Below are 57,671 nucleotides of genomic sequence, written 5' to 3' on the forward strand. Positions count from 1 at the left end.
TTCCTGTTTTGGTGTTTCGGCTACAGGTGGCTTAGCAGGGTCTTCCTGTTTTGGTGTTTCGGCTACAGGTGGCTCGGTAGGATTTTCCTGTTTTGGTGTTTCGGTTACAGGTGGCTCGGTAGGATTTTCCTGTTTTGGTGTTTCGGTTACAGGTGGCTCGGTAGGATTTTCCTGTTTTGGTGTTTTGGTTACAGGTGGTTTTATTGGGCTTACTGTGTCTCTGCCACCACTTACGGCAGTCGCCACACCAATTGCACTTAAACCACCGAACATCCAAGGCAATGCAGATTGACTACCTGTAGCGATATTCGTCCACCAAGCTACGGGTGCTTCGTGGCTTAGGGTTTGTACGGTCATTTGCGTCGTAGGATGACTGTTCACAGAGGTGTAGGTTTGGTAGCGATCACCCGATAAGCCAACTAACTCGGCATTTTGCTGATAATAATCTTGTACGATTAAGTCTACGTGTTCACCATTTAATGAAATGTGCAAGTCTTGATTAACTTTTTTGGTGTGGATTTGTTTTGGTACTTGCTTAGTTTGCCCGTCAAGCAGTTCAATATGGTTGTTCGCTGTGGCTTTTATGGTATAAGTTTGTGAATTGGTTGGAGTTAGTTGAAATTGTTGTGTCGCGTGTTGTGGCTTGTGGATTTTGATAAGAATGTTATTCATAAAGTTACCCTTTGCTAGCTTATAATCATCAATATTTATTATAAGCTTTCCTTAAAAATATGCAAATAAAAACGGCATAATTGGTTGTTTATGCCGTTTAGTGGTTTTTTAATTGGTTTTATTGCCAAAAAAGTTCAGCTAAAATAAAATAATTTAATCAAAAATCTTGCCTACATTCAGCACATTGTTCGGGTCAAACACCGCTTTTACGCCTTTCATATAGGCGATTTCATCATCAGGCCGAGTGTGGTTCAAGTAGGGTTTTTTGGTCATACCAACGCCATGCTCTGCTGAGATTGAGCCGTTGTATTTTTTAACGGTATCAAAGACGTAGTTATTGACGATTTTACATTTGTCAAAAAACGCATCCTTAGTCAGATTTTCAGGTTTTAAAATGTTCAAATGTAAATTACCATCACCAATATGCCCAAACCAACAGACTTCAAAATCAGGATAATTATCCGACACGATTTTATCAATTTCGCGAATAAAATCAGGGACGTGCGTGATTAGAACCGATAAGTCATTTTTATAAGGCGTAAAATGGCTTATGGTTTCAGAAATATATTCACGCAGTTTCCACAACTCTTCAGCTTGCGACAGCGACTGGCTCATCACGCCGTCCACCACCCAGCCATATTCCATACAATGCTCAAATACCGCCATGGCTTCGTCCATAATCGGTTCATACGGTGCTTCAAATTCCAATAAGGCATAAAACGGACAATCGCTTTCAAAAGGACGCACGACTTTGTCTGCCTGTAATAATTTATCCATCGCCACTTTATCAAAAAATTCAAAAGCGGTTAAATCAATTTTGGCTTGGAAAGCTGACAGCGTGTGCATGATATCAGCAAATTTATCCACACCAAGCACCATGACTGTCAGATTTTTTGGTTGACGTTCTAGCTTGATTTGAGCCTTGGTAACGATGCCAAGCGTACCCTCTGAGCCAATCAATAAATGGCGAAAATCATAACCCGTATTATTTTTCATCATGCCTTTATTGAGTTCCAAAATTTCACCTTTACCCGTAACCACGGTTAAGCCAAGCACCCAGTTACGGGTCATGCCATAACGGATAACCTTGATACCACCTGCGTTTGTGCCAATGTTGCCACCGATTTGGCTAGAGCCACTTGATGCAAAATCCACAGGATAGTATAGTCCTTGTTCTTCGGCAAAATGTTGCAAATTTTTGGTAATGACGCCTGCTTCAACTTCTACCATGCGGTCTGCAGGATAAAAATTTAAAATTTTGTTCATTTTGTCTAGACTGACGACCACTTCGCCGTTACTCGCCACTGCTCCTGCTGATAGACCAGTCCGTCCACCACTTGGGGTGATGACAAGGTTTAATTCGTTGCAAAGTTGGACGATTTGTTGCACTTGTTCGGTGGATTTTGGAAAGACAATGACGCAGGGATTCGGTTCAAAATGTTTGGTTTGGTCTTTGCCAAAAAATTCTAAATCTTCGTCTTGGGTTTTGAATTGATTGGGTTCAAAGCCTTGATTAGTCAGGGTTTGGACAAAGTTGGCTGTTTGTGTCATAACATTTCCTTTGATATAGCTGTAAATGCGTTTCATTATAAAACAAATTTTTTTGCTTGGGGGATTTTTTTATAAAAAATATGCTGGAATGTTTGGATTAATTTTCGCAAAAACTATGCTGATAGTTGCCATACAACAATTTTTACACAACCCACAAGCGGTATAGGTTCAAGCCTATCTTAAACCTGTGATTATTGATGATAAAAAAAGCAAGTGTGGGTGAGTTATGATTTTTCTCTCAAAATGTTGGCAAAATTTGATTAAATTTTAATGAAACCCAAAAAAGGCGGTATCCGCTGTTTAAAAGGTTCGGTAAAAACAGCAATGGTTGCCGATGTTGATGAAATGAATGGTGTGATTTGCAAACAGATATTTTAGTCAATTGATAAGTAAAAGGAATAATGATAGCAACTTTATTCATCATAAAATGAAAAAATTACGCCCAAAAAATATTTTAAATATGCTATGATAAATTCACTTGCTAACTTATCCCTGTTTTAAGGAAAAATTATGGCTGATTTATCACTCGGTAAAGACAAAATCAAATTTTTAATGCTAGAAGGCTTGCACGCAAATGCCTTTAAAGTCTTAGCGGACGCAGGCTATACCAACGTTGAGAACATCTCAACCGCCCTAGAGGAAGACGAACTGATTGAAAAAATCAAAGACGCTCACTTTATCGGTATTCGTTCACGCACGCAATTAACTCGCAATGTGCTTGAAAAAGCGGAAAAACTGGTCGCTATCGGTTGTTTTTGTATTGGCACTAACCAAGTGGATCTAGACGCTGCCAGAGAGCTAGGCATTCCTGTGTTTAACGCCCCATATTCTAACACCCGCTCGGTGGCGGAATTGGTGATTGCTGAAATTATCATGCTCATGCGTGGCATTCCAGAAAAAAATGCGGTCGTGCATCGTGGTGGCTGGGGCAAATCTGCTAAAGACAGCTATGAAGTGCGTGGCAAAACGCTTGGTATTGTTGGCTACGGCTCAATCGGTTCGCAATTATCTGTTTTGGCAGAAAATATGGGCATGAAGGTCATTTATCATGATGCTGTTACTAAATTACCGATGGGTAATGCTCGTCAAGTGGCAAATTTGGACGAATTATTGGCAAATGCGGATGTGGTAACACTTCATGTACCAGACTTACCAGAAACTCGTAATATGATTGGCAAAAACGAACTTGCCAAGATGAAAGCAAAATCACACCTAATCAACGCTGCTCGTGGTAAATGTGTGGTGATTGATGATTTAGCGGAAGCGTTAAAATCAGGGCATATTATTGGGGCTGCATTGGACGTATTTCCTAAAGAACCAAAATCTGCTGATGAAGAATTTGAGTCGCCCCTTCGTGCTTTTGACAATGTAATTTTAACCCCACACATTGGTGGTTCGACCCAAGAAGCCCAAGCCAACATCGGGCTTGAAGTTGCGGAAAAATTCGTGCGTTATTCGGACGTGGGTGACACGCTCTCGGCGGTCAATTTTCCGAACGTTACCGTACCATTCAAAGACGGTACGCACCGCTTACTACACATTCACAAAAATGTGGCGGGCGTGTTGTCACAAATTAACAAATCATTTGCTGAAGCCAACATTAATATTTTGGCACAAAGCCTAATGACAGAAGGCAATGTTGGTTACTTGGTGATGGATGTGGATGATGATGATTCTGATAAAGCGTTAGAGCGTCTAAAAGCCGTACCTGAAACGATTAAAGTGCGAGTGTTGTTCTAACGATTAGCACATTTAAGCCATTGATTTTTAAGAAGACTTATTGTAAAGTTGCAGTAAGTCTTTTTTATGGAAAATAACCATGCCAAATCCTATTCAGCAAAGAATTATTTCATTATCTCGTGGCACGCTTGAACTCACTTACCAAACAAAAGCCGATTATCAGCTTGATGATTTGCTCGGTTTTGCCGAACGTATTAACCCAAAACGGGCGTTTTTATTCGTGTCAAAAGTGCTAGGACGGCACATTCCTGTCGCCCCAAGTCAGATACGACAAGCATTCCGTCAGCTTGCTGAGCAAATTCCTGACGGCTTGCCTGAGCCGATTTTAGTGTTTGGTATGGCGGAAACGGCGGTTGGACTATCAGCAGGTGTGCATCAAATCTTGCAACAACGCTATCCGAATGCAATTTTATTAAATTCCACTCGCCACGCCCAAGACGGTGAGTTGTTGGCGACTTTTAGCGAAGACCACAGCCATGCTAGTCAACATTTGATTTACCAAAGTGATAATCCATTGATAAAAGAGCAAATTTTATCAGCCAAAACCTTGATTATGGTCGATGATGAAGCATCTACAGGTAAAACCTGCCAAAATCTAGTAAACGCCTTAATACAAGCAGGATTAAACCAATTACAACAAGTGCATTTGGCAACATTGGTGGATTGGTCGCTAGGGAAAGTTGGTAAAAATCCATTTAAAAATCAAACATTTAATCGCCATCATCTGCTATCAGGACAATGGACTTGGACGGACAAACCACACGATAAAACCATACAAATGCCAAATGTCGCTACTACCAAAGCAGGTAGTCAGCCATTATTACCAACGGGGAATTGGGGACGAAAACCAACTTTAAATAGTAGCGAATTTTTACCAAATTTATTAGAAAACCTATATAAAAAGTTAGAAAATTTTGATAAATCTCAGCTAAAAAATGTGCTGGTATTGGGTAGTAATGAGTTTGTTTGGTTACCGTTTTTGTTGGCAGAACGATTGGCAAACGATTGGCAAATTAACGTCAAATTTTCCGCTTTAACTCGTTCGCCAATCGTCATTGATAATCAAACAGCTATAAAATCTGTATTAAGTTTTACCGATAATTATGGCTTGGGTATGACGAATTTTGTGTATAACGTTGAGCCTGATGCGTGGGGTTTAATAGTGCTATGTATCGAAACGCCGAGCGACAGCGTGGATAAAATTTGGCAAGATTTGGTAGAGCAGGGGAAAGTGTTGGTGTTGGATTAACCAAACGCAAATCCCACCAAATCCACCTTTTTTCCTACCCAAATTTCAAACGCCAATGCCCCTTGATGAATGAGCATACCCAAACCGTTAGACATTTTGGCATTTTTTTGTGCAAAAAAATCCAAAAAAGCAGACGGCTTGCCATACATCATGTCATAGGCAAAATCAGCGGTTAAATCATCGCTAAATGGCAAAGTTTCACCGCTTAAGCCAATAGAAGTTGCGTTAATTATCACGTCAAAATGCCCTGAAATATCGGTTAAATTTGACACAGTGATTTTAGGATTATTAAATAATTTGACAAGATTTTCCGCTTTTTCAAGCGTGCGATTGGCGATGTGTAAACGTTGAATGTTTGCATTTAACAAGGGTAAAATCGCCCCCCGAGTTGCCCCACCTGCTCCCAAAATTAGAATTTTTTTATCCGTTAAATCAATGCCTTGTGAAATCAAATCTGCAACCAATCCCCGTCCGTCCGTATTGTCACCAAACAGTTTGCCGTCTTTGATAGCCAGCGTGTTGACCGCCCCTGCGACTTTGGCAACATCGGACAATTCACCCACCATTTGGCAAAGTTCAAACGCCATTTCTTTAAACGGTACGGTAACGTTTGCCCCATGTCCGCCACCGTGAAAAAACGCCGATACCACTGCGATAAAGCTTTCCCAGTCATTTGGGCAAAATTGTCGCTGATATTGAATGGTTATGCCGATTTTTTGGGCAAATTTTTGGTGCAACTCGGGGGATTTGCTGTGAGTGATTGGGTTACCGATGACGATAAAATGTTGACTGTTGGGCGTGGCAAATTGCCAAGTATGTTGGTTAAGTGTGTCAAGTTTGGGTGGATTTTGCATAAGATTACCTAAAATATTATATTCATAAAAAATTGCCAAAATATCAGTAAAAATAAACCAAACAAGGTGAATAAATACCAATTTTTCAACTTATGATTAAAGTCATCTTTTGCCAATTTTTTAAATAAAAACATTTGAAATATCAATAAGATAATGGATAAAATAAATAATGTAAAAATACAGCGAATGGTTTTGGAAAAAATAATATTTTGTTGATAAGCATTATTTACATATTGGATAACCGACTGATTTTTATTGATAAAAACGGCTTTTTGTAAATTGGCAAATGTACCTTTTTCATGGCTATCTTTGCTATCGTACAACACAATATTGGTTGCATAAATCGGTTTGTTAAGACAAACTTTATAAATAGTTGGGTCTTTTTGGCAATTAATTAAATAAATCATGTCCAAATCGTTAGCATTAATGGCTAAATAAGGTTGATTTTTAGCGTAAATAACTGCTGTCGCTTGAGCATCATTGAGTGTTATTTGTTGGGTGGAATTGACAGTTTCAAAATACCAACCGCCTGCCAACATAAAGCTAACAGCAAAAATCATCACAAGGCGGTTTTTTAAAGTGGTCATATTTTACCGATTAACAGCACAGATAAAAGTACACAAGTTTGTTATAATACCGCATTTCTTAGCATTTAAAAAGCCAATCTTTGCACAATTTTAACGATTATGACCCAACAACATTCACCGAAAAATGCACCGATTTGGTACGATTTGACCGAGCATTTAACCCACGATCTTACCAATCATCAACCCTTAACCGCCATTGATATCAACGAGCGAGTGATTGCCTATGGCGATGGTTTTTTTAGCACCATGGCGGTGGTGAATGGTGAGGTTAACTGGTTACATTATCATCAAAAACGCTGTGAAATCAGTGCGAAAAACCTACAACTAAAGATAAATTTAACCTTTATTATCAATCAGTTATGTTATTTTGCCAAACAAATTAAGCATGGTATGCTAAAACTCGTCATTTGTCGGCAAAATCAAGCAGTGCGTGGTTACGGTTTTATCAATACTAATGCCCATGTGTGGCTAAAAGTCATGCCAAGCGAACTGCCGACCGTCCAAGCTATGGCTCAACAGGTAATTGTGCAACCGTATGCCGACAGTCGCTGTCTGTCGCAACAAATTCCTGTGCTACCGCCTAATTTAGCAGGTCTAAAACTGCTCAATGCCCAAGCCCAAGCCCTTGCTCATGCGGAATTGTTGGCGTATCAACGCTATCAGCCGAGTTTGATTGACGGTTTGGTAAAAGATATGTGCGGAAATTGGGTAGAAGGTACGTTTTGTAATGTATTTTATCAATTAAAAAGCGATAAAATTCAATGGTTTACACCACCTGTTGCGATTTCGGGGGTTAACGGTGTTATGCGACAGGTGTTCATGGATAAAATTAAGCAAAATCAAAAACTTGTCGTAGAACGCCGATTGCAAGATGCGGATTTTAACGATTTATCAGCGATGTTTTTTTGTAATGCGGTGCGTGGCGTGATACCGATTGAGCGGTTTTATTTGACAGATGAAAGGATTTTGTCGTTAGATTTGCCAAATTTTGAGCGGTTTTTGGGCTAATCTTGTGGAGATTTTTGCCAAAAGTTAACCAAAATCCAATTGCTATTTTTGCGTTGCCGTGTCATTATTTGCGTTAAGTTTTTACGATTGCCGAGTATGTTATGAGCGAAAATCAGCCAAACCAAAACCCTCAGAATGAAAAAAATAATGAACATTTGTCAATCAGTCAGCCCATTGACAATGCGGTTAAAGTTGAAAATGATAATCAACCAAATCCAGTCATTGAAAATAGCCAACCGATTACACCGACACCAACTACCCCAATGCTGGTTGCAACACCAAAAAAATCCGCCAAAATTTGGATTTTATTGGCAATTTTGCTATTGGCTTTGGCGTTTTTCTGGGCGGTTTATCAGACGGTTTTTAGTCCAATTTCACAAAAAAAACAGATGATGACGGTGGAAAAAGGCGAGACTTATCACGGTTTAATTGACAAATGGTCGACAAAAAATCAAGGTTTTTTTCTCAAGCCGTTGGCAAAATTATATGTGAAAATGCACGTGAAAAAACCGCTCCATTCTGGCATTTACCAACTGCCTGATAATCCAAGTTTTGCCCAAATGCTCAGCGTGTTGCAACAGGGCGAAAAAGTGGCATTTGTCAAAGTGCAAATCATTGAGGGCAAAACTGCCAAAGATTTATACCATGTATTACGTGATAATGACGGTATTCAGACCGAAATCTTGTCGGATAATCTGTTAACACCGCAAGATTTGGGCGTGAATTTGCCCGAAAAATACGCCCCCAATGGCAATATGGAAGGTTGGTTTTCGCCTGATACTTATTATTTTACCGAAGGCAGTAGCGACAAAAAAGTGTTGGCGGATTTGTTTAACCGTCAGTACACGGCGTTGATGAAAGCGTGGGAAAAACGCCAAGCGGATTTGCCGTATGCCACGCCGTATGAAGCCTTAATTATGGCATCCATTATTGAAAAAGAAACGAGCGTGGCGAGTGAGCGTGGTGAGGTGGCAGGTGTGTTTGTCAATCGTTTGCGTAAAAAAATGCGACTACAAACCGACCCAACGGTGATTTATGGCATGGGCGAGCGATATGACGGTAATATTCGCAAAGCTGATTTGCAAGAAAAAACCGCTTATAATACGTATCAAATTGATGGGTTGCCACCAACACCGATTGCGTTACCAAGTATTGCATCCATTGAAGCATCGCTAAATCCGAACCAGACCGACTCGCTGTATTTTGTGGCGACAGGTCATGGCGGGCATAAATTTACCAGTAATCTCGCTGACCATAACAAAGCGGTGCAAGCGTATTTAAAAGTCATGCGTGAGAAAAAAGCAAATCAATGATAAGTAAAAATTTTACCCAAACTTTACCCAATGTTTGCTTGATTTTTTAGCAAAAAATATCTTTTGTAAAAGCCATGAATTTGCCAAATAAATTTTGTAAAATACGCTTACATTTTCGTCGGTTTATTTTTGGGCAAGGGTATTATGCGTTCATTTCTTCACTTTTTTAAAAAAAATAATTTACATATGGGGCAGACCAAGCTTAATGCTTGGTTGTCGCTTTATTTTGCCACAGTGTTAAATTATGCCTTGTATGCTAAGGTGTGGCAAGCACATTCGTTTACAGGGGCGAGCCAAGATTGGTTCGTGCTGAGCGTGCCTGTGTTTATTTTTTGTGGCTGTTATTTGATTTTTAGTTTGCTCACTTTACCCGTTGTGCATAAAGTGATTGTGCCATTTTTGTTAATCGTGAGTTCAGCAATTGCGTATAATGCGATTTTTTTTGATGTGCATTTTAACCGAGATATGCTAACTAACGTACTCCAAACTAGTCCTGCAGAAAGTCGGCGATTGATGACTTTGCCTTTTGTGGCGTGGATTATTGGTTTAGGCGTTGTACCTGCAATTTTATATACAAAGGTTAAGGTTTTGTACCGAAAATGGTATCAAGAAGTATTATATCGTTTAGGGTGTGCGGTATTGGCGATATTGGGGATTGGTGCGATTGCGAGTGTTTTTTACCAAGATTATGCTTCATTTGGACGTAATAATTTGGCAGTTAAGCATTTGATTGTACCTAGCAATTTTATCGCTGCGGGTGTGAGCAAATATCGCCAGTATCAAAAAGCTCAAATGCCCTATCAAGTGTTGGATGTCAATGCAAGTCTTGATAAATCTGATAATCAGCGTCAGGTGACGGTAATGATTATTGGTGAAACCACCCGTGCAAATAACTGGGGGCTAAATGGCTATTCACGTCAGACCACCCCTTTGCTTGCCAAACGTGGTGAACAAGTGATTAATTTTAGCCAAGTAAAAAGTTGTAATACATTTACGGCAGGTTCGGTACCATGTATGTTTTCTAGTATGACACGTACTAACTTTAATGTGGATCGTGCTGAAAAACAAGATAATTTATTAGATATCTTACAACGGGTCGGAATTCATGTGGTTTGGTTTAACAATAATAGCGACTGTAAAGGGGTGTGCAAAAATACGCCTTACACCAATGTTACTCAGACAGCAAATCCAAAATTTTGTAAAGATGGAGAGTGTTTGGACAATATTTTGTTACCAGAACTTGATAAGACGTTAGCAGAGGTTGATAAACTGAAAAAAGATACATTTATTGTTTTACACACGATTGGTAGCCATGGTCCAACTTATTACGAGCGTTACACAGATGATTACCGTCAGTTCACGCCAACCTGTGATACAAATCAGATTAATCAGTGTCATAATCAACAATTAGTGAACACTTACGATAATACGATTTTATATGTTGACCAATTTATCAACAACGTGATTGAGCGTTTAGATGCCCATAAAGACTGGAAAAGCTCTGTGGTTTATGTTGCCGACCACGGCGAAAGTTTGGGCGAAAATGGCATTTATCTACATAGTACACCGTATGACATTGCCCCTGAATATCAAACCCACGTTCCCATGATAATGTGGTTTAACCAAGCATGGCAAAACGATAAAACGTTGGATTACAAATGTTTGCAACACAATGCCAAACACCAAAACTATTCCCACGATAATTTATACAGCACCTTATATGCCATGATGGGTTTGAAAAAACAAGGCACCTATCAGGCAGATTTGGATATTTTACACGCTTGTAAAACAAAAGCTTAACTTACTAAAAATTTGGAAAAAATAAAGCATGACCGCAAAATTTATCACCTTTGAAGGCACAGAAGGCGTTGGCAAAACCACGTTAATCAACAATTTAGAGAAAGTCTTAACTGAACGCAGCCTCGATTTTATCCGCACACGTGAACCGGGGGGTAGCCCGTTTGCCGAAGAATTACGCAAAATTTTGATTAATCCAGATATCAAAATGGTGGACGATAGCGAACTTCTGTTGATGTTTTCGTCACGAGCCGACCATGTGGAAAAAACCATTTTACCTGCATTAAATAGTGGGAAATGGGTACTGTGCGACCGTTTTACCGACTCAAGTTTTGCTTATCAAGGGTTTGGGCGTGGACATGGCAATCCGCAAGCCTTGGCAAAAGTGCAGTTTTTGATTGACAACTTTGTGCCAAGATTGCCGGATAGGACAATTTGGCTAGATTTTCCTGTGGTCGAAGGCATGAAACGTGCTAAAAAACGTGGTGATTTAGACCGTTTTGAACAAGAAAATGTCGCATTTTTTGAGCGGACTTATCAAGGTTTTGACTATTTGGCAACGCACCAAGCCGAACGTTTTAAACGAGTAGATGCGGTCGGTGATGAAGTAACCGTATTAAATCGTGTGTTAAAGGTTTTGGATTTACCAATGTTGTAAAAATTTTTTAATTTTTATAAAGAAAAAGGAAACGTTATGTTAAATTTTCACAAAAATTCACTATCAGCCAGCGTGTTAAGTTTGTCATTACTGGTCGGATTGCCAAGCGTTGAAACGCTGTCAACCGCCCATGCTGCGGTCATGGCAACTGATTTTTCAGGCTTGGTAGAACAAGTCGCCCCATCAGTGGCACGGGTGAATGTTACCACCAAAATGTCGCCTGAAGAAATGGCAAAAATCCAAACCGCACTGATGTTACGCCGTTATCTTGGAGCGAGTGTGCCTGATAGCTTACCACCTGCGACCGAGCGTAGTTTTGGTACCGCATTTTTTGTCAGTGCGGACGGCTATATGCTCACCAATTATCATGTGGTGGCAGGTGCAGATACGGTAACGGTGACGCTCAACGACCGCCGAGAGTTAGATGCCAAAGTGATTGGCAGTGATGAACGCACCGATATGGCGGTATTAAAAGTGGAAGGCGTGAATTTTCCTGCGTTGCCAATCGGGGATTCGGAAACATTAAAAGTCGGTGAGCCTGTGTTGGCAATCGGTTCGCCGTTTGGCTTTGATTATTCAGCATCGGCAGGGATTGTCAGTGCCAAATCTCGCAATTTTGCCAAAGACACAAGTGTGCCATTTATCCAAACCGATGTCGCCTTAAATCCCGGTAATTCTGGTGGACCACTCTTTAACCAAAAAGGTGAAGTCGTGGGGGTCAACTCTCGGATTTTTACAGGGACAGGCGGTTATATGGGTCTGTCGTTTTCCATTCCGATGGACGTGGCGATGGATGTCTATCAACAAATTCGTGGCACAGGCAAAGTCTCTCGTGCGTATTTGGGTGTGTTTCCGCAAGACATTGACCGTAATTTAGCCGATGCGTATGGCTTAAACCGCTTGGCAGGGGCGTTGATTACCCGTGTGTCGCCCAATTCACCTGCCGAGCAAGCAGGGCTAAAACCAGGCGATGTGGTGTTGGCATTTAATGGGCGAGATGTGCTAAGTGCAGGCGATTTTAGCAATTTGGTAAGCCGTGCTAAACCCAATGATAATTTTACATTAAAAGTACGACGTCATGGTAATATTGTCAATTTACAAGGCACGTTAACCCAAGCTCCAAGCGACACCAATGCCGATACCTTGCACAAAGACAGTGATGACAACCCTGTACGTTTGGGCTTGCGTTTGCGTGAATTAAGCGTGGAAGAACAACGCTTTTTGCGGGGTAATGGCGTGCTAGTCACCGCAGTTGACCCATTTGGGTTGGCATCCAGTGCAGGCGTGCAAGCAGGCGATGTCGTGGTGCAGTTTCACAACAAAACCATTGAAAGCGTCGAAGACTTTACCAGTGTGACCCACACCTTACCCAAAAAAGGCGTAGTGACCTTGCAAATCATTCGTCAAGGTGTGCCGATGATTATTGGCTTAAGAATTGAATAAGTGTAGGGTTTTTGCTTAAAACTTCGCAACAATTTAACAAAAATTGTTTGATTTAACTTAAAAGATTGCCAGATAGGGGGTGAAAGTTTTATAATAACCCCTTTTATCTGGCTTTTTAGTTTTAGGTTTGTTAACCGATTTTTAATCATTTTTTAACATTATGTAGGCGTTATGTTGGTACATGGGTTTGGCGTGCTTGGGTATGTGATTGCCGTGGTTATGGCGGTTGTCGCATTTCTAAGAACCATGCAAGCCGACCCCATTACCAGCCGATTTGTGGTGTGGTTACAACTGTTGGCGTATTATTTGCGGTATTGGGTGTTGTGGCTGTTTGTTTGGGCAAATTTGCAGTTATTGATTGACAATCACACTTTATATTGGTTGGTGTTGGCGTTGTGTTTGTTGTATATTTATATGACGTGGATTGAGCCAAATCGTTTGCGGATTGTGTATCAAACTATTGATTTAAATAACCATGTAAAGACAAACTTAAACAAAAATTTAAATAACGAATTAATCAATGCTAATCAAAATCCTTTGTTAAAAATTGCCGTGATTGGCGATGTGCATATTGGCATTTTTCACCATAAAAAACAACAAAAACGCTGGATAAAAACCCTAAATCACCTAGATGTGGATGCGGTGCTATTTACAGGCGATTGGTTGTATCACGCAGGGGCGGATTTGGTTGGGACGATGATGCTATTTCGTGCTATTAATAAGCCGTGTTACACCACGTTGAGCCAAACTGATAGCGAGCAACAAGGCAAATTTGCCGATATTATTCCAAATGTTAACTTAACAGATGTATTAGATATACTAAACGTCCAAACGTTAAATAACCAACTTACCGTGATAAATGGTGTTACCGTTATCGGTTTAAGCCCTGAACATCCAACTCAAAAAAATAATAAGACTGCGATTTATCAATGGCTTGACAAAAATCCCAACAAGCCAAACGTGATACTCACCCACGATATCAAAACTTGCCAAGCCAATCCGCAATTTGTCAATAAATTAACCGAAAAAAGTTTGGTTATCGCAGGACAAACCCACGGCGGGCAAGTCAGTTTACCGATGATTACCAAAAAAATGGTGCGTGCCATGACAGGTAGTCGGTATTTGTCGGGTTATTATCCAGTTTATTCAAATCATCAAACAATCAAAACCATAAAATCTAATCTATCAAAACCTAATTTGCAAAAACGTTGCTATCATGTTTGGATTAACACAGGGGTGGGAATGACAGGCTTGCCATTTCGTTTGAATTGTCCGCCACAGATTGATGTGTTAACACTGCGATAATTTTTTTGAGACAATTTGCAAAAATTATCAAAGCGGTGGTGTCTGACAGCTAAATTTTGTGTTACACTAGCCATTATTTTTTAAAAACGAAAGGTAGGACAATGACAACAATACAAGATAGATTACAAGGCTCTATGACGGCGATTGTCACACCTATGCACAGCTATGGTGAGGTGGATTGGCAGTCATTGGCAAATCTGATTGATTGGCAAATTGAACAAGGCACAGACGTGTTGGTAACGGTCGGCACGACAGGCGAGTCTGCTACACTCTCCATGCAGGAACACGCTGATGTGATGGCATTTTCGGTAAAGCAAGTTAACGGACGTGTGCCAGTCATCGCAGGGACAGGGGCGAATAACACCGCTGAAGCCATTGAGTTAACCCAAGATGCCAAGCGTGCAGGGGCGGATGCGGTGTTACTCGTTGCACCGTATTATAATAAACCGACCCAAGAAGGATTGTATCAACATTATAAAAAAATCGCCGAAAGTGTGGATATTCCCCAAGTATTGTATAACGTCCCAGGGCGTACCGTGATAGATATTCAGCAAAGCACGGTGGAACGCCTTGCCGATATTGACAACATCGTGGCGATTAAAGATGCCACAGGTGACCTAGAGCGTGGGGCAAAATTAATTGAAGCGGTACAAGGTCGGTTAACCGTCCTATCAGGTGATGATGCCACAGCGATTGAGCTGGTGCGGTTGGGGGCAAAAGGCAATATTTCAGTAACGGCAAATATAGCCCCAAAAATTATGAGCCAAATTTTTGCCCATGCGTTAAAAGGTGAGTTTGACCAAGCCAATGCCTTAAACCAACAAATCGCCCATTTACATCAAGATTTATTTATTGAAAGTAGCCCAATGCCTGTCAAATATGCCTTGTATAAAATGGGACGGATTGAGCAAGGTATTCGCTTGCCATTGACATGGTTGTCAAGTCAATATCATTCAGTAATAGATGACGCATTGGCAAAAGCAAACTTAATTTAATATTAACTTTTATTAAAAAGAGTAGTTATGAAATTGACAAAAAAAATCGCAGTATGGGCAGTTGTAAGCGTGCTAAGCGTGGTTGTATCAGGGTGTTCTACCTTTAGAAACAACGTGGGTGATAATTCATTGGATTATCAAAATACCAAATTATTAGACCCAATCCAACTACCTGCAAATGCCCAAACTCAAGCTTTTACGCCATTGTATCAACTGCCATCATCGGGGCAAAATACCTTGATGCTCGAGAATGAAAAAGGCAAACGTTTTGAAATGCCTGCACCGATTAGCACGGTGAAATAATTAATCTTTATTAAATATTTTTATAAGGAAAAATCATGCAACGACAACAACTTCTTTATACAGGTAAAGCCAAATCTGTGTATGAGACCGAAAATCCTGATTACCTCATCATGCACTTTCGTGATGATACGTCTGCATTTAATGGCGAACGTATTGAACAGCTTGACCGCAAAGGCAAAGTGAATAACCGTTTTAATGCCTTTATTATGCAAAAATTGGCAGAAGCAGGGATTGAAACCCACTTTGAGCAACAATTAAGCGAAGATGAGGTATTGGTAAAACGCCTAAAAATGGTACCTGTAGAATGCGTCGTGCGTAACTATGCCGCAGGTAGTATCGTTCGTCGTTTGGGCTTAACCGAAGGGCAAGCGTTAAACCCGCCAACTTTTGAATTGTTTTACAAAGATGATGGTTTGGGCGACCCACTCGTCAACGAAAGTTTGTCAATTTCACTTGGTTGGGCGACTCAAACACAGCTTGACGAAATGAAAAAATTAACCTATCAAGTGAACGATGTGTTGTCAAACATGTTTGATAAAGCAGGGTTGATGTTGGTAGATTTTAAATTAGAATTTGGCGTGTTCAAAGACCGCATTGTACTTGGCGATGAGTTTTCGCCAGACGGCTGTCGTGTTTGGGACAAAGAAACTAAGAAAAAACTAGACAAAGACCGCTTTCGTCAAGGGTTGGGTGATGTGGTGGAAGGTTATGAAGAAGTGGCAAAACGCTTGGGCGTGCCATTGGATTAATGTTGCGATTAATTTACCAAGATATTGATAAAAACTAAAAAGCTGACAGTTGTCGGCTTTTTTAATTGTAGTAAATTTAATTCAAAATATAACAACTTTCTTCGTTCGTGGTGAGCTTGTCGAACCATGACGGTTCTTGCGAAACTGTGTTTCTCACTTTTCACAGGCTCAGCGTCATTGGTTTCCGTATCAGAAGTTAAGCAGATGTTCGGTGGTTATTTGCGTAGGTTGTGGTTGTTTGCGTAGGTTTTTGGGTGGTTTTGTGATGCACAATGTCGCTGTATGTCCATGTTTGCAAGCTTTGCATAAATGGTTGCTCGCCACGTTTAACATTGCCAATCGAATTGATAAAAAATCGTAATGGGGTAAAAAATTTATTTTTGTGAAAAAATCCACTACATTTTTTGGGTAAAATTGTGCTAAACTAAGGAAGTTTTTTAACCAAACTTTTAGCCAATAACTATTTTAATCAATAGGATGACATTATGTACAAAAATCTTTCAATCCATACCTACGATCTAGAGCTTGCCAAAGCCATGGACGCTGAGACTACTCGCCAAGAATCACACATTGAGCTGATTGCTTCAGAGAATTACTGCTCGCCTGCGGTCATGGAAGCCCAAGGTTCTGACCTAACGAACAAATATGCCGAAGGCTATCCAAATAAACGCTACTATGGTGGTTGTGAACACGTGGACGTGGTAGAACAGCTTGCCATTGACCGTGCCAAAGAGCTTTTTGGGGCAGATTATGCCAATGTACAGCCACATTCAGGCTCTAATGCGAACAGTGCGGTGTATTTGGCGTTATTAGAAGCAGGCGATACCGTGCTTGGTATGAGTCTTGCTCATGGTGGTCACTTAACCCATGGTGCGAGTGTGTCATTCTCGGGCAAAACCTACAATGCCGTGCATTATGGCATTGATGACAATGGCTTGATTGACTATGATGAAGTTGAACGGCTTGCCAAAGAACATAAGCCAAAAATGATTATTGCAGGTTTTTCGGCTTATTCGCAAGTCATTGATTGGCAAAAATTCCGTGACATTGCTGACAGCGTGGGTGCGTATTTGATGGTAGATATGGCACATGTGGCAGGTCTTGTGGCAGCAGGTGTGTATCCAAACCCTGTGCAAATTGCAGACGTAACCACCACCACCACGCACAAAACCTTGCGTGGCCCACGTTCAGGCTTGATTTTAGCCAAGAAAAATGAAGAAATTGAGAAAAAATTAAATTCAGCCGTATTCCCCGGCACCCAAGGCGGTCCACTCATGCATGCCATCGCCGCCAAAGCTGTATGCTTTAAAGAAGCGATGAGCGATGACTACAAAGCTTACCAACACCAAGTTGTTAAAAACGCCAAAGCCATGGCGGAGGTTATCATCGCTCGTGGCTATGAGGTGGTATCAGGCGGTACGGAAAATCACCTAATGCTCATCAGCCTAATCAAGCAAGAAATCACAGGTAAAGAAGCTGACAAATGGCTTGGCGATGCACACATCACCGTCAATAAAAACTCAGTACCAAACGACCCAAAATCTCCGTTTGTTACGTCGGGCATCCGCATTGGTACGCCTGCAGTGACCACGCGTGGCTTTAAAGAAGAGCAAGTGCGTGAATTAGCGGGCTGGATTTGTGATGTATTAGATAGCCGTGGCGATGAAAAAGTGATTGGCGAAGTGCGTGAAAAAGCCAGTGCCCTGTGCAAAGAATATCCTGTGTACGAACGTAATATCGGCATTGATACGAAAGCCCATGAATTGTTTGACAAATTAAATCAGTTCATTGACGAAAAAGCAGGTGAACATGAAATCGTTGCCGTAGCCAAACAAAAAGCCACCGAATTGTACGAAAAAGTAAATAAAATTATCACCAAATAAGTAGCTCAAATGAGATAACTCATTTGGACGTTTATTACCGTATGAAAAAATGCCTAAATTATTGATATCAAAAATAATTTAGGTTTTTTTCGTAACATTGATTTAGCAAGGATTAGGATTATGCTAGCAGGATTAGGATTAATCATCGTCATCGGTTTTATGACCCTTATTATGACACGAAAAGCTTCACCATTTACTGCTTTGGTACTTATACCACTGGTTGTAGGTCTGTTTGCGGCGGTTATGGGTTATGGAGATTTTAGTGCAAATGATATTAGTAAGTTTGCTATTGCAGGCATCACCAGTAACCCTGATTTGGACATTAAAGGGGTTGCAGGTACAGCAATCATGCTATTGTTTGCTATTTTATATTTTGGACTAATGTTAAGTGCAGGACTGTTTAACCCATTAACCACAGCGATTATCAAGTTAGTAAAAGGCGACCCACTGAAGGTGCTTGTCGGTACAGCCATTTTAGCACTGGGTGTTTCTGTAGATGGTGATGGTTCAACCACCACATTGGTTGTTTGCTCAGCGATGATTCCTATCTATAAACGCCTTAATATGAAAATGATGGATTTGGCGGTGCTCATTATTTTGTCTAATCAAATCATGAACTTATTACCATGGGGTGGTCCAACGGCACGTATCATTGCTGCCTTGCGGGTTGATGAAGGGGCATTGATGCGAGCGATTATACCGGGTATGATAATGGCAAGTATTTGGGTGATTGGTGTGGCAATTTGGCGAGGGTTAGCTGAGCGTAAACGTCTAGGTATTCATACAATCGGACAACACGAATTAAACGCTATCATCGCTGACTCCCAAGGCGATATCAGTTTGGTACGCCCAAAGATGGTTTGGTTTAATTTTTTGTTAACTGCTGTTTTAATGACATTACTTATTTTTGGAGGGACATGGTTCATTCCAAAGGTCAGTTCAGCCCTGATTTTTGCTATTGGTATTGCAATCGCTTTTATCGTAAATTACCCCAACCAAAAAGATCAGCGTCAAATCATTGAGTTATATGGCTCATCTGCGGTACAGGTGATTTTTATGGTATTAGCGGCAGGAGTGTTTATGGGTATACTGGCAGGCACAGGAATGAGTAATGCGATGGGGGAAGCCTTGTCTACATGGATTCCTGAGCGTTTTGGTAACCATTGGCCACTCATTGTCGCCCTTGTCTCTGTACCTGGAACGTTTTTCTTAAGTAACGATGCGTTTTATTTAGGGGTATTACCTGTTTTAAACGAGGTTGGTATCAAATATGGATTTACTGCGATGGATATGGCAATTGCCAGTACAGCAGGTCAAGCATTCCATTTGTTAAGTCCATTGGTTGGCTTTATTTATCTGTTACTGAATTTAACAGGGGTAGATATGGGTAAATGGCAAATTCAGTCAGCAAAATGGGCGATTGGCATTTTTGCCTTTTTCTTGGTAGGTATGTTTGTGTTCGGTGGTGTACCGCTTTAAGTGCTTCCCTAAAATTTGTTTAGAATTGATAAAAGCCAAACATATTTGTTTGGCTTTTTGATATTTGGTGCTTTTAAATATGGACTGGTTTTATCTGTCAAAAGTAGAAGAAAAATTAACCGTGGTGGGCTTTATCTAACTCAACCAACGCATTAATCGCCTTATTCATACCGTGCATGGCGATGATGGAAAAACCTTGATTGCCCACCGTTGTCATGGTAAAGCCAATCAGTTATTCGTTGGCAAAGATGACCAAACCATTCGGCAAAATGAAAAATGCCTTGATGTGGCAGGGGAGAGCCAAACGAACGGCACGCCTGTGATTTTGCACCAATGTCATGGCAAACTTAACCAAAAATGGTACAGCGACGGCAAACAATTACGCAACCAATTAACAGGAAAATGCTTAACTGTTAATCAACATAACCGTGTCGTTATCGCAACTTGCCAAAATCAAGTTAATCAGCGGTTTGATTTTTAAGGTTTAATTATCTAACCAACACAGCAACATTGCCACTAGCAAAATAGCAAGTGTGAGCAGTCCAAACCAAACGACCACCGCATGACCGACAGCGATTGCGGTAAAATTTAGCCCAAAACTCAACATTAACAAACTAATTCCTAACGTGTTAAAAGGTTTATTAGCCAAGTTTAACATTGGAAAATGGCGTAAAAGTAACGGTTTTAAGGTTTTTTGATGCCGTGGTTTGGTAAGCATGATTGCCGTTACACCAAGCAATATGAGCAAAAAAATCAAACTTTGCATTATCCCTAAATTCATGAGGTTATCCTTTTGTTTTACTACAATTTTTTGTAAGTGATTTTTGATAAATTTGTAATGCCAAAAAATAGCTAATTGCTAATCCGATAAAAAATAGGTCAAATCCAATAAATAACCAATCGTTATGCTTGATGCTTTGCAACAAGCCTTTGTTGGTGGTAAATGCGTTTAACATAGGCGTGCAGAACGCAACGATAGCGGTGCTTGCCAATAGCCCACGCCATGCCACAGTTGGGCGAACGCAAAACGCAAACAGCGTGGCGATGAGCCATACGATAAAAAATCCGTGAATTTCCCAGTTAGCACGGTTTGCCAAATCGGTGGCTAATAAGCGATTAAACCAAAAAAAACTTAACATCGCCAACGGTAATCCTGCAATCAAGCTAATATTGCTCCGCTGTAGCACAAAAAAACCAAAATGCTGACGGTTTGCCAAATTTTGCCGTTTCACCGTCCACAGTATCAACCCTGTTGCTACCATTGCCGTGCCTAACATCCCTGATAAAAAATATAACCAACGTAATAATGGATTGGCAAATTTGCCTTTGTGTAAACCGACTAACAAGCGATTGGCAGTCGCCCCAGACACATTTGGCGTATGTTTTTCCAACAACTTGCCTGTAGTGCCGTCATAAATGTGAAATTCGGATAACAAGGCGATTTGGTGCATGGGTTTGGCATCAATGATAATTTGACTTTTGTCGGTATTTGGTAAATTTACACTGACTGATGTGATACGATAGTGCGGATTTTGCCAAGTTTTTTCACTTTGGCTTATCAATTTGCCAATATCTACCATGGGGGCGGGTTTGGCAGTTGTTGCGACTTCAGGTTTGACAGGACGAAAGGAATAAATTTGCTGATAAACGGTATGACTGTCAATATTGGCAAAGCGTTCACCATACGGCATATACATCGCAATCAGCGTGACCACGCCTGTAAAGGTAATCATCAAATGAAATGGCAACGGCAGCACCGAAACTAAATTATGGGCATCTAGCCACGAGCGTTGTCCTTTTTTTAGGCGTAAGGTAAAAAGGTCGCTAAAGATTTTTTTATGCACAATGATGCCTGTTATCAGACCGATTAACATCATCATGGAAAAAAAACCCACCAGCCAACGTGCCGTGCGTGGCGACAGATAATGCAAGTCAAAGTGCATCCTATAAAAAAACTCACCGCCTTTACTGTCTTTTATTTCGGTAATTTCTTGTTGCTGTTGATCAAAAAATTTCGGTTTGCCAAAACGGTCATCGGCATTTTTAACGTATTGTTGCGTGAGTGGATAACGCTCGGTCGCAGGATAAATGTACCAACTTTGAGCATTTGGGTAATGGCGTTGCAAACTGCCGATAGCGTGGCTGATAGCTTGATTATCATTGCTGAGTGATTGATAGGAGAGTTCGGGTTTTGTCCAAACGCTGATTTCATCTTTAAAAAAACTCACCGTTCCCATTAAAAACACCACAAACAACAACCAACCTGCCAACACGCCAAACCACGTATGCACGCTTGCCATATGTTGGCGATAGCCTTTTTTGTTGGATTTTTCGTTTGATTTGTGGCTAGATTTGTGATGAGTTTTGGAATTTTTTTGCAAAATTTGATAAGAAAAAACCGCCAAAATCACGGCAGTAAAGGCGACGATACTAGCAATTTGTCCCCAAAAAATCGCAGATAATGGCTGAATTGGTAAATAAATAAAACCAATATCCACCAATACCGCCATGCCATAACCCCCAAAAACTGCCAATAAAATTTGACACAATAAACGAAGATAAAATGATGTTGGGCGTGATTTTTTCATAATAATAAGCAGTTTTATCAAAAATTTAAATCATGGTTAAAAAACAAACTTCCGATAACACAATGATATCGGAAGTCGGTTTATAGTGGCTTTATGACACGCTTTAGAAACGGTAAGTCAAACTTCCCGAAACAGTGCGTGGCTCACCGAAGTTTAGCTGATTTGAACCCCAGTTATTGGTGATGTATTGTTTATCAAAAAGATTGTGTAAATTTAGCTGAGCTTCAAGGTTGTTGTTAACTTGATAACGAGCCATTAAATCCACCACGGCAAAACCATCTTGGCTATATTTTTCCTGTTTTTTGGTCACGCTATGGGTTAAAACCGCATAACGCTCGCTGGTATAATTCACCCCTGCACCTACGGTTAAGCCATTGACATAATCACCCATATCATAGGTGGCAAAGGCTTTTACCATGTGGCTTGGGATAGTCGTATCTAGCGGTTTGCCTGTTGCGGTTTTGGCATCGGTATAGCTATAGCCCAATGTTCCCATTAGGTTTTTGCTAAATTTACCCGATAATTCCATTTCAAAACCTTGGCTGGTTGCACCGTCAGTCGTGGTGTAGGCGATTTCTTTGGTTGAATTTTCAGTGCCTTTGACAAACGTACCGTTGAGACGTTGTGATGCGTTTTCTTTTTGGGTGTAAAATAAGCCAAATTGGGTTTGTAATTTATCATCTAACACGCTACTTTTAAAGCCTAATTCATAAGTGTCGCCCATTTCGGCATCGAGATGATTGCCGTTGACATCACGTACGGATTGCGGTCTAAAAATACTGGTGTAGCTGGCATAAGCCGATGTTTGTGGGCTAAACGCATAAGTCACTCCTGCATACGGTGTCCAAGCGTCTTCGGCTTTTTGATTCACTGTACCCCACTGCGTGCCTGTGCGTTCGTATTCAGAAAGGCGTGAACCCAGTACGACTGATAGTTTGTCGGTTGGTTTTAGCTGAGTGGCAAGATATGCACTGTTTTCTTTCATGGTGGTGTTCACGCTTTGGGTGGCACTATCCCAGTTGTATTCAGGATATGAGCCGTCCCACGCAAAAAAATTGTCATGTGGTGGAAATTGTGCTTTTGTCCAATCCAAAAATGTATCCGCTTCTTGGGTAAATTTGGTATGACTTGCTCCAAACATGGCTTGATGCGTTTTGCCAAACAAATTAAAATAACCTTTTACATCACCTTGAATGTTAAATTGTTTGTAATCATTTTCCGAGCGATAAGGATTAATGCCTAAGCCCAAACCTGTGTTTTTATCTAACGTATCACCGTATAACCAAAATAATTTGGCTTCACCGTTCACTACACGATAATTGGTTTTTAGCTCAGCTTGCCAATTTGGGGTGAATTGATGACTGACATTACTAAACACTTCATAAGTTTTATTATTCCAAACGCTCCAGTCAGTAGAAGTGGTTTTATTCACGTCCCAATCCGTGCGTGAGCCGTCTGAATAATACGCAGGCAAACCACCCCACATCGTGCCATGTTGACGCAGTTCACTTACGGTCATACCGATGCCTGCTTTGGTTTTTTCTCCGATATCCGCATCAATCACGCCATACAGACGGCTTTCGCCTTTTTCTTCGCCGTTCACATAGGTGTCACCGTCCGAATGTGCGACAATCACCCGCCCACGTACCGAACCATCTTCATTCAAGCCACGAGCATGGTCAAATACCACGCCATAATGCCCAAATTCATCCACACTTAACGTAATTTCGCTCGCGGGTGTGACGTTTTCTGCACGTTTACGCACTACATTCACACGAGCAGACGGCTCACCAGAACCCGATACCAAGCCTGTCGCACCGTGCGTGACTTCCACCGTATCATAGATAACGGAACTCACGTGATTTTCACCAATTACCAACTGACCATTGAAATCTAACGGCATACCGTCCACATGAATTTTGCTAATGCCAAACCCACGCGAATAAAAACTCGTCCGTCCACCGTCAATATTTCGCACATGAACGCCATTGGTATCTTTCATCACATCCACCAAACTTTGATTGTCTTGGTCTTTGATACGCTGAGCGGTAACCGTTGTCACGAGCTGGGGCGTTTCTTCTAAACTTAAATCCAATCCCGTTGATGCCGATGACTCACGGATGGTGTAGGGGGTAGGATTGCTAGATGATGCGTTAATGACAATCTCGTCCAAAGTCGCCGTTGGTACGACTTCTTCAGCAAGTGCAGGCAATGACAAAGCAACCGAACCGAATAACACCGTTTTTAATGCAAGATGAATACGCGTTTGAGAAAATTTCATAAAAACCCTTAAAAAATATAAATAATACAAAGACGAATAATAATAATTATCATTTCTAATAAAGTCAAGCAATGTTTTTACAAATATTTAACAAACCCGTAAAAAACAAAAAAACCACTAACAAATCGTTAGTGGCTCTATTTGAGATAAAAAGCGAAAAATTAACCGTGATGAGCTTTATCCAACTCAACCAACGCATTAATCGCCTTATTCATACCGTGCATGATTTGACCGAGCAACACTTGTTGCTTGGTAACCACAATCACAATCATCGGCTGATGCTCATTTGGCACAGCACTAATCATAATTTTACCATTTTCGGCATCCAAAATCACCGAGCGACAGCCCGTTAACTGGGCTTCAGCCGTTAAGGCTTGTACCAAAGCCAAAATTGAACTTCCGACCGCAGACAACTTGCCACCATCATAGTTTTTTTGGAAAATGGAGCTAACTTCAAAGCCGTCTGTTGATGCCAATAACACGCCGTCCACACCGCTAGTGGTATGAACTAATTCGTGCAAAATTTCGTTAGACAAAGTAACGAATTTTTCGCTTGGTTTGACACGGCTTTCCATTTGAAATAATTTATCGTTCATGTTGCTATCCACAAAGTTTGGGTTAATTGATAACTGTTAATATAAAGTAAAACTCACTGATGGATTAAAAAATACCAGTTAAAATTGGTTTTAATTGCTCAGCTCTAACGATGAAATAATCGTATCAACGAGCAACAATACATCTTCACGTTTACGCATATCAACAGGAAAAACAGGCAGGTTTTTACCTTGTTTGTCCAACCATTCACGGTAAATGCCAAAGTCTAATTCAGGTTTTTTGTCCACTTGGCTGATACCAATCACAATACGACCATCGTAGATTTTGGCAAAAGTTTCCAGGTAGTTGGCTAGGTCGCCAATCGGGTCTTGAGCCGAATGGTCAATTAGGATAATCACACCCAATGCACCTTGCGATAGGATGGGCCAAATAAAGTTAAAACGTTCCTGCCCCGGCGTACCGTATAGCCCAATACTCATGCCACCTTCTTAAGGTCAGCTCACCGTAGTCCATGCCCACAGTGGTTAATAGTTTGGCGTTCGTGCCAAGGTCGGTGTTTTTGACTTCGGTAGACACCACAGGGATATCAGACAGGCTTGAGATAGCTTGGGTTTTACCTGCGCCCATTGGGCCACTAAAGACGATTTTTAAGCGTTGCATAATAAAGCCTTACTAAATAATTTTTTGTTGATATTTAAAAAATATTAACAATACAATATTCTTTTGCTTATCATACACTAAAATGCTATTTTATACTAGCAATTTTGTGTGTGATTACCGATCTTAGCAGAAAATAACTGATTAAATGCCCAGTTTACGGCGTAAGCGAGATAAGAAACCTTTCATGCCATCTTGCTGGTCGGTTTGGGCAGGTTGTTCTGTCTTGATTTCTTGTTGTAAGCTACTGGTTGCATGACTGGTTGGCATTGTCGGCGTAGGGGTTGCCGTCACAGTTTGATTTGACGTTGTGTGTGTGCCTTTAAATTGGCTGACAGTTTGAGTCAAGTTCTCATAAACTTCTGTTTGTAAAACGCCTGACATCACTAAGGCGATTAGCATGGCTTTGGTAACATTGGCATCCACACCGCTTAAGCTAATCAATTCACCAAGGCTAACTTCACGTGCTTCTAACACGCATTGTACTTTTAGGGCGTTATGGCGTTGGTTGTTGTTATCAGGTTTTACCCAACTAGTGATGTGGTAAGGGTTGGTAGTATTGACCAAAGCTTGCAATGCTTTGGCATTTTTTAAACCAAATTGCCAAAAATATTGTACCAAATCTAGTGAATTTTTTGGGTCTAAGGTTTGCGGATTGGCAACGTTTAACGTCCAAGCTGACGGCTCTAAAGTCGCTTGTTGTAACCAAATGCGTTGTTGTTTTGGCTGGATATATGCTAAAACTGCCCCTTGAGCGTTGTTTAAACTAAACAGTTGGTCTTCTTTTTTATGTAAACGGCTTAACACTTGGGCGATTGCTAAAGCGACACTGTTATCGCTGTTAACATGGGCTTCGGATGCGGTAAGTGATACCGTAGGCTGTGGGTTTGCCATAGGTTTTTGTTGGCGACTGGCGATTAAGTCGTCTAGCGAGGTGCGACCTTGTGGTTTTGCAGAATTGTCTGGCGTATCGTTTGAGCTAATACGAGTCGGTGTATGTCCTGATAAAAATTGTAAATTGGCATATAACCATTTATTGAGCGGGTCTAAATCTTTAATTGGCAAGGTCAAAATATTACCTGTCAAATAGCCGTTATCACCCTCAGTACGGGCGATATATAGGGCGGCGGCGTGCGGTTTTGCAGACATTAGACGTTGAACGCTGTCGGCGTGCTGAAATTCAGCATTCACCATAAACAAATCAACCGCTTCATGGTTAGCAGATACCCATTCAAGGTCGGCTTCTAACCGCATTAACAGACGTAAATAACCCTTAATAATCACTTGGTCAGCAGGTCGGACTCCGACTAGGGCAATGCGTAAAACTTTTTTGGTATTGTCATTGGAAGTTAGACTCATGGACATACATTCCTTTTATTTTATTTTATGTCGGATAAATGTTGCAAAAACGCTACCGAAATTTAATTATAAATTTTAACAAGATTTTAACAAATAAGGTAGGTTGCAAAGCCCATAAAAATAACCTTTCATACCAAAAAACGCAAAAAGTGTTACAAAAGCGTATCAATCTTTAGCCAAAAAATAACTGATTATTAATTTTGATTAATAATCAGTGTTTTTGACAATTTTTATTACAAGTAAAGATTATATTTTTTTAAAAATTAACGACAATTTTTTGGCTCAGTTACATTCACTGTCACGTTGACATTGGCCAGGGAAAACAGTGCTGATACTTGCTTTTGGGCATTGTCAGTGGCAAGTTTGAGCATATCGGATTTACAGGCGGTTTTTAGCACCTGTGCCTTGCCAGATTGTTGTGCTTGTTTGAAAATTTCGGGGTCAACGTCCATGATGCCAAACACGCCTGTCTGAATGTCATATACTTCAATGTTGTCCAAATAGGTTTCAAACACTTGGGCGGGAGGTAGGGTAATGCTTACCGACTGCGTGGGGTTATCAGATTTTTCATCAAGCGGTGTCACCGTGATATGTTCAGGTTTTAATTGATTTAAATCAATACCTGCCTGTACCCGCCCATGAGCGACAAACAGTCCTTTTTGTTCGTCCTGCCAAAGGGTGTACCAGTTGCCCTGTTTTTGGGCAGTGATAACGGTATCCACGTTATACACGACCGTCTGTAAGCGATTTAAGCTTTGGATTTTGCTAATCACGCCGTCTGTGGTTAAGACGTCAATTTTGGGTTTGGCGTTTTTTTGATAGGTATAAAACCCAACTGCCATCGCACAAATTACGCCAAATAGCACAAGCGACAGCCAAAAATACATGGATTTTACAGATTTTATCATGATAAGTTTACCTTTAATGAAATTATCGTTGCTAATCTTTAGTGTAAAGACAATGAATGAATTAATCAATATGCCCTGTGTAAGGGTGTTTTATATTTTGTAAACGATGATTTGAATTTTTAAAATGATTGGTGTGGTTGCTACTATCATTAGGTATGATTGCAGTTTATAATACGAGGATAAGGATTGTCAAATTCTTAACAAACCGTTACAATAGCTTATTTATTAACGATTTTAAGGTGCGATATGAAAGCCAGCCAATTTACCTTTGCCACATTAAAAGAAACGCCAAGCGATGCCGATGTGGCTTCTGCCAAGCTTATGCTGCGTGCAGGACTTATCCGCAAGTCGGCATCAGGGCTGTATAGTTGGTTGCCAATGGGTTTAAAAACTTTGCAAAAGGTCGAAAAAATCATCCGTGAAGAGATGAACGCCATTAATAGCCAAGAGCTTTTGATGCCTGTGGTACAGTCCGCGGAACTTTGGCAAGAGTCGGGTCGTTGGGTGGATTATGGTCCAGAATTATTGCGTTTTAAAGACCGCCATGACCGTGATTTTGTGCTTGGACCTACGCATGAAGAAGTGATTACCGATATTGCTCGCAATTTGTTAAAAAGCTATAAACAATTACCACAATGTTATTATCAGATTCAGACCAAATTCCGTGATGAAATCCGCCCACGTTTTGGCGTGATGCGTTCTCGTGAATTTATCATGAAAGATGCCTATTCGTTCCACATTGACCAAGCCTCTTTGCAAAAAACTTATGATGATATGTATGGTGCGTATAGCAGGATTTTTACTCGTCTTGGCTTGGATTTTCGTGCGGTACAAGCGGACACAGGATCAATCGGTGGTTTTGCATCACATGAATTTCAAGTTTTGGCAAATTCTGGCGAAGATGATATTGTCTTTAGCGATACCTCTGATTATGCGGCGAACATTGAGCTTGCCGAAGCGATTTGTAATGACACTCGACCAGTCCCAAGCCAAGCCAAAACAGACGTTGCAACGCCAAATATGCCAACCTGTGAACAGGTTGCCGAGCATTTGGGATTGCCACTTTCCCAAACGGTAAAAACCTTGATTGTAGAAGGTATTGATGATGAAAATGGCAAGCCGACCTTGGTGGCGTTGGTGCTTCGTGGCGACCATAGCTTAAACGAAATCAAAGCGGAAAAATTAGCCCAAGTGAAAGCCCCATTAACCTTTGCCACAGAAGATGCCATGAAAACTGCAGGGCTTCATAAGGGTTATATTGGCGTGTTTGATTTAAATATGCCTGTCATTGTGGACAAAAGTGCGTCTGTTTTAGCAGATTTTGTCAGCGGTGCGAACAAGCCTGATTTTCACACCATAGGGGTAAACTGGGAACGTGATGCCCAAATTACCCAAGTTGCCGATATTCGCAACGTAGTGGAAGGCGACCCAAGCCCAGACGGACAAGGTAAACTGCAAATCCGCCGTGGTATTGAAGTCGGTCATATTTTCCAACTAGGCGACAAATACGCCAAAGCATTAAACTGTGCGGTCATGGGTGAGCAGGGCAAGCCTGTGATCACCACGATGGGCTGTTATGGTATTGGGGTAACTCGTATCGTGGCGGCGGCGATTGAGCAAAATCATGATGAACAAGGTATTATCTGGAAAATCAGCGAAACAGGCGAAAGCCTTGCACCGTTTGACGTGGCGATTGTGCCGATGATTAAAGGCAAAATGAAAGATGCCAACAATGACAAAGCCATGCAAATGGCTACTGAACTTTACAACGATTTAAAGATAAAAGGCGTTGATGTATTGCTTGACGACCGTGATGAGCGTGCAGGCGTGAAGTTTGCCGATTTAGAGCTCGTTGGTATTCCGCATCGTATCGTGATTTCGGAGAAAAATATTGCTGACAATGGCGACGTTACCTTTGAGTACGTTTATCGTGCTGATGGTGAAAAACAAATGTTAACACTCGATGAAGTTTTAGCAAAAATCGCTGTTTAATGCTGTTTTAATAAAATCGTTGCAAAGATTTAAACCAAAAAAAGTGTGTAACATTTTACGCACTTTTTTATTGAAAAAAATCTTTATTCTTTAAACCCAATCACATGACCGTATTCGTCCAGTTCAAAATCTTGAATTGAAAAACCCTTTTCGTCTTCGGCTTTTTTAATGTCGCATAAACTCAAAATCTGTGCTTCTTGACTGCTCGGGCTTGGATAATAAAACTCACCGATTTTACGTCGTGAGTCTTCAACAAACTCAGGATAATCGCTCACACGCCACAAATCATTGTATTGACGGTCTTGAAAAATAAAATCTGCCAATTTTAACTCGCCTGTATCGCACCGTATTTGTACCAAAAGCGAAAAAGCACTGGTAATGCTTTTTTTGCCAAGGTTAGGGTTATACACACTTTCGGCTTTGTCCATGCGGTCTCGAAACCAAATGGATGTGACTTCATAACCTTCGCTATCGGTAAAGGTGCGATAGCTGTCCAAATCCATGCCACCGCCGTTAAAATCACTGTCATCAGGTTGCCACCAACGAGCCGAATGTGCCAAATTTGGCAAACTGCTAAATAATATTAAACTTGCTAAACATAATGCTTTGATTTTCATCAGATTTTTCCTTTTTAACCATGGGTAAATTTATTTTAAAATGACAAAAACGTTGGTGGTGTGAGAAACACTATTTCGCAAGACGAGTCGTAGCAAAGTGGTCGAACCATGACGTTTTTGTGAGCATTCGACAAGTTCATGGAGAACGAAAAAACATCGTTAATCGCTCAAACCAAGCACCGCCAACACACCGTCCAAGCCTGTTACATTGATTGCAAAGTCCGCTTGTTGTTGCACAATCGGCTTAGCACGATACGCAATGCCGATATCGGCAAGTTGCAACATTGGCACATCATTTGCTCCGTCGCCAACTGCTACCGTCTGTGACAAATCAATCCCTAAGCGTGTTGCTGTTTGTTGCAAAATCTCGGCTTTTTTTGCCCCATTGACAATCGGCGTGGTGATATTGCCTGTTATTTTGCCGTTTTGAATGTCCAATTCATTGGCAAACACTTCATCAATTCCTAAATAATTTTTAACATAGTTTGCAAAATAAGTAAAACCACCTGACACTAACACCACATGATAACCTGCTCGTCTTAAACGACTGATTAAGCGTTTCGCTCCAAGGCTAAAACTCAAATTTTGTGCGATAATTTCGTCCAATACCGCCACGTCCAACCCTTTTAGCAACGCCACACGTCTGACAAAACTTTCATCAAAATCAATCTCGCCACGCATTGCCGATTCGGTGATGATGTCCACTTGTTCGCCAATCCCTGCTTTTTTGGCAAGTTCCACAATCACTTCCTGCTCAATCAACGTGGAATCCATGTCAAACAAAGCCAGTTTGTGTGGTCGTTGCTGTTGGCTCAATGGCATGGCGTGAATGTCCAGATTGGTAAAATGCACACTACTAAACAATTGTTTGATATTTTTTTGAAAATTTGCTAAATCAGGTTTGGCAACGCTCACGTACCATTGTAAGGTCGTAACAGGGCTAATTTGTTCGGCTTGTGGTGTTGGCTTGTGGGTGTCGTTTAGATTTTGTTGCCAATCTAGGGAACTTGTCAATGTTTGTTGATTAATTAGGCGTAAAGTTGGGTAATTTTCCGCAAGTAGCTGTTGAATTTGATATAATAGACCAAACTCAAATTTGGGTGCAGATAATGTCAAAATCCAACAATTTGGCTCAATTTTACCCATTTTTGCATAAAAATTTGTATTCATGTTGATTTTCCCCTTGTCTGATAAAGCAATTAGCATGATAATGTAGCATTTATTTTTCACAAAAGAAAGTTTTAAATTTATGAGTCATCTTGCACCCCGTCAGGGCATTTTTGCCATTGTGTTATTAGTGAGTTTTTGCCTACATTTGTTGGTTCTTATGCTGAGTGTGGAAAAACAGCAGTATGATTATCAGACCGATAAAGGCGAAAAAATCGTGGAGCAGTTGGGCAAAGAAGCCCTTGTTGCCATTGGTAATCAAGACCGTATCAGTTTAAGTGTGCTGGCGAACCGTTACCAAGTGGATAGCGATATTGCCAAGCTCGTGATTATGGATAAAAATAAACAGACGTTGGTACAAATAGGGCAATCGCAACACGATGTCGGACAAGTGATTGACAAATTAATTATTCAAAACAATCAAGAAATAGGGCAAGTGAGCGTAACCATGCGTGCGTTGTCTAATGGTGAGATTTTGGGGCAACAATGGCTGTTTATCTTGGGTACGGCGGTGTTGCATCTGTTTTTATGGCTGATTTATGGCTATGTGGCACGCCCAACCCAAGCTCAAATTGATGAGCTTGGTGAAAAAGTGCAACAACGTTTGGCACTTGCTCGTCAAGGCGGTAATTTGGAACAAACCGTTGCAACTGAGCCTAATCAGGTGGCACAAACTAAAAATAATCAACAACAGTCGGAAAATAAACCCGCTGAAAATCCCAATGCCACCATCCAACAATATTTGCAAAAGAACCGCCAAACAAACTTGCCAAGTCAACATGATGAGCAAATAACCAAGATTGAACTGGATAACCCACAAGACGATAAAAGATCTGATAATCTGACAAAAGACGTGGCAAAAGGCGTTGACCCAAATCAAGAACAAACCGTGGCAATCCAAATCCGCTTTTTTGATGAGTTTAAATTGTTAGAACGCCTAACCCCTGACACCGCAACGCCGTATCTGCATTTGTGTGAACAGTTGTTATTGCGTGCGTGCGATAGCTTGTTAAGCCCAAATTCATCGATGCTAAACCGCTTTACCAAAGGTGTGATACTCGAAGCGTTGCCGTATTTTGACAAAAACGGAGCGGTCGTGCATTTAACAGGCAAACCCGACCAAGTGGCATTCGCATCGGTGTTATTGTCCAAGCTTGTGCTGATTTTAAACCAAGTCGTGTATGAAAAACACCGTGAATTATCACGTTTTGCTTTGCCGATGATGGCAGGTGTTGGTATGGTGCAAGACTTTGATAATTTGCACGGTTTGATGAACAATCATGGCAAAGAAGATAGCTTGGTGATTTTGTATCCGTCAGCGATGTTAAAACATTTAGAAAAACAAATCCAAATCAAACAACAACGACACCCACGCACCGTCAAAGAACGTGAAATGCGTTGGTATGACGGGCTGTCACAAAGTGTAATGAAAGAATTAATCCAAAAACGTGATGATATTTTGACCAGTGCCGAACGCTATCAAATCGCCGAACAGGAATAATTTTTCGGCTTTGGTAATATAAAGATTGACATTTTTTAAAAAATAATTTATAAACCGCATTATTTTTTGAATTTTTTAATAGAATTCTTTTTAAACCAGTAAAACAAGAAAACCGTTCCTAGTAAGCCTATCGAACTATCACGGTTTTCGTAGCATTCGACACGTTTATGGCGAAGCAAAACCGAGTTTGAAAAGACTTCTAATTGTTATTAAAAAGGAGTCCACATGGCTGAACCAGATATTGATGATAGCTTTGAAGATGACAATTTTGACGATGACGAAGACGCCCGTCTGGCGGATGATGACGCATCACGCCGTGGCAGTAGCTTGGAAAAACGTCGCATGATTGACAATTTCTTGGCGGAAAAACGTCTAGAACGTTCGTTGCGAGATAGTTTTGACGATGATTTGGATGACTTGGACGATGACGATTTTGACGACGGGGATTTTTAAGAAACATTTTTAGAAAATTTAGGATAAATGATGAATTTTGATGATTTAATTGATTTTTTGGATAGTGATGATAACCAATTTGGCTTGTCAAGCCTTGCCACACATGGTTTTTTGACCGCATCGGTGGTGGCAAAATCGTTAAAAAATTGGCAATCGTTGCTATTTGAAGGTAACGAAAAACAAGTTAAACCTGCGGTGTTGCAAGCGATTAGCGAATGGCGAGCCGAATTACAAGCCACGCTCCAAGACGAAAAAGCCATTGAATTGCCGTTTGACATTGTTGAAACCGATTATAGCGATATCGCCGAGTCGGACGTGGGCGAGTGGTCGGTGGGCTTTGTGGATGCGATGTACGCCAGCGATGACGAAGCTGATGACTGGTTCGCTGATAGCCGTACCGAAGAAGATGTGGCGATGCTGACCCTGCCAATGGTGCTTTTTAGTGGCATTGACGAAGAAGAAGCCGACATGAAAGAGCTAATAGACGACCCAACCACCATGGCACAAATGGCATCGGCGATTGAAAAAAATGTGGTGGAATTGTTTTTGTTGTTTCACACCGATGATTAATTCATTGTTTAAAAAAATTAATCATAAAAAGGTAATCCAATGAAAATCCAAAATATCGCACTAGTGGGTAGTTTGTCAGTGATGTTGTTAGCGACGGGTTGCCAAACCACCAAAACTAGCCTAGAGCCACAACCAATCGGCGGTGATACCGATGCTGACGGCTGTTTGATATCGGCAGGGCAAACCTATTCCACGCTAAAAGGGGAATGTGTGCAAGTGTTTGACGTGGCGGACATTCAACTTACCGATCCGAACAATGACAGGTTAGCGGTGTATGTGATTTTATCAGAAGATAAATCCCAAGCGGAAGTTTTTTTGGGGGGCGATCCACAGCCGATTTTGATGGATGTGGTTAAAGGCGGTTATTTGTCTAAGGACAGTAAAATTAGATTGGTAAAAATAGCGGATGGTTGGCGTATTCGCCGTTAATTTTTGGCTATTTAAAATTAAAAAAGGTATCACGATTTGGCGATACCTTTTTTGTTCGGTGTTTTTATTAGATGAATTTTTAAAGTTAATTGATTAATTCTTTTAATAACTGATTCACCTGTGCAGGGTTTGCTTTACCCTTAGATGCTTTCATCACTTGCCCAACCAGTCCATTAAAGGCTTTTTCTTTGCCAGATTTGTATTCATCAACCATAGCTTGATTATTTTTTAAGACTTCTTCGACAATCGCTTTAATTGCTCCTGTGTCAGTTTCTTGTTTTAACCCTTTTTCATTGATGATGTCATCGGCGGTTTTATCCGATTCCCACAAATAGCCAAACACTTCTTTGGCGATTTTACCGCTAATGGTATTATCCAAAATACGAGCAATTAACCCTGCCAAACGCTCGGCAGAAATAGGCGAATTGTTAATCGTCAAATCATTTTTGTTGAGCGAACCAAGTAGGTCGCCCATCACCCAGTTGGCAGAGATTTTGGCATGGGCTTTACCGACTTTTTCCACAACATTTTCATAAAAGTCAGCAAGTTCTCGGTTTGCGGTCAAAATTCGACTGTCGTATTCAGGCAAGCCAAGCTCACCCATAAAGCGTTCACGGCGTGCGGTCGGTAGCTCTGGCATATTGGCACGGATTTGGGCAATCGTCTCATCGTCGATATGTACAGGCAACAGGTCTGGGTCAGGAAAATAGCGATAATCGTTGGCTTCTTCTTTTTCACGCATACTGCGAGTTTCGTCTTTTTCAGGGTCGTACAGGCGAGTAGCTTGCACCACTTCTCCACCGTCTTCAATCAAATCAATTTGGCGTTCAATCTCAACAGTAATAGCACGCTCAATAAAGCGAAATGAGTTTAAGTTCTTTAATTCACAACGTGTACCAAGTGGTGCGTTCGGCTTACGCACGGACACGTTACAGTCACAGCGAAACGAGCCTTCTGCCATGATAGCATCCGATATACCAAGCCACGTTACCAGCTGATGAATCGCTTTAACATAAGCGACTGCCTCAGCCGCTGACCGCATATCAGGTTCAGAGACGATTTCTATAAGTGGCGTTCCAGCACGGTTTAAGTCCACGCCCGTCATGTGGGGAACTGCGTCATGCACCGATTTGCCAGCATCTTCTTCTAGGTGGGCACGAGTGATGCCGATGCGTTTGGTGTATTCGTTTTTTTCGCCTTCATTCACTACGATGTCAATGTAGCCTTCACCCACGATAGGGTGTGCCATTTGGCTGATTTGGTAGCCTTTTGGCAAGTCAGGATAGAAGTAGTTTTTACGGTCAAAAGCGTTCATTTGTCCGAGTTTGGCATTCACGCCCATACCAAATTTTAACGCCTTTTCCACAACTTCTTTGTTTAACACAGGTAGTACGCCCGGCAATGCCAAATCCACGATGTTGGCTTGGGTGTTCGGCGCTTGTCCAAATTCGGTACTGGCAGGCGAAAAAATCTTGGTGTTGGTGTTTAATTGGCAATGAATTTCAAGTCCAATAACGACTTCATAGCCGTCAATTAAAAGGTTTTGGGTCATAATGGGTTCTCTTTTTTAACTGTTAAATCATAAAGTAGGGTAAATTGAGTACACCAACTTTATCTACAAATTTGTGATAAGAAATATCATCAACTTTAAAACTCATGATAACTTTTGGCATTTTTTTCCTAAATGTATAATTGAGAAAATTTCGCCAATTTATCATCAAGTGTTAATAACGTTAATTGATGTGTTTTTGCAGTTGCTAAAATCAGGGCATCTGGCAATTTAATTTTGTGTTTTTGGCGAATGGCGATTGCCTTATCACGAATATTGTCATCAAGTGGGTATTGCGTGAATTGGTTAGCAATGTATTTTAATTGCTCACAAGTTTTATTGTCCACGCCATAAAACCCAATAAATTCAATATAAGTAATAATGCTAATGGCACATTCAGACAAATAAACGCCTTTTTGTGATAATAAATTAAAACTTTCGGGCGTTTGTTTTTGTAAGCCAAGCAGCGTACAAGTATCCAGCAAATATTTACCACTCATCACGCATTGCTCTTTGATATGCCACAGGGTCAATGCTATTGAATGCGTCTATGGGCGGTTGTTTTTTAAAAAAGTCGGTTAATAAAACATCGTCTTTTTTATCTTGAATTGCCCATTTTTCAATCAATTGGGCAACGCTTAACTGCTCGCTTTGGGCTTGGGCAATGACCATTTGTTCAATGTGGTGCGGTAATTCTATTAACATCATATTTCCTTAAATACCATTATGAACCAGTATTAAATTTTTATCATTTTCTACCAATTCACAATAGCCAATTAATTTATCCAATTCGGTTAATAATTCATCACGGCATACGGTGATTTTTTCATAATCGCCTTTAAAATCATCATCGTCCACAATCGTAAAATAATTGCCTGTTAAAATAAATTCATTAGGAGCATTGGCAAATACCGCTCGCCAAGCAATGATTAAATTTTTAAAAGGCGTAATCAGCGATTGATTAAATCCTGTAATGCCATGATAACATAAGCCTTGAATAGGGCATTTTTTATCACAATGGGCTAGGGTGATTATCCAATTTAAACTGTCCATTAGATATTGAATAATATCATCGTGAATAACCGCTTTATTGGGATTGTCATTATTTATAAAAGTATCGTCATTATGGGCAATAATCGCAAAATAATGCCTTAATACGCTCATTAATTAGCATTTAGCAATCGGCGATAGTTCCTTATGAAACTCCGTCACTTGCTGATAAGCGTCCGCCGTATTTAGTAGCGTATCTTCCGCCCAATGTTTGCCAATCAGTTGCAAGCCTACAGGCAAGCCCTCCACAAAACCCACAGGGTGAGACAATGCGGGCAGACCTGCCAAATTTACGCCAATCGTGTACACATCGCCCATATAAATCTCGCTTGGCGTTAAGCTCGCTCCGATTTTGTAAGCTGGCGTTGGGGCAGTTGGGGTTGCGATGACATCACAACTTTCAAAGGCTTTATTAAAATCATTTAAAATCAAACGGCGTACCTTTTGGGCTTTGACATAATACGCATCAAAATAGCCTGCTGATAGAGCATATGTGCCCATTAAAATTCGGCGTTGTACTTCTGCCCCAAAACCTTCGGAGCGAGAGCGTGTGTACAGGTCGCTCAAATCGCTTGGATTTTCACAGCGATAGCCAAACCGCACGCCATCATAGCGAGACAGATTAGATGATGCTTCGGCAGGGGCAAGCAGATAATAAGTCGCCAAAGTAATCTCTGGACTGGTCAAGTTGACATCAACCAAAGTTGCCCCAAGCTCTTCATATTGTTTTAAAGATTGGTTAATGATAGTTTTAACATCATCTTGCAAACCTGCTCCAAAATATTCGCTTGGCACGCCGATTTTTAGACCTTGTAACGGCTTATCCCCATTTGCTTGAGAGCGTTTAGCAATTAAATCTTTCGTCCATGTTGGCACGTCTTTATTGACACTGGTTGAGTCTTTAGGGTCAAATCCGCTCATCACTTCTAAAAGATAGGCACAATCTTCTGCGGATTTGCCAAAACTGCCTGCTTGGTCAAAACTTGACGCATAAGCAATCATACCAAAGCGAGAAATGCGACCATAAGTCGGCTTGATGCCTGTCAGTCCACAAAACGAAGCAGGTTGGCGAATTGAACCGCCTGTATCTGAGCCTGTGGCAAGTGGAGCAAAACCACTGGCAACCGCCGCCGCCGAACCGCCTGACGAACCGCCCGGTACATAGTCCAAATTATACGGATTATGCACCGCCCCAAAGTACGAGCTTTCGTTGTCCGACCCCATGGCAAACTCGTCCATCGACGTCTTGCCAAGTGTAACCAGACCGACATCTAGGCATTTTTGCACAATGTGGGCGTTATATGGGGAGACAAAATTGGCAAGCATTTTTGAGCCACAAGTGGTTAGCACCCCTTGGGTATTAAAAATGTCTTTGTGGGCAAGCGGTATGCCTGTCAAGGGGTGGGCATTGCCTGACTTTAGGCGTTCGTCTGCTAATTTTGCCTGTTCTAAGGCAAGTTCTGGCGTAACGGTAATAAAGCTATTCACCGCTTTATCGTGTGTGTCAATACGATTTAAAAAATGCTCTGTCAATTCAACCGAGCTAAATTGTTTGGCTTGTAAACCGTCAGCGATTTCACGGACGGATAGGGTGTGTAAAGTTGTCATAGGTTTTCTGCTTATAAAAAATATTAAATTACAATGAGTTATTGCTAATATAAGTTTCAAAATGAAATCTTTCAATATAAAAACTATCAACAATAAATAAGTGTTTGGATTGCCAGCAAACCAAATCAGGCCCAAACCATACCCAAAACACACAGTTTGCCTTATTAAAGTCAATTTTATCTTGCAATTTATCTAAACTGATGTCAAAGGGAAAATAAGATTGTAGGGCTTGGTAGTCGCGAAACGCACCTAACTCATCGGTTTTGCCATATACTTCAAAAGTGCCTACATCAAGATAATCTTGTGCTAACACTGCCATAAATTCGCCATCAAGGTCAAATTGATCAATGATTTTATGGGTGTTATTGTTTGGCGAGCAATCCAAATAAATGCGTTTTTTCACGGTTATCAGTCAATCACTTGCGGCACTAGATACAATCCATCTTGTACCGCAGGGGCAATTGCTTGATTTTGTTCACGATTGACCGACAAGCCATTTAAATCCACCACATCAGGGCGTAAGACTTGCACGCCGTCGTGGACATTGGTTAGGGGCTTGATATCATCGGTATTGACCTCGGATAAAATGTCCATCATCGACAAAATTTTGCTAAGACTTTCGGCATGACCTTGGCATTGACTTTCATCAATTCCCAAACGAGAAAGTTTTGCAATACTCATAATGTCTTCAGTAGAAATCGGTTGAGCCATAACTTTTCCTTTAAATTTAATTAAATTGTGACTATTAAAATATCAATAATTAACCCAATAAACTGTAAACTTGATTAATCAAATATTGATTAAAAATACTAAAAAAAATAAACTTACCCACTATTTTAACAAATTTTACAAAATTTAGGCGTGAAATTTTACAAATTTTTTTTATCAACTTAATTTTATTAATTCGTAAAAAATACAAAAAATTAATTTTTGATTAAAATTTTTGTAAAAAATGTTTGATTTTTAATATTTTGTTATAAAAAATATCACCTAAATCATCGTTTTTGATAAAATTACTATATTTTATCGCCATTTAGCGGTATAATTTGCCACTATTTATTTTAACTTTTTGCTCTGCGTTATTTGCAGTGTTTTTCACTGGGAAATGTTTCATGTTCGGATTTTTTTCAAACAATATCGCCATTGACCTAGGCACGGCGAACACCTTGATTTACGCCCCAAATAAAGGCGTGGTGCTAAACGAACCGACCGTGGTCGCGTTGCGTTCTAACCGTACTCAAAACCCAACGGTCGCGGCTGTGGGGATTGATGCCAAACAAATGTTGGGGCGTACCCCTGATAATATTACCGCCATTCGTCCGTTAAAAGACGGTGTGATTGCCGATTTTGAAGTGACGCAAAAAATGCTGAAACACTTTATTAATAAAGTACGTGCCAAGCGTTTTATGACCAATACCGATGTGATTGTGTGCGTACCGTGTAAATCTACCTTGGTTGAGCGTAAGGCCATTCGTGAAGCGGTGCTGTTTGCAGGGGCAAATAAGGCGTTGTTAATTGAAGAGCCAATGGCGGCGGCGATTGGGGCGGGATTGCCTGTACATGATGCGAGCGGTTCTATGGTCGTGGATATCGGTGGCGGTACGACTGAGATTGCGGTGATTGCCCTGTCAGGTTGCGTGTATGCCGACTCAATTCGTATCGGTGGTGATGTGTTTGACGAAGCGATTATTACCCACGTTCGCCGTACCCATGGTTGTGTGATTGGTGAAACCACCGCTGAACGTATCAAAATGGAAGTTGGTATCGCGATGGAAGATAAAACCGATAAACCGCTAGAAGTCGAAGTGCGTGGGCGTAGCATGGCAGAAGGCGTGCCAAAAACCTTTACTGTCACGTCAACTGAAATTCAAAAAGCCTTAAGTGACCCATTAGCAGGGATTGTCGCAGGGGTAAAAGCCGCTCTAGAACAAACCCCACCCGAATTATCGTCCGATATTGCTGAACGGGGTATTGTGCTAACAGGCGGTGGGGCGTTATTGCGTAATCTTGACGTGTTGATTTCTCGTGAAACAGGCTTACCAGTAACCGTTGCCGAAGACCCATTAACTTGCGTAACGCGTGGCGGTGGTAAGGCCCTTGATTTTATTAACAATAAATCGCTAAATATGATTTTTGTTTAAAAAATGCCTATGTTAAAAAGATACCGCTATATTTGGCGGTTTCCTTTGTTAGGGTGTTAAAATTTCATGCTATTAAAATTATTAAATTTTTTAAATATTATTTAAAAGCTACCTTTAAAAACCATGTGATTTGTTATGTCGTTAACCCTTTTTAGTCATCAGCCATTAACTCTGCGAAAAACAGCGATTGTGGTGTTTTTTGCCATTGTATTAATGTTGTTAGATAGCAAAAATTCCCAGCTATTTCAACCTGTTCGTAATGTGGCACATGCGTCTATGCAACCGATTTATCAGATGTCGGTGTATCCTGATTTTTTTGTAGCATGGCTTGACAGTAAAACGACTGATAAAGAAACCTTACGCCGTGAAAATATCCAGTTGAAGGCAGAGTTACTACACATTAAAGGGCAGTTACAAAAACAAGATTATCTGATAGCTGAAAATGCCCGTTTGCAAGGCATTTTATCCACCACTAATCCGAACCAATTTCATCTGATGTTGGCATCAAAAACGATTGGTACCGATAGCAGTCCGTTACGCCAAATGATTGTGATTAACAAAGGCACAAAAGACGGTGTGGTAATCGGTCAAACCGTGATTGATGAAAATGGGATTTTGGGGCAAGTACTCAACGTGTACGAACATACGAGCCGTGTGCTACTGTTAAGCGATGAGCAACAATCGGTCGCGGTGAGCATCAAACGCACAGGGCAAAACGCCATTGTAACAGGTAAGGGTAGTCCGCAATATTTGTCATTAGACTATATTTTTAAAGCAACCGATGTGCGCGTTGGTGATGAGTTGATTTCTTCAGGTCTTGGCGGGCGTTTTCCTGCAGGTTTTCCTGTCGGACGTGTGGCAAAAATCGAAGATGAACAGGCAGGGGGCTACGCCAAAATTACCGTGACACCGACGGCAAATTTTGTTAATACTGCCTATGTGTTGTTGCTTCAGCCCAAAAAATAAGCCAAAAATACGAGTTCGCTATGCCAAATTCTCACGCCCACAAAAAATCTCCCGTGCATTTATATAGTGTCATGGCGTTGAGTTTTGTGGTAGCATCTATTTTGAGTGTCTATCCGCTCAATGCCACTATCGCCGTGTTTCGTCCGATGTGGTTGATTATGGTGTTGACCTTTTGGTTGATTTTTCAGCCGAGTTTGGTTGGGGTCAGCTTGGCGTTTTTTATTGGATTAATGGCGGATTTATTGACCGATAGCCGACTGGGGCAACAAGCGTTATGTGCGGTATTGGTGGCATTTTTTGTCAAATTTATTAGCGGTTATCTCAAACAACTGTCGTCAGGTTTGGTGTGGCTATTGGCAGGGGCGTGTTTACTGTTATATCAATCGGCGTTGATTTTTTTACATTTGTTCACCCAAGGGATTTTTGCCCCACAACTTTTATTTGCCATGCTGTTAAGTGTGGTGCTATGGCCCCTATTAGTTGCTGTTTTGGTTAAGTATACCGTTTAAAAAAATAAATAATATGATTACATTACCGATTATTTTGGCGTCCACATCGCCAAGACGCCATGAACTGTTAAACCAAATTCAGCTACCGCATAGCCGTTTGGCGGTGGGAATTGATGAGACAATTTTACCAAACGAAACGGCGGTTGGCTACATTGAACGCATGGTGCAACAAAAAGCTGAACGTGCGGTGATAGACCTGCTTGCTCATTCGCCCAACTTGGTCAGTTTGCTGATTACCGCCGATACGATTGGTGTGTTAAACAATGGTAAAATCTTGCTAAAACCTGACAATTTTGACGATGCCAAACAAATGTGGCAACAAATGTCCGATAATGTGCATCAGGTTTGGACGGCGGTGCAAGTTAGCCTAATACAAAACCAACAAATTTATCATTACCAACGCCAAACCGTGATGACGGATGTGCGTTTTATTCCGCTAAATAACCAACAAATGTTAGACTATTGGCAAACAGGCGAACCACAAGACAAAGCAGGCGGTTATGCTATTCAAGGCATTGGAGCGACATGGGTGAAAACTATTCATGGTAGTTACAGCAATGTGGTGGGATTACCGTTGGTGGAAACCTTAGCGTTGTTGCAATCGGTAGAACAATTTTTTCAGACCCATTCGTAATTTTTTTAAACAACCTTCCGTCAAATTTTAATACCCCAAAAAATATGCTACAATGGCGTATTTTTGACCTAGTTTTAAAAAGGGTATTATTCTTATGACAAATAACTCACAAAATCAATCGCTTGGCGATATCATTAATCCCAACGAACAAACTCGCATCGCTCACGGTAGCCAAGTGGCGTTACATTTTGAAGTGAGCCTAGAAGACGGCACGCTGATTGACAGCACCTTTGAGCGTCCTGAGCCTGTTACGCTCGTGGTGGGGGATGGCAGTTTGTTAGAAGGTTTTGAAAATGTGTTGTTAAATCTGACCGCAGGCGACACTCGCACCGCTCATTTATCGCCTGCAGAAGCCTTTGGTGAAGGCAGTCCTGATAATGTGCAGAGTTTTGCCAAAACTGATTTTGCCTTAAGCGGTGAGCCTGAAGTGGGCATGATGATTGAGTTTGAAGACAAAAGCAAAAGCACGCTAGTTGGTGTGGTGAGTGAAGTTACTGATGAGATTGTGAAGGTAGATTTTAATCACCCTTTAGCAGGGAAAAATGTATTATTTAAAGTGCAAATCATCAAAGTTACCCCAAAAGATAGCCAAGCGGTACAGGTGGGTTGATTTTTTTGCTTAATTAAAAGAAGGAAAACCGTTCACCCTGAGCTTGTCGAAGGGGTGGTTTCCGTCATTTGATAAGCTCACCACGAACGCAAACGTACCTTCTTGTCCTACAGCCAATCAATGAGCGGTATCCCAGTTATCGCCAACACCGACTTCTACCAACAATGGTACGGCAAAATCCACCGTCCAACCTAATTTTTTGGCGGTGTCATAAAAGACGTTTTGCATGGCATTTTTGATTAACTCACTGATTTCATTGACTTTATTTTCATCTACTTCAAATACCAATTCATCATGCACTTGCAGTAACATTTTGGCATCGTCCTTTGGCAATACATCATTGACTGCTATCATGGCAAGTTTGATAATGTCTGATGCCGAGCCTTGTAACGGTGCGTTAATCGCCCCACGTTCTGCCGATTGGCGTATCATGGCGTTGCTGTGGTTCACGTCAGGTGTGTGAATTTTTCTGCCTAAAATCGTTTCAACATAGCCTTGGTCATGGGCAAGTTGTCGGGTAGTTTTCATGTAGTTTTTGACGTTAGGATATCGCTCAAAGTAGCGTTTGATGTAGTCTTGGGCTTGTTGACGGCTAAAGCCGAGTTGCTTTGCTAAACCAAACTCGCTCATGCCGTATAATAGCCCAAAATTGACCGCTTTGGCTTGGCGACGTTCTTCGCTAGTAACGTCATCAAACGCTTTGCCCAAAATTTCGCTCGCAGTGGCACGGTGAATATCATGTCCTTCGTTAAAGGCTTTGATTAACACAGGGTCTTTGGCAAAATGTGCCATGAGCCGAAGTTCAATCTGTGAATAATCCGCCGACAAAATTTTTCGCCCCGTCGGTGCGATGAAGGCTTGTCGAATCAGTCGCCCTGTATCGCTACGAATGGGAATATTTTGCAAATTTGGCTCGGTAGATGACAGTCGTCCCGTGCTAGTCAAGGCTTGATGATAGCTCGTGTGTACACGGTTTTGGCTATCTGCCACATTCGCCAACGCATCGGTATAAGTACTTTTTAACTTTGCCAAACTGCGATAGGCTAGTACGGTATCCACCAACTCATGTTCAATTTTTGCCAATACTTGCTCGCTGGTAGAATACTGTCCTGTTTTGGTTTTTTTACCGCCTTTGATTTGCAGTTTTTCAAACAAAATTTCGCCGAGCTGTTTTGGGCTTGCTACGTTAAATGTTTCGCCTGCTTGGGCGTGAGCTGTATGTTCTAGTTGCTGAATTTGACGGTCAAATTCATCAGACAGTTTGTTCAAAAAGGGTTTGTTAATCAACACCCCTGCCTCTTCCATATCGCACAAAATTTGGGCAATTGGAATTTCAATATGGGTTAACAATTGTTTATCATTGTCGGTTAAACGTTCACTAAACAGTTCAAACAATTGCCAAGTAATATCCGCATCTTCGCACGCATATTGACTGGCAACCGCCAAATCCACTTTATCAAAACTAATTTGTTTTGCCCCTTTGCCTGCCACATCTTCAAACGTGGTGGTGCTTGTGTGCAAATAATGACGTGCCAAATCGTCCATGTTGTGGCGAGTAGCGACCGTGTTAATGACATAACTGGCGAGCATGGTGTCCATTTGCCAATTTTTAGGGTCATTGGCAAGTGCAATACCATAATTTGCCAGAATATGACTGTCATATTTTAAGTGCTGTCCGACTTTGGCAATGTTTGGGTTTTCTAATAAATTTTTTAAATTTGATAATACAAAATCTTCGTTTAATTGGAGTTCAATCTGTTCTCCAAGAGCGTTGACGTGATTGACGGGTACATAATAGGCATGGTGTGCTTGAAAGGCAAATGACAATCCGACTAATTGAGCGGTTTGCCAATTCAAATCGGTGGTCTCCGTATCTACCGCAAAACAGGGGCTTTGCTCTAAATCTTTGATAAGATTTAAAAAATCAGTTTCATTCGTAATGGTTTGATAAACTTTTGCAACCTTTTTTTGCACCGCATTTGGTGTTGATTGAGCATTTACCGTATGCGATGATTGATTAGCAGGATGAAATGGATGCTCCAATGATTTAAGCTCACCTTTAAATTCTAACTCCGTAAAAATCGCCCGTTTTTCTGCTAAATTAAAACTTGGGTCGGTAGGCAATTTTAACGCATCCCAATCGCTAATCAAATCCAAATCGGTGATAATGGTTGCCAATTTTTTGTCAAGGGCAATGCTGTCAATGCTCTGGGCAAATGTTTGTTTTTGTTTGCCTTTTAACGTGTCAATGTTGGCTAAAATGTTATCAATTGTGTCATATTCTGCCAATAATTTTTGGGCAGTTACTTTGCCAATGCCTGCCACGCCTTGAATACCGTCTGACGTATCACCCATTAATGTCAGATAATCAATGATTTGGCGGGGAGCGACACCGAATTTTTCCTGCACGCCTGCTACATCATAGCGTTTGTCATCAAAACTATTTTCTACCACAATCGCATCGTTCACGAGCTGGCACATATCTTTGTCGCCTGTAGAAATAATGACATGATGCCCTTGTTCACAGGCTTTGTGGGAAAGTGAGCCAATGATATCATCAGCTTCCACCCCTTCTTGGCGTAGTAGCGGAATACCCAATGCCTGTATCATGCGATGAATGTGCGGAATTTGTTCGGCAAGCTCTTCAGGCATTTTTGGGCGATCGCCTTTATAGATGGCGGAAAGCTTATGACGAAATGTCGGTGACTTGGTATCAAATGCAATCGCCATATGGGTCGGCTGATAGCGGTTAATCAGTTTATTAATCGCATTTAGTGTACCACGAATGGCATTGGTGTGTAGACCTTGGCTATTTTTCATGTCAATTGGCAAGGCATGAAATGTGCGAAAAAGATAGTAAGAACCATCAATTAAAACAAATGGCGGTTGCTCAAAATTAACGTGTGACGTATCTAATAATGCGGTGGGTGTTTGGGTTGTTTGATGGTTCATAGTAAAGCACTTTTTGTAAAAATATTAAATAGTTGTTAAAAAATATTAAAGACTAATACTGGCGTTGCCAAAGCCAATCTGCCAAATTAACTAAATAACTAGTGTCGCCAAATTCGTCAATCACGGCATTTTTGGCGGTGTTAAACAGACTTTGGGCGTAATCTTTGGCATTGTCCACGCCTAGCAGTTTGACATAAGTTGATTTGTCTAGTTTTTCATCGCTATGAACCTGTTTGCCAAGCTGTTCGGTGTTGCCAACCACGTCCAAAATATCGTCTTGCACTTGAAATGCTAGACCGATATTTTTGGCAAAAATTTGTAAAGCTGATAATTGTTTATCATTGGCATTGGCACAGATACCACCCATGAGTACCGATGCTTCTATTAACGCCCCTGTTTTGTCTTGATGAATGGCTTCAAGCTCGTTTTGGCTTAGGTTTTGATTTTCGCCATTTAAATCAAGCATTTGCCCCATAATCATGCGTCTAGCTCGTGGGGTAAATATCTTTGACAAATGATTACCAAGCTCACAATTTTGGCTAAAAATTGGATCGCAAAAGGCTTCAAATGCCAAATTTTGTAAAACATCGCCTGCCAACAGAGCCGTGGCTTCGCCAAATTTGATGTGGGTGGTGGGTTTGCCACGGCGTAAGTCGTCATCGTCCATACACGGCAAATCATCATGTATAAGCGAATAACCGTGCAACAGCTCAACGGCAAGCATGGATAGACGCACTTCGGCTTGATTTTGAATGGGTAAAATCTGATTGGCGGTTTGTTGTATCACTGTGTGGTAGCTACTGGCAACGAGTAGCGGACGCACACGCTTGCCCCCATTGGTCATAGCGTACAAAGTAGCACTGTGAAGTGGTTCGGGCAGGCGTTTTTCGCTGATAAAGTTGACAATATCTGCTTCATGTTGGGCAATAACGGCTTGGGAAAATTCGGTAAAAGTGGGTTTCATGGCTTTTTATCTAAATAAAAAATAAATAAAAACCGTTCCCAAAATTGAGAACGGTTTTTCAGATTTGGGTTAAGGTTATTGTAACCGATTAATCCAAAAAGTTAAAGCTATCAAAGTCAAGCGACATGGTTTCGCTTGAGGTTAGCATACTTTCTGAAATACCAGACGCACGTGGCAACAGTTTTTCAAAATAAAACTCAGCGGTTTTGATTTTGGCTTTATAAAACGCTTCGGTTTCTTTGCCATCACCATTTTTAAGTTTATTATAAGCGACTGCCGCCATTCTTGCCCAGTGATAGGCCATCATGACATAGCCTGAATACATTAAGTAATCATCGGATGCAGCTGAAATAATATCACGGTCTTTACGAGCGGTGAGCATGATACGAGCAGTTAGGGTATTCCATTCCGCACAGTATTTGGTCAAGGCCCAGACGTATTTACGCATTTCTTTGTCAAGGGCATACTCACTACACCAACGCATGATATTGGCAGTGTAATCTAATACCACTTTGCCTTTGGATTGTAGTAGCACTTTACGACCCAACAAATCCAAGGCTTGTACGCCTGTTGTGCCTTCATACAGCGTCCCAATACGGGCATCACGGGCGATCTGTTCCATGCCCCACTCTTTAATATAGCCATGTCCACCAAAAATTTGAATGGCGTGCTTGGTACTTTCAAGGCTTAATTCGGTCAAGAACCCTTTTAGCACAGGGGTATAAAACCCGAGTTTTTCATCCCATTTTTCTGCCTCTTCGTGGTTACCTGCATGTATCGCTTCAGTCATTTTGTCTGCATAACGCCCTGCATGATAAATCATGGAGCGACCACCTTCGCTAAAGGCTTTTTGGGTTAACAGCATACGAGCAACATCTGCATGATGAATAATCGCATCAGCGACTTGATTTGGCTCTTTTTTGCCTGATAACGCACGCATAGAACGGCGTTCTTTGGCATAAGGCAAACTATTTTGGAATGCCAATTCCATATGTGCCAAACCTTGAATACCTGTACCGATACGGGCGGTGTTCATAAAGGTAAACATGGCTTTTAAGCCTTTGTGTGGTTCACCAATCAGGAAGCCTTTGGCATTGTCAAAATTTAACACAGCAGTAGCCGATGCTTTGATACCCATTTTATGTTCAATAGAACCACAAGTTACCGTGTTTCGCTCACCCACTGAACCGTCATCGTTTACCAAAAATTTTGGCACGATAAACAGCGAAATGCCTTTTGTACCTTCAGGGGCATTGGGTAATTTTGCTAGCACAATATGAATAATATTTTCGGTCAAATCATGCTCACCTGCCGAAATAAAGATTTTTGTGCCTGTCAAGGCATAACTGCCGTCATCGTTTGGTACAGCACGAGTCTTGACCTGACCCAAATCCGTACCACATTGCGGTTCAGTCAAGCACATCGTACCTGACCAACTACCTTCCACCAACTTTGGCATATACTTATCTTTTTGGGCTTGTGAGCCGTATTGTAAAATCGTGTTCATACAACCAAGCGACAAACCAGGATACATCTGAAACGACCAGTTAGCCGTAGAAATCATCTCGGTTTTAATTAAATTTAGCGACGCAGGCATATTCAATCCGCCAAATTCTTCAGGATAACCCATACCCTGATAGCCTGTTTCCACAAACATATCATAGGCTTCTTTAAAGCCCTTTGGTGTGGTAACAACCCCATTGTCAAAATGACAGCCTTCCGCATCGCCAGATTGATACAATGGCATGAGTACATTTGATGAAAAATCTGCCACACTCTCTAGCATCATATCCACGGTTTCAGGATCAGCGTTTTCACCTGATTTTAACGTTTTGTAATGCTCTGGGTAGTTAAAAACTTCATTGATTAAAAAACGAATATCACGAAGCGGGGCTTTATAAGTTAATGCCATAAGAATATCCTTGTATCGTATAGTTTGGCGAAAATTTAAATTTAATTTAAAAGGTTAATTCTTCCTAGCTAGTATAAACAAATCTTCTTAAAAGCACAGCAAAAAAACACAAGTTATAACTTTTTTTCATATAAAAATAAATATTTTATTAATAAAAGTTATTGATTAACCATGATAAAATTTTGGCAAAAATATGTTAAAATGCCAACTTTTACAATCAATCACTACCCAAATTTCTCAACCAAAACCCTAGATTAAACAAAGACAGTTAGCTTATGTTACTTGAACAAATTCCGATTTTTAAAATATTTTTGGCACTTGTGGTGTTGGTTAATCCATCATCGTCATTGGCGTTATTTTTGGATATCACCAAAGGCGGTACACGTGAACAAGTGCGTAAAGTGGCACTAATTGCTTCGTTAACGGTATTTATTTCTATTGCAATTTTTACCATTGCAGGGCAAGCAATTTTGCAAATGTTAGGGATTTCGCTTGGCTCGTTTCGTGTGGCAGGCGGTTTGTTGGTGTTGTTAATTGCCATTGGTATGATGAACGGTGCGGGCAATATCGCTAAACCCAACGTAGATAATGCTGACGACGTGCAAGGTTTGGCATTTCAAGGCACGAAAATGGCGGTCGTACCGTTGTCTATTCCGATGATTATTGGGCCAGGTGGGATTTCTACTGTGATTATTTATGCAGCAAGTGGTAATGGTTGGGGGAACAAGATTGCATTGCTCGTAGCGGGTTTTATCATCAGTGTGATTTTGTACGGCACCTTTATGGCGGCAGGTCGTGTCAGTAAATTTTTGGGTGAAACGGGTTTAAACGTGCTAAACCGTGTCATGGGTATGCTTTTGGCTGCTGTTGCGGTAGAAATTATCGTGGCAGGCTTGCGTTCGTTATTTCCACAGTTAGCATAGTGTTGGTATAGGCAAGGGTTTTGCTTGATTTTTGCAAAAAAAGCCTTATTATAAAAGATACTTTTTGACAAAAAATTTTATTTTACCAGTTATTTTTAGCATTTAATTTTAAAAAATAGTAAGAGAGTAAGTATGCAACATTCTAGCCATAAAGCCAATGATGAAACCAACGATACAGCAAGCGATGCGCCGTACGCACCGCAAGAAACTTTATTGGAATTTGTCCAAGAGACAAATGGCAAAATGGTGTTACGTCCAGTACACGCTGATGTTAAAGATAAACCATTGTTGAGTATTGAGTTTTCCCAAGAAATCCAAGATATGCTCGGTGGCGATATTCATTTTATCGGGCAAAGCATGGTACAAGCGGCAATGCAAAGTTTTATGCAAAAACAAATGGCACAATATCATGCCCATGTCTATGACGAAGAGCCAGAGCGTTTGAGTTAAATACGTTCAAATTTAAATTTCTAAATAACTTTACAATACCATCAACAAAGAGCCTACCATGCCTATTTCAACCGCCAATTTTTACACTGTCAATCATTCTAATCATGCTGTCAAAACCGTTGGGATTTTAGGCGGTGGGCAATTAGGTATGATGCTAGCCGAATCCGCCTTAGCCCTTGGTATTCGCTGTGTGTTTTTGGAAGATGCCCCAAATTGTCCTGCACGCCTTTTGGGTAAAGTTTACAGTACCGAACAACTGGGCGATTTTGCTGACAGTTCGGATATTTTTAGTTTGGAGTTTGAAAATACACCGTTAAGTTCTGCTAAATTTTTAGAAGAAAAAACAGGGCTGTTTCCGCCGTCAAAGGCATTATTTATCGCTCAAGACCGTTTAAATGAGAAAAATTTATTTAATGAATTAAATATCAAAACTACTCCATTTTTGGCGGTCAATTCATTGGATGAGCTACAAACCGCTTGCGATAAATTAGGCTTACCTTTGGTACTAAAAACCAGTCGTGGTGGTTATGACGGTAAAGGACAATTTGTCATTAAAACTGACAATGATGTTGGTGTCGCTTGGCAAGAATTGGGCGACGCTACTAAAATTGCACCTTTAATTGCTGAAGGTTTTATTCACTTTAGCCGAGAAGTGTCTATCATTGCCGTGCGTTCGCAAGCTGGTGAAATTCGCTATTATCCTTTGGTAGAAAACGAGCATTTTAACGGCATTTTGGCAAAAACCACCGCCCCTGCCCCAAATGTAGAAAATCTCACCGCCCAAGCCCAAGAAAATATCAAAAAATTGTTAGAACATCTTAACTATGTTGGCGTTTTGACCTTAGAATTATTTGTAACCGATGACGGCTTAATTGCCAACGAAATCGCCCCACGGGTGCATAATTCTGGGCATTGGAGCATTGAAGGGGCAGTGTGCAGTCAGTTTGAAAATCATATGCGCGCGGTAGCAGGCTTACCGCTTGGCGATACGAGCGTTGTCAAACCGTCTGTGATGTTAAACGTGATTGGGCAATATCCGAGTATTAGCGAAATTTTGGCAATTGACGGCGTGCATTATCACGGCTATGACAAACAAGAACGAATGGGTCGCAAAATTGGGCATATTACTATCATGCCAGCTGACAGCCAAACGCTAGATGAGACAGTCGATAAGGTAGTAGCGTTATTGCCAAATACATTGGGATTGGATAGATAAAATGGTTATAAACTGTATCAAAATTATCAATGGTGGGTTTTGTTATCGCTTAACCCATTCTATAGTTTTAATACAAAAATCTATTTAAACGACTTTAAAATCAATCACTACTTTTCTATCAAATCCAATTTCCAACAAACTTGCAGTAATCCGAGCGGTTAGCCCCCACACCATTTCATTATCAATCAAAAAAGCCGAAGTTGTTAAGTTAAATTTATCATATTGTTTGTTAAAACTTACCAAATCTTGGCTTAATAACGTCTGCAAATCCGCCCAAAATAACCGCTCAATCTCGCTTGGTTGTGGTTTCAAAACCACATTAGGCGGTATCACACCAACCACAGGCAACACAGGCATGCCTTTTTGGGTGTGATGTAGCGGTAATTCACCCAAAATCATCACATCACTCGGTAAAATGCCTGTTTCTTCCCACGTTTCTCGCAAGGCGGTGGCGTGATTGTCCACATCGTTCGGCTCACGTTTGCCCCCTGCAAACGATACTTCACCTGCATGATTGTTAAGCTCAGATGAACGCAATGTATAGATAATTTTTGGATTAATTTCATTGGTAATCGCCAGCAATACCGCATATTGGTGTGAAATTGGTGAGATAGGACAGCTTGCCAAACGCTCGGCGAGTTGCTCGAGTAGAGGGCTTTGTAATATGGATTGGGTCATTTTTTTTCCAAAATTTCTAAGATTTTTGCTTAATCTTGCCAAAAATATGATACCATGATAGATTATCGATACATCATTTTAACCAAATTTAGTAGGAATTGTCATGCCTTTTTGTTTGCAATGTGGTACAAAAGCCGAGTATGCGATACCGCAAGGCGACAGCCGTGAGCGGATTGTTTGCCCAAGTTGTGGTTATATTCATTACCAAAATCCCAAAGTTATCAACGGTTGTTTGCTCATTCATGACGAAAAAGTGCTACTATGTCGCCGTGCGATTGAACCACGCTATGGGTTTTGGACGTTACCAGCGGGATTTATGGAACTTGGCGAAACCATGCAAGACGGTGCAAATCGTGAATGTTGGGAAGAAGCCCATGCCGTTGGCGAAAATTTACAGCTTTATTGTCTATACGATTTGCCTGCGTTGGGTGATATTCATGCGTTTTTTCTTGGTGATTTGCAACAGGGAAAATTTGGGGTGGGTGAAGAGAGTTTGGAATGTCAATTATTTGCTGAACATGAAATTCCCTATGATGAACTTGCATTTGACACGGTGATACAGACCTTACGCCATTATTTTGCGGACAAAAGAAATGGTGCAACATGGGGTAAATTTCCATTACACCTTGGCACGATTGACAAAAAACCTGTTATTCCAAGAACGTGAAATGTTTAAAAATAGTTTTTTGAACAAGACAATCTAAATAAACACCCAACAAAACCAAATCTATTGGGTGTTTAATATTGAATAATTGGGAATTTATTGGTTGTTTAGCCCATATTTACCCAAACGAGTTTATGCATACAGCACTTCAATAATTTCGTATTCCACTTCACCGCTTGGGGTCTGGATTTTGGCTTCATCGCCTTCAGATTTACCAATCAAACCACGAGCAATCGGCGAATTGATTGAAATTTTGTTGGCTTTAAAATCGGCTTCATCTTCACCGACAATCGTGTAGCGTTTTTGCTCTTCGGTATCCAAATTTTCAATCACAACTGTAACGCCAAATACCACACGTCCGTCTTGAGGCAGTTTGCTGATGTCAATGATTTCCGCACCGCCAAGTTTGGCTTCAATATCACGAATACGGGCTTCGGATAAGCCTTGCTGTTCACGAGCGGCGTGATATTCGGCATTTTCTTTTAAATCGCCGTGTTCACGGGCTTCGGCAATCGCTTGGGTAATGCGTGGGCGTTCTACAGTTTTTAGGTGCTTTAGCTCTTCTTCTAGGGCCTGATGTCCTTGTGGGGTCATAGGGTAACGTTGCATATTTACTCCATTTTTATTGCAAATATTTCTTTTACATAAAAAAAACCAAGCTAGATAACATATGTTACCTAGCGTGGTGTATCTGATAAATTTTGCCAATATTTTAAGTATTTTTTACCAAATTGCAAGTGTTTTTGTGTTACGCAAGGTAAAAAATCATAGAAATCACCCAAAAGGTTAGATATTGCGTGTCTAAACTTTTGGGGTGCGTTTCATTTTTGAGCGGTTTTTTTGATTAACAGCCAGTCATCATTAAATCTTGCAAGAGATACACTTCAAATGGCAGGTCGGTTTCGTACGCATCACAAACCGCTTTTGCACCATTTAAGGTGGAAGCATTAAAGATTTTTTGTTGCAAAGCCTCACGGCGAATCGAGAAAGAATCAATATGAGCCTGTCTGCCCTCAGTCGTGTTAATGATTAAATGGATTTGATGGTTTTTAATCATATCCACAATGTGGGGACGACCTTCGGTCACCTTGTTGACACGCTCACACGCCACACCAGCGTCCGTAAGCACGTCATGCGTACCGCCTGTGGCAACGATGTTAAAGCCAAAGCCTGCCAGACGTTTTGCCACGTCCACCACCCCTGCTTTATCGCTATCACGCACCGAGATAAAGACGGTTTTGGTCTCGCCGTCCTGTGGCAAGCCTGTCAATCTGTCGCCTGCCCCAAGCGTTGCCTTATAATATGCCTCACCAAAGGTCTGACCCACGCCCATGACCTCGCCTGTGGATTTCATCTCAGGGCCTAAAATGGGGTCTACGCCTTGGAATTTGGCAAAGGGGAACACCGCTTCTTTGACTGAGAAGTGTTTTGGTACAATCTCGCTGACAAAGTTTTGCTCCGCCAACGTCTGTCCTGCCATACAGCGAGCGGCGACTTTTGCCAAAGACGTGCCGATACATTTTGAGACAAATGGTACGGTTCGGGAAGCTCTTGGGTTTACTTCTAGAATATAAATCTCATCGCCTTTGACGGCAAATTGTACGTTCATAAGACCGACCACGCCAAGCTCTTTTGCCATGGCGATGGTTTGTCTTCTCATCTCGTCTTGAATGTCTTGCCCTAGCGAATAAGGCGGAATGGAACATGCCGAGTCGCCTGAGTGAACACCTGCTTGCTCAATATGTTGCATGATACCGCCAATCACCACGTCTTTGCCGTCCGATACGCAGTCCACGTCCACTTCAATGGCATCGTCCAAGAAACGGTCAAGCAGGACAGGAGCTTCGTTAGACGCTTGCACCGCCTCACGCAGGTAGCGTTTTAGTTCGTCTTCATTATAGACAATCTCCATGGCACGACCGCCAAGCACATAGGACGGACGCACAACCAACGGATAGCCGACTTTTACCGCCTCACGAATGCCTTCTTCTGATGATTTGACAATGCTGTTATTGGGTTGTCTTAGGTTTAGCTTGTTAATCATCTGCTGGAAACGCTCACGGTCTTCGGCACGGTCAATCGCATCAGGGCTTGTCCCGATGATAGGCACGCCTGCTTCTTCTAGGCTACGGGCTAGTTTAAGTGGCGTTTGACCGCCATATTGCACAATCACGCCCTTAGGATTTTCGGTGCGGACGATTTCTAGCACGTCTTCTAGGGTAATCGGCTCAAAATACAAACGGTCTGACGTGTCGTAGTCGGTTGAGACGGTCTCTGGGTTGCAGTTTACCATAATGGTCTCGTAGCCATCTTCACGCATGGCAAGGGCGGCATGAACACAGCAGTAGTCAAACTCAATGCCTTGTCCGATACGGTTTGGGCCTCCGCCGATGACCATAATTTTGTCTTTGTTGGTTGGGCGTGCCTCGCACTCATCATCATAGCTTGAATACATATAGGCAGTATTGGACGCAAATTCTCCAGCACAAGTGTCCACTCGTTTATAAATCGGATATACGCCCAAATTCCAACGCTGTTTACGGAATTGTTTTTGGCTAATACCCATAAGATTGGCAATGCGTAAATCACTCATGCCTTTACGTTTAAAGGTGCGGATATTCTCGGCGGTCAAATCGCCAAAGCCTAGCGTTTTAATCTTGCTTTCGGTCTTAACAATATCTTCAATTTGCACCAAGAACCAACGGTCAATCTTGGTTAATTCAAACACTTCATCAAGGCTAAATCCATGACGAAACGCTTCGGCAAGATAAAAAATGCGTTCAGGCGTGGGAATGCTTAGGCGGTTTTTAATTTCAGAAACAATGGCATTTGCCGATTTGTTTTCTAGATTCATCACTTCATCAAAGCCTGTCGCCCCTGTTTCAAGCCCACGCAATGCCTTTTGCATGGATTCTTGGAAATTGCGACCGATTGCCATGACCTCCCCCACCGATTTCATTTGCGTGGTTAGCACAGGCTCGGCTTGTGGGAATTTTTCAAAGTTAAAGCGTGGGATTTTGGTAACGACATAGTCAATGGACGGCTCAAAAGATGCAGGGGTAACACCGCCTGTGATGTCATTTTTTAGCTCATCAAGCGTGTAGCCGACCGCCAATTTGGCAGCGATTTTGGCAATCGGAAAGCCTGTTGCCTTAGACGCCAACGCTGACGAACGACTCACACGGGGGTTCATCTCAATGACGACCATGCGACCGTCTTTGGGATTGATACCAAACTGCACGTTTGAGCCACCTGTCTCCACGCCAATCTCACGCAAAACCGCGATAGACGCGTTACGCATGAGCTGATATTCTTTGTCGGTCAAGGTTTGAGCAGGGGCAACGGTGATTGAGTCGCCTGTATGCACGCCCATGGGGTCAAAGTTCTCAATAGAGCAGACGATGATACAGTTGTCGTTTTTGTCTCGCACGACTTCCATTTCATACTCTTTCCAGCCGATAAGACTTTCGTCAATCAGTAGCTGATGAGTGGGCGACAAGTCAAAACCACGCTGACAAATTTCCAAAAACTCTTCTTTATTATAGGCAATGCCACCGCCCGAACCACCCATGGTAAAAGACGGACGGATAATCACAGGAAAACCAAAACGGGACTGGATTTCTAGGGCCTCATCCATGGTCTCGGCAATGTCGGCTTTGGGGCATTCAAGACCGATTTTTTTCATCGCCTTGTCAAATAGGTTGCGGTCTTCGGCTTTTTCAATGGCTTCTTTGGTTGCCCCAATCAGCTCACAGCCGTACTGTTTTAGCACGCCGTTTGCGTCCAGTGCCAACGCACAGTTGAGTGCCGTCTGTCCGCCCATGGTCGGTAGTACCGCATCAGGGCGTTCTTTTTCAATGATTTTGGCAACGGTTTGCCAAGTAATTGGCTCAATGTAGGTCGCATCCGCCATTGACGGGTCGGTCATAATTGTCGCTGGGTTGGAATTGACCAAAATCACACGGTAGCCTTCTTCACGCAAGGCTTTGCACGCTTGGGCACCAGAATAGTCAAATTCACAGGCTTGTCCAATCACAATCGGACCTGCCCCAATGATTAAAATGGATTTTATGTCGGTACGCTTTGGCATAGGGGTCTCTCTCTTTTTACTGTTTACTTCTTAATTTAGGTTAAGGGCGATAGTTGGCGTAACTTGGTTAGCCAAGAGTGAAAATGCTTGCA

The 57,671-nt window shown here is 41.3% G+C and carries 53 protein-coding genes and 2 pseudogenes (1 of these 55 running past the window's edge); 28 read left to right on the plus strand and 27 right to left on the minus strand.

Going from position 1 to position 57,671, the window contains the following annotated elements:
* Positions 1-672, minus strand: a pseudogene (locus A3G3_RS13135) (hypothetical protein); the annotation flags it as partial.
* Between the two features lie 153 nt (positions 673-825).
* Complete coding sequence (locus A3G3_RS0103850) at positions 826-2,223, minus strand: FAD-binding oxidoreductase (protein ID WP_019519224.1); 1,398 nt, start codon at positions 2,221-2,223, stop codon at positions 826-828.
* Positions 2,224-2,730: 507 nt separating this feature from the next.
* Between A3G3_RS0103850 and serA the strand changes: the two genes are divergently transcribed.
* Together serA and A3G3_RS0103870 are read left to right on the plus strand one after the other, a co-directional pair.
* Positions 2,731-3,963: a phosphoglycerate dehydrogenase gene (gene serA / locus A3G3_RS0103865; RefSeq protein ID WP_228702711.1), complete on the plus strand. Its 1,233-nt coding sequence runs from the start codon at positions 2,731-2,733 to the stop codon at positions 3,961-3,963.
* 79 nt (positions 3,964-4,042) lie between these two features.
* Positions 4,043-5,212: a phosphoribosyltransferase domain-containing protein gene (locus tag A3G3_RS0103870; protein WP_019519228.1), complete on the plus strand. Its 1,170-nt coding sequence runs from the start codon at positions 4,043-4,045 to the stop codon at positions 5,210-5,212.
* Here A3G3_RS0103870 and aroE read toward each other — a convergent pair.
* Both aroE and A3G3_RS0103880 read right to left on the minus strand, forming a co-directional pair.
* A complete protein-coding gene (gene aroE, locus A3G3_RS0103875) occupies positions 5,209-6,066 on the minus strand; it encodes a shikimate dehydrogenase (RefSeq protein WP_019519229.1) in 858 nt (285 codons plus the stop codon). The two genes, A3G3_RS0103870 and aroE, sit on opposite strands and share 4 nt — an antisense overlap.
* Positions 6,067-6,074: 8 nt before the next feature.
* Entirely contained in the window at positions 6,075-6,653 is a 579-nt protein-coding gene (locus A3G3_RS0103880; protein ID WP_019519230.1) for a hypothetical protein, read from the minus strand.
* 99 nt (positions 6,654-6,752) lie between these two features.
* Between A3G3_RS0103880 and A3G3_RS0103885 the strand changes: the two genes are divergently transcribed.
* The 12 genes from A3G3_RS0103885 (at position 6,753) to A3G3_RS13140 (ending at position 20,067) form a co-directional block, all read left to right on the plus strand.
* Positions 6,753-7,661 carry an aminotransferase class IV gene (locus A3G3_RS0103885; protein ID WP_019519231.1) on the plus strand — a complete coding sequence of 303 codons (909 nt, stop codon included), beginning with the start codon at positions 6,753-6,755 and terminating at the stop codon, positions 7,659-7,661.
* A gap of 101 nt (positions 7,662-7,762) precedes the next feature.
* The gene (mltG, locus tag A3G3_RS0103890; RefSeq protein WP_019519232.1) at positions 7,763-8,974 is read left to right on the plus strand and encodes an endolytic transglycosylase MltG; all 1,212 of its coding nucleotides are present in this window, start codon (positions 7,763-7,765) and stop codon (positions 8,972-8,974) included.
* A gap of 144 nt (positions 8,975-9,118) precedes the next feature.
* Complete coding sequence (locus tag A3G3_RS0103895) at positions 9,119-10,774, plus strand: phosphoethanolamine transferase (RefSeq protein WP_019519233.1); 1,656 nt, start codon at positions 9,119-9,121, stop codon at positions 10,772-10,774.
* Positions 10,775-10,802: 28 nt separating this feature from the next.
* Positions 10,803-11,429 carry a dTMP kinase gene (gene tmk, locus A3G3_RS0103900; protein WP_019519234.1) on the plus strand — a complete coding sequence of 209 codons (627 nt, stop codon included), beginning with the start codon at positions 10,803-10,805 and terminating at the stop codon, positions 11,427-11,429.
* Between the two features lie 72 nt (positions 11,430-11,501).
* Positions 11,502-12,872 carry a Do family serine endopeptidase gene (locus tag A3G3_RS0103905; RefSeq protein WP_026212836.1) on the plus strand — a complete coding sequence of 457 codons (1,371 nt, stop codon included), beginning with the start codon at positions 11,502-11,504 and terminating at the stop codon, positions 12,870-12,872.
* 171 nt (positions 12,873-13,043) lie between these two features.
* Positions 13,044-14,177, plus strand: coding sequence for a metallophosphoesterase (locus A3G3_RS0103910; protein WP_019519236.1), 1,134 nt, complete (start codon positions 13,044-13,046; stop codon positions 14,175-14,177).
* 101 nt (positions 14,178-14,278) lie between these two features.
* Positions 14,279-15,172 carry a 4-hydroxy-tetrahydrodipicolinate synthase gene (dapA, locus tag A3G3_RS0103915; protein WP_019519237.1) on the plus strand — a complete coding sequence of 298 codons (894 nt, stop codon included), beginning with the start codon at positions 14,279-14,281 and terminating at the stop codon, positions 15,170-15,172.
* Between the two features lie 27 nt (positions 15,173-15,199).
* Positions 15,200-15,475: a hypothetical protein gene (locus tag A3G3_RS0103920; RefSeq protein ID WP_019519238.1), complete on the plus strand. Its 276-nt coding sequence runs from the start codon at positions 15,200-15,202 to the stop codon at positions 15,473-15,475.
* Positions 15,476-15,510: 35 nt separating this feature from the next.
* Entirely contained in the window at positions 15,511-16,224 is a 714-nt protein-coding gene (purC, locus tag A3G3_RS0103925; RefSeq protein WP_019519239.1) for a phosphoribosylaminoimidazolesuccinocarboxamide synthase, read from the plus strand.
* Between the two features lie 485 nt (positions 16,225-16,709).
* On the plus strand, positions 16,710-18,107 hold the full coding sequence (glyA, locus tag A3G3_RS0103935) for a serine hydroxymethyltransferase (RefSeq protein WP_019519241.1): 1,398 nt from the start codon (positions 16,710-16,712) through the stop codon (positions 18,105-18,107).
* Positions 18,108-18,227: 120 nt separating this feature from the next.
* Entirely contained in the window at positions 18,228-19,586 is a 1,359-nt protein-coding gene (locus A3G3_RS0103940) for a CitMHS family transporter (protein WP_019519242.1), read from the plus strand.
* A 196-nt stretch (positions 19,587-19,782) separates the two neighbouring features.
* Positions 19,783-20,067: a ricin-type beta-trefoil lectin domain protein gene (locus A3G3_RS13140; protein WP_019519243.1), complete on the plus strand. Its 285-nt coding sequence runs from the start codon at positions 19,783-19,785 to the stop codon at positions 20,065-20,067.
* A gap of 3 nt (positions 20,068-20,070) precedes the next feature.
* On the opposite strand, the gene A3G3_RS0103950 is transcribed toward A3G3_RS13140, so the two are convergent.
* The 7 genes and pseudogenes from A3G3_RS0103950 to A3G3_RS0103985 all read right to left on the minus strand — a co-directional run bounded on the left by A3G3_RS0103950 (position 20,071) and on the right by A3G3_RS0103985 (position 27,934).
* Entirely contained in the window at positions 20,071-20,367 is a 297-nt protein-coding gene (locus tag A3G3_RS0103950) for a DUF3325 family protein (RefSeq protein ID WP_019519244.1), read from the minus strand.
* Between the two features lie 4 nt (positions 20,368-20,371).
* Complete coding sequence (locus A3G3_RS13145) at positions 20,372-22,174, minus strand: PepSY-associated TM helix domain-containing protein (RefSeq protein ID WP_019519245.1); 1,803 nt, start codon at positions 22,172-22,174, stop codon at positions 20,372-20,374.
* Between the two features lie 103 nt (positions 22,175-22,277).
* Complete coding sequence (locus A3G3_RS13150) at positions 22,278-24,455, minus strand: TonB-dependent siderophore receptor (protein WP_019519246.1); 2,178 nt, start codon at positions 24,453-24,455, stop codon at positions 22,278-22,280.
* Positions 24,456-24,616: 161 nt separating this feature from the next.
* Positions 24,617-25,051 carry a roadblock/LC7 domain-containing protein gene (locus A3G3_RS0103965; RefSeq protein WP_019519247.1) on the minus strand — a complete coding sequence of 145 codons (435 nt, stop codon included), beginning with the start codon at positions 25,049-25,051 and terminating at the stop codon, positions 24,617-24,619.
* 90 nt (positions 25,052-25,141) lie between these two features.
* A pseudogene (locus A3G3_RS13155) lies at positions 25,142-25,670 on the minus strand (GTP-binding protein).
* Positions 25,671-25,811: 141 nt separating this feature from the next.
* Positions 25,812-27,026, minus strand: coding sequence for a hypothetical protein (locus tag A3G3_RS0103975; protein WP_019519249.1), 1,215 nt, complete (start codon positions 27,024-27,026; stop codon positions 25,812-25,814).
* A gap of 263 nt (positions 27,027-27,289) precedes the next feature.
* Positions 27,290-27,934, minus strand: a complete 645-nt coding sequence (locus tag A3G3_RS0103985; protein WP_019519251.1) for a DUF4230 domain-containing protein — start codon at positions 27,932-27,934, stop codon at positions 27,290-27,292.
* 246 nt (positions 27,935-28,180) lie between these two features.
* On the opposite strand from A3G3_RS0103985, the gene A3G3_RS0103990 reads away from it, so the two are divergent.
* On the plus strand, positions 28,181-29,926 hold the full coding sequence (locus A3G3_RS0103990) for a proline--tRNA ligase (protein ID WP_019519252.1): 1,746 nt from the start codon (positions 28,181-28,183) through the stop codon (positions 29,924-29,926).
* Positions 29,927-30,009: 83 nt separating this feature from the next.
* On the opposite strand, the gene A3G3_RS0103995 is transcribed toward A3G3_RS0103990, so the two are convergent.
* A complete protein-coding gene (locus tag A3G3_RS0103995; protein ID WP_019519253.1) occupies positions 30,010-30,543 on the minus strand; it encodes a hypothetical protein in 534 nt (177 codons plus the stop codon).
* Between the two features lie 159 nt (positions 30,544-30,702).
* A complete protein-coding gene (serB, locus tag A3G3_RS0104000; protein ID WP_019519254.1) occupies positions 30,703-31,713 on the minus strand; it encodes a phosphoserine phosphatase SerB in 1,011 nt (336 codons plus the stop codon).
* A gap of 79 nt (positions 31,714-31,792) precedes the next feature.
* Here serB and A3G3_RS0104005 point away from each other — a divergent pair, with 79 nt between their 5' ends.
* The 4 genes from A3G3_RS0104005 to A3G3_RS0104020 all read left to right on the plus strand — a co-directional run bounded on the left by A3G3_RS0104005 (position 31,793) and on the right by A3G3_RS0104020 (position 34,663).
* On the plus strand, positions 31,793-33,211 hold the full coding sequence (locus A3G3_RS0104005; RefSeq protein ID WP_019519255.1) for a hypothetical protein: 1,419 nt from the start codon (positions 31,793-31,795) through the stop codon (positions 33,209-33,211).
* A gap of 225 nt (positions 33,212-33,436) precedes the next feature.
* A complete protein-coding gene (locus A3G3_RS0104010; RefSeq protein ID WP_019519256.1) occupies positions 33,437-33,664 on the plus strand; it encodes a PA3496 family putative envelope integrity protein in 228 nt (75 codons plus the stop codon).
* Between the two features lie 30 nt (positions 33,665-33,694).
* The gene (locus A3G3_RS0104015) at positions 33,695-34,234 is read left to right on the plus strand and encodes a UPF0149 family protein (protein ID WP_019519257.1); all 540 of its coding nucleotides are present in this window, start codon (positions 33,695-33,697) and stop codon (positions 34,232-34,234) included.
* A gap of 39 nt (positions 34,235-34,273) precedes the next feature.
* Positions 34,274-34,663, plus strand: a complete 390-nt coding sequence (locus A3G3_RS0104020) for a hypothetical protein (RefSeq protein ID WP_019519258.1) — start codon at positions 34,274-34,276, stop codon at positions 34,661-34,663.
* A gap of 85 nt (positions 34,664-34,748) precedes the next feature.
* On the opposite strand, the gene gatB is transcribed toward A3G3_RS0104020, so the two are convergent.
* The 7 genes from gatB to gatC all read right to left on the minus strand — a co-directional run bounded on the left by gatB (position 34,749) and on the right by gatC (position 39,581).
* Positions 34,749-36,215 (minus strand): Asp-tRNA(Asn)/Glu-tRNA(Gln) amidotransferase subunit GatB, encoded by a 1,467-nt coding sequence (gene gatB, locus A3G3_RS0104030; RefSeq protein ID WP_019519260.1) that lies wholly within the window; start codon positions 36,213-36,215, stop codon positions 34,749-34,751.
* 128 nt (positions 36,216-36,343) lie between these two features.
* Positions 36,344-36,712, minus strand: coding sequence for a PIN domain-containing protein (locus A3G3_RS0104040; protein WP_019519262.1), 369 nt, complete (start codon positions 36,710-36,712; stop codon positions 36,344-36,346).
* Complete coding sequence (locus tag A3G3_RS0104045; protein WP_019519263.1) at positions 36,702-36,917, minus strand: hypothetical protein; 216 nt, start codon at positions 36,915-36,917, stop codon at positions 36,702-36,704. Before A3G3_RS0104045 ends, A3G3_RS0104040 begins: the two co-directional genes overlap by 11 nt.
* A 9-nt stretch (positions 36,918-36,926) precedes the next feature.
* On the minus strand, positions 36,927-37,376 hold the full coding sequence (locus A3G3_RS0104050; RefSeq protein ID WP_019519264.1) for a hypothetical protein: 450 nt from the start codon (positions 37,374-37,376) through the stop codon (positions 36,927-36,929).
* A gap of 3 nt (positions 37,377-37,379) precedes the next feature.
* Positions 37,380-38,870 (minus strand): Asp-tRNA(Asn)/Glu-tRNA(Gln) amidotransferase subunit GatA, encoded by a 1,491-nt coding sequence (gatA, locus tag A3G3_RS0104055; RefSeq protein WP_019519265.1) that lies wholly within the window; start codon positions 38,868-38,870, stop codon positions 37,380-37,382.
* Between the two features lie 28 nt (positions 38,871-38,898).
* Positions 38,899-39,273, minus strand: coding sequence for a hypothetical protein (locus A3G3_RS0104060; protein ID WP_019519266.1), 375 nt, complete (start codon positions 39,271-39,273; stop codon positions 38,899-38,901).
* A 5-nt stretch (positions 39,274-39,278) separates the two neighbouring features.
* Positions 39,279-39,581, minus strand: coding sequence for an Asp-tRNA(Asn)/Glu-tRNA(Gln) amidotransferase subunit GatC (gatC, locus tag A3G3_RS0104065; protein ID WP_019519267.1), 303 nt, complete (start codon positions 39,579-39,581; stop codon positions 39,279-39,281).
* A gap of 401 nt (positions 39,582-39,982) precedes the next feature.
* On the opposite strand from gatC, the gene A3G3_RS0104075 reads away from it, so the two are divergent.
* The 5 genes from A3G3_RS0104075 to fkpB all read left to right on the plus strand — a co-directional run bounded on the left by A3G3_RS0104075 (position 39,983) and on the right by fkpB (position 43,730).
* Entirely contained in the window at positions 39,983-41,011 is a 1,029-nt protein-coding gene (locus A3G3_RS0104075) for a rod shape-determining protein (protein ID WP_019519269.1), read from the plus strand.
* Positions 41,012-41,146: 135 nt separating this feature from the next.
* Positions 41,147-41,977, plus strand: coding sequence for a rod shape-determining protein MreC (gene mreC / locus A3G3_RS0104080; protein WP_019519270.1), 831 nt, complete (start codon positions 41,147-41,149; stop codon positions 41,975-41,977).
* Positions 41,978-41,997: 20 nt separating this feature from the next.
* Positions 41,998-42,486, plus strand: coding sequence for a rod shape-determining protein MreD (mreD, locus tag A3G3_RS0104085; RefSeq protein ID WP_019519271.1), 489 nt, complete (start codon positions 41,998-42,000; stop codon positions 42,484-42,486).
* A gap of 13 nt (positions 42,487-42,499) precedes the next feature.
* Entirely contained in the window at positions 42,500-43,120 is a 621-nt protein-coding gene (locus A3G3_RS0104090) for a Maf family protein (RefSeq protein WP_019519272.1), read from the plus strand.
* A gap of 94 nt (positions 43,121-43,214) precedes the next feature.
* Positions 43,215-43,730, plus strand: coding sequence for an FKBP-type peptidyl-prolyl cis-trans isomerase (gene fkpB / locus A3G3_RS0104095; protein ID WP_019519273.1), 516 nt, complete (start codon positions 43,215-43,217; stop codon positions 43,728-43,730).
* Positions 43,731-43,847: 117 nt separating this feature from the next.
* Here fkpB and polA read toward each other — a convergent pair whose 3' ends face one another.
* From polA to A3G3_RS0104110, 3 genes are all read right to left on the minus strand, one after another.
* Positions 43,848-46,682, minus strand: a complete 2,835-nt coding sequence (polA, locus tag A3G3_RS0104100) for a DNA polymerase I (RefSeq protein ID WP_019519274.1) — start codon at positions 46,680-46,682, stop codon at positions 43,848-43,850.
* Between the two features lie 52 nt (positions 46,683-46,734).
* Positions 46,735-47,646: a polyprenyl synthetase family protein gene (locus A3G3_RS0104105; RefSeq protein ID WP_019519275.1), complete on the minus strand. Its 912-nt coding sequence runs from the start codon at positions 47,644-47,646 to the stop codon at positions 46,735-46,737.
* Positions 47,647-47,734: 88 nt separating this feature from the next.
* Entirely contained in the window at positions 47,735-49,558 is a 1,824-nt protein-coding gene (locus tag A3G3_RS0104110; RefSeq protein ID WP_019519276.1) for an acyl-CoA dehydrogenase C-terminal domain-containing protein, read from the minus strand.
* Between the two features lie 275 nt (positions 49,559-49,833).
* Here A3G3_RS0104110 and A3G3_RS0104115 point away from each other — a divergent pair, with 275 nt between their 5' ends.
* From A3G3_RS0104115 to A3G3_RS0104125, 3 genes are all read left to right on the plus strand, one after another.
* Positions 49,834-50,481, plus strand: coding sequence for a MarC family protein (locus A3G3_RS0104115; RefSeq protein ID WP_019519277.1), 648 nt, complete (start codon positions 49,834-49,836; stop codon positions 50,479-50,481).
* A 132-nt stretch (positions 50,482-50,613) separates the two neighbouring features.
* Complete coding sequence (locus A3G3_RS0104120; RefSeq protein ID WP_019519278.1) at positions 50,614-50,931, plus strand: hypothetical protein; 318 nt, start codon at positions 50,614-50,616, stop codon at positions 50,929-50,931.
* Positions 50,932-50,989: 58 nt separating this feature from the next.
* Positions 50,990-52,147, plus strand: a complete 1,158-nt coding sequence (locus tag A3G3_RS0104125; RefSeq protein ID WP_019519279.1) for a 5-(carboxyamino)imidazole ribonucleotide synthase — start codon at positions 50,990-50,992, stop codon at positions 52,145-52,147.
* An 84-nt stretch (positions 52,148-52,231) separates the two neighbouring features.
* On the opposite strand, the gene A3G3_RS0104130 is transcribed toward A3G3_RS0104125, so the two are convergent.
* The gene (locus tag A3G3_RS0104130; protein ID WP_019519280.1) at positions 52,232-52,825 is read right to left on the minus strand and encodes an NUDIX hydrolase; all 594 of its coding nucleotides are present in this window, start codon (positions 52,823-52,825) and stop codon (positions 52,232-52,234) included.
* 103 nt (positions 52,826-52,928) lie between these two features.
* On the opposite strand from A3G3_RS0104130, the gene A3G3_RS0104135 reads away from it, so the two are divergent.
* Positions 52,929-53,492 (plus strand): NUDIX hydrolase, encoded by a 564-nt coding sequence (locus tag A3G3_RS0104135; RefSeq protein WP_019519281.1) that lies wholly within the window; start codon positions 52,929-52,931, stop codon positions 53,490-53,492.
* Positions 53,493-53,621: 129 nt separating this feature from the next.
* Here A3G3_RS0104135 and greA read toward each other — a convergent pair whose 3' ends face one another.
* From greA to A3G3_RS0104155, 3 genes are all read right to left on the minus strand, one after another.
* Positions 53,622-54,098, minus strand: coding sequence for a transcription elongation factor GreA (gene greA, locus A3G3_RS0104140; RefSeq protein ID WP_019519282.1), 477 nt, complete (start codon positions 54,096-54,098; stop codon positions 53,622-53,624).
* A 235-nt stretch (positions 54,099-54,333) separates the two neighbouring features.
* Positions 54,334-57,579: a carbamoyl-phosphate synthase large subunit gene (carB, locus tag A3G3_RS0104150; RefSeq protein ID WP_019519284.1), complete on the minus strand. Its 3,246-nt coding sequence runs from the start codon at positions 57,577-57,579 to the stop codon at positions 54,334-54,336.
* 35 nt (positions 57,580-57,614) lie between these two features.
* Positions 57,615-57,671, minus strand: partial view of a DUF4276 family protein gene (locus A3G3_RS0104155; protein ID WP_019519285.1) — the final stretch only. It continues 621 nt past the right edge of the window; only the last 57 of its 678 coding nucleotides appear in the window; its start codon lies off the right edge, out of view; it ends in the stop codon at positions 57,615-57,617.

The sequence above is a fragment of the Moraxella boevrei DSM 14165 genome (assembly GCF_000379845.1).
Classification (GTDB): domain Bacteria; phylum Pseudomonadota; class Gammaproteobacteria; order Pseudomonadales; family Moraxellaceae; genus Faucicola; species Faucicola boevrei.

Coding starts and splice junctions, on each gene's coding strand:
- A3G3_RS0103850 (WP_019519224.1), bottom strand. CDS start 2,223: ATGACACAAACAGCCAACTTTGTCCAAACCCTGACTAATCAAGGCTTT.
- A3G3_RS0103870 (WP_019519228.1), top strand. CDS start 4,043: ATGCCAAATCCTATTCAGCAAAGAATTATTTCATTATCTCGTGGCACG.
- aroE (WP_019519229.1), bottom strand. CDS start 6,066: ATGCAAAATCCACCCAAACTTGACACACTTAACCAACATACTTGGCAA.
- A3G3_RS0103880 (WP_019519230.1), bottom strand. CDS start 6,653: ATGACCACTTTAAAAAACCGCCTTGTGATGATTTTTGCTGTTAGCTTT.
- A3G3_RS0103885 (WP_019519231.1), top strand. CDS start 6,753: ATGACCCAACAACATTCACCGAAAAATGCACCGATTTGGTACGATTTG.
- mltG (WP_019519232.1), top strand. CDS start 7,763: ATGAGCGAAAATCAGCCAAACCAAAACCCTCAGAATGAAAAAAATAAT.
- A3G3_RS0103895 (WP_019519233.1), top strand. CDS start 9,119: ATGCGTTCATTTCTTCACTTTTTTAAAAAAAATAATTTACATATGGGG.
- tmk (WP_019519234.1), top strand. CDS start 10,803: ATGACCGCAAAATTTATCACCTTTGAAGGCACAGAAGGCGTTGGCAAA.
- A3G3_RS0103910 (WP_019519236.1), top strand. CDS start 13,044: ATGTTGGTACATGGGTTTGGCGTGCTTGGGTATGTGATTGCCGTGGTT.
- dapA (WP_019519237.1), top strand. CDS start 14,279: ATGACAACAATACAAGATAGATTACAAGGCTCTATGACGGCGATTGTC.
- A3G3_RS0103920 (WP_019519238.1), top strand. CDS start 15,200: ATGAAATTGACAAAAAAAATCGCAGTATGGGCAGTTGTAAGCGTGCTA.
- purC (WP_019519239.1), top strand. CDS start 15,511: ATGCAACGACAACAACTTCTTTATACAGGTAAAGCCAAATCTGTGTAT.
- glyA (WP_019519241.1), top strand. CDS start 16,710: ATGTACAAAAATCTTTCAATCCATACCTACGATCTAGAGCTTGCCAAA.
- A3G3_RS0103940 (WP_019519242.1), top strand. CDS start 18,228: ATGCTAGCAGGATTAGGATTAATCATCGTCATCGGTTTTATGACCCTT.
- A3G3_RS0103950 (WP_019519244.1), bottom strand. CDS start 20,367: ATGAATTTAGGGATAATGCAAAGTTTGATTTTTTTGCTCATATTGCTT.
- A3G3_RS13145 (WP_019519245.1), bottom strand. CDS start 22,174: ATGAAAAAATCACGCCCAACATCATTTTATCTTCGTTTATTGTGTCAA.
- A3G3_RS13150 (WP_019519246.1), bottom strand. CDS start 24,455: ATGAAATTTTCTCAAACGCGTATTCATCTTGCATTAAAAACGGTGTTA.
- A3G3_RS0103965 (WP_019519247.1), bottom strand. CDS start 25,051: ATGAACGATAAATTATTTCAAATGGAAAGCCGTGTCAAACCAAGCGAA.
- A3G3_RS0103975 (WP_019519249.1), bottom strand. CDS start 27,026: ATGAGTCTAACTTCCAATGACAATACCAAAAAAGTTTTACGCATTGCC.
- A3G3_RS0103985 (WP_019519251.1), bottom strand. CDS start 27,934: ATGATAAAATCTGTAAAATCCATGTATTTTTGGCTGTCGCTTGTGCTA.
- A3G3_RS0103990 (WP_019519252.1), top strand. CDS start 28,181: ATGAAAGCCAGCCAATTTACCTTTGCCACATTAAAAGAAACGCCAAGC.
- A3G3_RS0103995 (WP_019519253.1), bottom strand. CDS start 30,543: ATGAAAATCAAAGCATTATGTTTAGCAAGTTTAATATTATTTAGCAGT.
- serB (WP_019519254.1), bottom strand. CDS start 31,713: ATGAATACAAATTTTTATGCAAAAATGGGTAAAATTGAGCCAAATTGT.
- A3G3_RS0104005 (WP_019519255.1), top strand. CDS start 31,793: ATGAGTCATCTTGCACCCCGTCAGGGCATTTTTGCCATTGTGTTATTA.
- A3G3_RS0104010 (WP_019519256.1), top strand. CDS start 33,437: ATGGCTGAACCAGATATTGATGATAGCTTTGAAGATGACAATTTTGAC.
- A3G3_RS0104015 (WP_019519257.1), top strand. CDS start 33,695: ATGAATTTTGATGATTTAATTGATTTTTTGGATAGTGATGATAACCAA.
- A3G3_RS0104020 (WP_019519258.1), top strand. CDS start 34,274: ATGAAAATCCAAAATATCGCACTAGTGGGTAGTTTGTCAGTGATGTTG.
- gatB (WP_019519260.1), bottom strand. CDS start 36,215: ATGACCCAAAACCTTTTAATTGACGGCTATGAAGTCGTTATTGGACTT.
- A3G3_RS0104040 (WP_019519262.1), bottom strand. CDS start 36,712: ATGAGTGGTAAATATTTGCTGGATACTTGTACGCTGCTTGGCTTACAA.
- A3G3_RS0104045 (WP_019519263.1), bottom strand. CDS start 36,917: ATGTTAATAGAATTACCGCACCACATTGAACAAATGGTCATTGCCCAA.
- A3G3_RS0104050 (WP_019519264.1), bottom strand. CDS start 37,376: ATGAGCGTATTAAGGCATTATTTTGCGATTATTGCCCATAATGACGAT.
- gatA (WP_019519265.1), bottom strand. CDS start 38,870: ATGACAACTTTACACACCCTATCCGTCCGTGAAATCGCTGACGGTTTA.
- gatC (WP_019519267.1), bottom strand. CDS start 39,581: ATGGCTCAACCGATTTCTACTGAAGACATTATGAGTATTGCAAAACTT.
- A3G3_RS0104075 (WP_019519269.1), top strand. CDS start 39,983: ATGTTCGGATTTTTTTCAAACAATATCGCCATTGACCTAGGCACGGCG.
- mreC (WP_019519270.1), top strand. CDS start 41,147: ATGTCGTTAACCCTTTTTAGTCATCAGCCATTAACTCTGCGAAAAACA.
- mreD (WP_019519271.1), top strand. CDS start 41,998: ATGCCAAATTCTCACGCCCACAAAAAATCTCCCGTGCATTTATATAGT.
- A3G3_RS0104090 (WP_019519272.1), top strand. CDS start 42,500: ATGATTACATTACCGATTATTTTGGCGTCCACATCGCCAAGACGCCAT.
- fkpB (WP_019519273.1), top strand. CDS start 43,215: ATGACAAATAACTCACAAAATCAATCGCTTGGCGATATCATTAATCCC.
- polA (WP_019519274.1), bottom strand. CDS start 46,682: ATGAACCATCAAACAACCCAAACACCCACCGCATTATTAGATACGTCA.
- A3G3_RS0104105 (WP_019519275.1), bottom strand. CDS start 47,646: ATGAAACCCACTTTTACCGAATTTTCCCAAGCCGTTATTGCCCAACAT.
- A3G3_RS0104110 (WP_019519276.1), bottom strand. CDS start 49,558: ATGGCATTAACTTATAAAGCCCCGCTTCGTGATATTCGTTTTTTAATC.
- A3G3_RS0104115 (WP_019519277.1), top strand. CDS start 49,834: ATGTTACTTGAACAAATTCCGATTTTTAAAATATTTTTGGCACTTGTG.
- A3G3_RS0104120 (WP_019519278.1), top strand. CDS start 50,614: ATGCAACATTCTAGCCATAAAGCCAATGATGAAACCAACGATACAGCA.
- A3G3_RS0104125 (WP_019519279.1), top strand. CDS start 50,990: ATGCCTATTTCAACCGCCAATTTTTACACTGTCAATCATTCTAATCAT.
- A3G3_RS0104130 (WP_019519280.1), bottom strand. CDS start 52,825: ATGACCCAATCCATATTACAAAGCCCTCTACTCGAGCAACTCGCCGAG.
- A3G3_RS0104135 (WP_019519281.1), top strand. CDS start 52,929: ATGCCTTTTTGTTTGCAATGTGGTACAAAAGCCGAGTATGCGATACCG.
- greA (WP_019519282.1), bottom strand. CDS start 54,098: ATGCAACGTTACCCTATGACCCCACAAGGACATCAGGCCCTAGAAGAA.
- carB (WP_019519284.1), bottom strand. CDS start 57,579: ATGCCAAAGCGTACCGACATAAAATCCATTTTAATCATTGGGGCAGGT.